Annotated in this window: 54 protein-coding genes and 1 tRNA gene (2 of these 55 cut by a window edge); 22 read left to right on the forward strand and 33 right to left on the reverse strand. The window is 62.9% G+C overall.

What is annotated here, in order from left to right; genetic code table 11:
- The 4 genes from ABHM97_RS06920 to ABHM97_RS06935 form a co-directional block, all read right to left on the reverse strand.
- A protein-coding gene (locus tag ABHM97_RS06920; RefSeq protein WP_284985685.1) for an NAD-dependent epimerase/dehydratase family protein crosses the window boundary here: on the reverse strand, positions 1 to 84 show its 5' portion. It extends 936 nt beyond the left edge of the window; only the first 84 of its 1,020 coding nucleotides appear in the window; its start codon is at positions 82 to 84; its stop codon lies off the left edge, out of view.
- Positions 81 to 1,190: a Gfo/Idh/MocA family protein gene (locus ABHM97_RS06925; protein WP_235522000.1), complete on the reverse strand. Its 1,110-nt coding sequence runs from the start codon at positions 1,188 to 1,190 to the stop codon at positions 81 to 83. Before ABHM97_RS06925 ends, ABHM97_RS06920 begins: the two co-directional genes overlap by 4 nt.
- 57 nt (positions 1,191 to 1,247) lie before the next feature.
- The gene (locus ABHM97_RS06930) at positions 1,248 to 2,927 is read right to left on the reverse strand and encodes a sugar transferase (RefSeq protein ID WP_349470076.1); all 1,680 of its coding nucleotides are present in this window, start codon (positions 2,925 to 2,927) and stop codon (positions 1,248 to 1,250) included.
- A gap of 270 nt (positions 2,928 to 3,197) precedes the next feature.
- Positions 3,198 to 3,452 (reverse strand): hypothetical protein, encoded by a 255-nt coding sequence (locus tag ABHM97_RS06935; RefSeq protein ID WP_349470077.1) that lies wholly within the window; start codon positions 3,450 to 3,452, stop codon positions 3,198 to 3,200.
- 39 nt (positions 3,453 to 3,491) lie between these two features.
- Between ABHM97_RS06935 and ABHM97_RS06940 the strand changes: the two genes are divergently transcribed.
- Complete coding sequence (locus tag ABHM97_RS06940; RefSeq protein ID WP_017200923.1) at positions 3,492 to 3,725, forward strand: DUF5703 family protein; 234 nt, start codon at positions 3,492 to 3,494, stop codon at positions 3,723 to 3,725.
- A gap of 19 nt (positions 3,726 to 3,744) precedes the next feature.
- Here ABHM97_RS06940 and ABHM97_RS06945 read toward each other — a convergent pair whose 3' ends face one another.
- A complete protein-coding gene (locus ABHM97_RS06945; RefSeq protein ID WP_349470078.1) occupies positions 3,745 to 4,905 on the reverse strand; it encodes an acyl-CoA dehydrogenase family protein in 1,161 nt (386 codons plus the stop codon).
- 27 nt (positions 4,906 to 4,932) lie between these two features.
- Complete coding sequence (locus ABHM97_RS06950) at positions 4,933 to 6,237, reverse strand: M20/M25/M40 family metallo-hydrolase (protein ID WP_211712679.1); 1,305 nt, start codon at positions 6,235 to 6,237, stop codon at positions 4,933 to 4,935.
- 264 nt (positions 6,238 to 6,501) lie between these two features.
- On the opposite strand from ABHM97_RS06950, the gene ABHM97_RS06955 reads away from it, so the two are divergent.
- Together ABHM97_RS06955 and ABHM97_RS06960 are read left to right on the forward strand one after the other, a co-directional pair.
- Positions 6,502 to 6,587, forward strand: a tRNA-Leu gene (locus tag ABHM97_RS06955).
- Between the two features lie 116 nt (positions 6,588 to 6,703).
- Positions 6,704 to 7,675, forward strand: coding sequence for an alpha/beta hydrolase (locus ABHM97_RS06960; RefSeq protein WP_349470079.1), 972 nt, complete (start codon positions 6,704 to 6,706; stop codon positions 7,673 to 7,675).
- Positions 7,676 to 7,761: 86 nt separating this feature from the next.
- Here the strand turns inward: ABHM97_RS06960 and ABHM97_RS06965 are convergent, their stop codons facing one another.
- The 3 genes from ABHM97_RS06965 to ABHM97_RS06975 are packed head-to-tail and all read right to left on the reverse strand — an operon-like array spanning position 7,762 to position 11,386.
- Entirely contained in the window at positions 7,762 to 8,688 is a 927-nt protein-coding gene (locus ABHM97_RS06965) for a MaoC family dehydratase (RefSeq protein ID WP_349470080.1), read from the reverse strand.
- Positions 8,685 to 10,025, reverse strand: coding sequence for a 3-oxoacyl-ACP reductase (locus tag ABHM97_RS06970; protein ID WP_349470081.1), 1,341 nt, complete (start codon positions 10,023 to 10,025; stop codon positions 8,685 to 8,687). The genes ABHM97_RS06965 and ABHM97_RS06970 overlap by 4 nt, the downstream gene beginning before the upstream one ends.
- Positions 10,026 to 10,033: 8 nt before the next feature.
- Positions 10,034 to 11,386 (reverse strand): acetyl-CoA C-acetyltransferase, encoded by a 1,353-nt coding sequence (locus ABHM97_RS06975; protein WP_349470082.1) that lies wholly within the window; start codon positions 11,384 to 11,386, stop codon positions 10,034 to 10,036.
- Here ABHM97_RS06975 and ABHM97_RS06980 point away from each other — a divergent pair.
- Both ABHM97_RS06980 and ABHM97_RS06985 read left to right on the forward strand, forming a co-directional pair.
- Entirely contained in the window at positions 11,385 to 12,149 is a 765-nt protein-coding gene (locus tag ABHM97_RS06980) for a TetR/AcrR family transcriptional regulator (RefSeq protein ID WP_235521991.1), read from the forward strand. The two genes, ABHM97_RS06975 and ABHM97_RS06980, sit on opposite strands and share 2 nt — an antisense overlap.
- Before the next feature lie 46 nt (positions 12,150 to 12,195).
- A complete protein-coding gene (locus tag ABHM97_RS06985) occupies positions 12,196 to 14,298 on the forward strand; it encodes an acyl-CoA dehydrogenase family protein (RefSeq protein ID WP_349470083.1) in 2,103 nt (700 codons plus the stop codon).
- A 119-nt stretch (positions 14,299 to 14,417) separates the two neighbouring features.
- On the opposite strand, the gene glgA is transcribed toward ABHM97_RS06985, so the two are convergent.
- Positions 14,418 to 15,614, reverse strand: coding sequence for a glycogen synthase (gene glgA / locus ABHM97_RS06990; RefSeq protein WP_349470084.1), 1,197 nt, complete (start codon positions 15,612 to 15,614; stop codon positions 14,418 to 14,420).
- Positions 15,615 to 15,707: 93 nt separating this feature from the next.
- On the opposite strand from glgA, the gene glgC reads away from it, so the two are divergent.
- Both glgC and ABHM97_RS07000 read left to right on the forward strand, forming a co-directional pair.
- On the forward strand, positions 15,708 to 17,120 hold the full coding sequence (gene glgC / locus ABHM97_RS06995) for a glucose-1-phosphate adenylyltransferase (RefSeq protein ID WP_235521988.1): 1,413 nt from the start codon (positions 15,708 to 15,710) through the stop codon (positions 17,118 to 17,120).
- Positions 17,121 to 17,187: 67 nt separating this feature from the next.
- Positions 17,188 to 18,639 (forward strand): SDR family NAD(P)-dependent oxidoreductase, encoded by a 1,452-nt coding sequence (locus ABHM97_RS07000; RefSeq protein WP_349470085.1) that lies wholly within the window; start codon positions 17,188 to 17,190, stop codon positions 18,637 to 18,639.
- A 68-nt stretch (positions 18,640 to 18,707) separates the two neighbouring features.
- Here the strand turns inward: ABHM97_RS07000 and ABHM97_RS07005 are convergent, their stop codons facing one another.
- The 3 genes from ABHM97_RS07005 to ABHM97_RS07015 are packed head-to-tail and all read right to left on the reverse strand — an operon-like array spanning position 18,708 to position 22,097.
- Entirely contained in the window at positions 18,708 to 19,559 is an 852-nt protein-coding gene (locus tag ABHM97_RS07005; protein WP_257368106.1) for a transglutaminase family protein, read from the reverse strand.
- The gene (locus ABHM97_RS07010) at positions 19,556 to 20,482 is read right to left on the reverse strand and encodes an alpha-E domain-containing protein (RefSeq protein ID WP_144648266.1); all 927 of its coding nucleotides are present in this window, start codon (positions 20,480 to 20,482) and stop codon (positions 19,556 to 19,558) included. Before ABHM97_RS07010 ends, ABHM97_RS07005 begins: the two co-directional genes overlap by 4 nt.
- A 58-nt stretch (positions 20,483 to 20,540) precedes the next feature.
- Positions 20,541 to 22,097, reverse strand: coding sequence for a circularly permuted type 2 ATP-grasp protein (locus tag ABHM97_RS07015; protein WP_349470086.1), 1,557 nt, complete (start codon positions 22,095 to 22,097; stop codon positions 20,541 to 20,543).
- Positions 22,098 to 22,208: 111 nt separating this feature from the next.
- Between ABHM97_RS07015 and ABHM97_RS07020 the strand changes: the two genes are divergently transcribed.
- Positions 22,209 to 23,255, forward strand: coding sequence for a YeiH family protein (locus ABHM97_RS07020; RefSeq protein WP_349470088.1), 1,047 nt, complete (start codon positions 22,209 to 22,211; stop codon positions 23,253 to 23,255).
- Between the two features lie 4 nt (positions 23,256 to 23,259).
- Positions 23,260 to 25,866, forward strand: coding sequence for an aminopeptidase N (pepN, locus tag ABHM97_RS07025; RefSeq protein ID WP_349470089.1), 2,607 nt, complete (start codon positions 23,260 to 23,262; stop codon positions 25,864 to 25,866).
- 19 nt (positions 25,867 to 25,885) lie between these two features.
- On the opposite strand, the gene lplAB is transcribed toward pepN, so the two are convergent.
- From lplAB to ABHM97_RS07050, 5 genes are all read right to left on the reverse strand, one after another.
- Complete coding sequence (gene lplAB / locus ABHM97_RS07030) at positions 25,886 to 26,986, reverse strand: lipoate-protein ligase LplAB (protein ID WP_349470090.1); 1,101 nt, start codon at positions 26,984 to 26,986, stop codon at positions 25,886 to 25,888.
- Positions 26,987 to 27,072: 86 nt separating this feature from the next.
- Positions 27,073 to 27,330 carry a type B 50S ribosomal protein L31 gene (locus ABHM97_RS07035; protein ID WP_349470091.1) on the reverse strand — a complete coding sequence of 86 codons (258 nt, stop codon included), beginning with the start codon at positions 27,328 to 27,330 and terminating at the stop codon, positions 27,073 to 27,075.
- Positions 27,331 to 27,471: 141 nt separating this feature from the next.
- Positions 27,472 to 28,281, reverse strand: coding sequence for a TrmH family RNA methyltransferase (locus tag ABHM97_RS07040; protein ID WP_349470092.1), 810 nt, complete (start codon positions 28,279 to 28,281; stop codon positions 27,472 to 27,474).
- Positions 28,282 to 28,287: 6 nt separating this feature from the next.
- Positions 28,288 to 29,073, reverse strand: coding sequence for a sulfite exporter TauE/SafE family protein (locus ABHM97_RS07045; protein WP_284985672.1), 786 nt, complete (start codon positions 29,071 to 29,073; stop codon positions 28,288 to 28,290).
- Positions 29,074 to 29,090: 17 nt separating this feature from the next.
- A complete protein-coding gene (locus tag ABHM97_RS07050) occupies positions 29,091 to 29,876 on the reverse strand; it encodes an ABC transporter ATP-binding protein (RefSeq protein ID WP_257368113.1) in 786 nt (261 codons plus the stop codon).
- A gap of 111 nt (positions 29,877 to 29,987) precedes the next feature.
- On the opposite strand from ABHM97_RS07050, the gene serB reads away from it, so the two are divergent.
- Positions 29,988 to 30,881, forward strand: a complete 894-nt coding sequence (gene serB / locus ABHM97_RS07055; RefSeq protein WP_349470094.1) for a phosphoserine phosphatase SerB — start codon at positions 29,988 to 29,990, stop codon at positions 30,879 to 30,881.
- Between the two features lie 232 nt (positions 30,882 to 31,113).
- Positions 31,114 to 31,743 (forward strand): hypothetical protein, encoded by a 630-nt coding sequence (locus ABHM97_RS07060; protein WP_284985670.1) that lies wholly within the window; start codon positions 31,114 to 31,116, stop codon positions 31,741 to 31,743.
- Positions 31,744 to 31,834: 91 nt separating this feature from the next.
- Here ABHM97_RS07060 and ABHM97_RS07065 read toward each other — a convergent pair whose 3' ends face one another.
- The 3 genes from ABHM97_RS07065 to ABHM97_RS07075 form a co-directional block, all read right to left on the reverse strand.
- Positions 31,835 to 33,382, reverse strand: a complete 1,548-nt coding sequence (locus ABHM97_RS07065) for an ATP-binding cassette domain-containing protein (protein ID WP_349470095.1) — start codon at positions 33,380 to 33,382, stop codon at positions 31,835 to 31,837.
- Between the two features lie 239 nt (positions 33,383 to 33,621).
- A complete protein-coding gene (locus ABHM97_RS07070; RefSeq protein WP_235521760.1) occupies positions 33,622 to 34,374 on the reverse strand; it encodes an SDR family oxidoreductase in 753 nt (250 codons plus the stop codon).
- 109 nt (positions 34,375 to 34,483) lie between these two features.
- On the reverse strand, positions 34,484 to 35,209 hold the full coding sequence (locus ABHM97_RS07075) for a beta-ketoacyl-ACP reductase (RefSeq protein WP_257368117.1): 726 nt from the start codon (positions 35,207 to 35,209) through the stop codon (positions 34,484 to 34,486).
- 151 nt (positions 35,210 to 35,360) lie between these two features.
- Here ABHM97_RS07075 and ABHM97_RS07080 point away from each other — a divergent pair, with 151 nt between their 5' ends.
- Genes ABHM97_RS07080 through ABHM97_RS07095 form a run of 4 tightly spaced genes read left to right on the forward strand, consistent with a single transcriptional unit; the run spans position 35,361 to position 37,468 of the window.
- A complete protein-coding gene (locus ABHM97_RS07080; protein WP_349470097.1) occupies positions 35,361 to 35,861 on the forward strand; it encodes a DUF3099 domain-containing protein in 501 nt (166 codons plus the stop codon).
- Entirely contained in the window at positions 35,858 to 36,133 is a 276-nt protein-coding gene (locus ABHM97_RS07085) for a hypothetical protein (protein ID WP_257368119.1), read from the forward strand. The genes ABHM97_RS07080 and ABHM97_RS07085 overlap by 4 nt, the downstream gene beginning before the upstream one ends.
- A complete protein-coding gene (locus ABHM97_RS07090; protein ID WP_257368120.1) occupies positions 36,134 to 37,000 on the forward strand; it encodes an SURF1 family cytochrome oxidase biogenesis protein in 867 nt (288 codons plus the stop codon).
- Positions 37,001 to 37,468, forward strand: a complete 468-nt coding sequence (locus ABHM97_RS07095) for a YbaK/EbsC family protein (RefSeq protein WP_349470098.1) — start codon at positions 37,001 to 37,003, stop codon at positions 37,466 to 37,468.
- Between the two features lie 7 nt (positions 37,469 to 37,475).
- Here the strand turns inward: ABHM97_RS07095 and ABHM97_RS07100 are convergent, their stop codons facing one another.
- Positions 37,476 to 39,074 (reverse strand): ABC-F family ATP-binding cassette domain-containing protein, encoded by a 1,599-nt coding sequence (locus tag ABHM97_RS07100; protein ID WP_211712652.1) that lies wholly within the window; start codon positions 39,072 to 39,074, stop codon positions 37,476 to 37,478.
- A gap of 293 nt (positions 39,075 to 39,367) precedes the next feature.
- Here ABHM97_RS07100 and ABHM97_RS07105 point away from each other — a divergent pair, with 293 nt between their 5' ends.
- From ABHM97_RS07105 to ABHM97_RS07115, 3 genes are read left to right on the forward strand one after another with little or no spacing between them, the layout of a single operon-like run.
- The gene (locus tag ABHM97_RS07105) at positions 39,368 to 39,988 is read left to right on the forward strand and encodes a biotin transporter BioY (protein WP_284985666.1); all 621 of its coding nucleotides are present in this window, start codon (positions 39,368 to 39,370) and stop codon (positions 39,986 to 39,988) included.
- An 18-nt stretch (positions 39,989 to 40,006) separates the two neighbouring features.
- The gene (locus ABHM97_RS07110) at positions 40,007 to 40,756 is read left to right on the forward strand and encodes an energy-coupling factor ABC transporter ATP-binding protein (protein WP_349470099.1); all 750 of its coding nucleotides are present in this window, start codon (positions 40,007 to 40,009) and stop codon (positions 40,754 to 40,756) included.
- Complete coding sequence (locus ABHM97_RS07115; protein ID WP_349470100.1) at positions 40,753 to 41,388, forward strand: energy-coupling factor transporter transmembrane component T family protein; 636 nt, start codon at positions 40,753 to 40,755, stop codon at positions 41,386 to 41,388. The genes ABHM97_RS07110 and ABHM97_RS07115 overlap by 4 nt, the downstream gene beginning before the upstream one ends.
- On the opposite strand, the gene ABHM97_RS07120 is transcribed toward ABHM97_RS07115, so the two are convergent.
- Positions 41,377 to 42,561, reverse strand: a complete 1,185-nt coding sequence (locus ABHM97_RS07120) for a thiolase family protein (protein WP_349470228.1) — start codon at positions 42,559 to 42,561, stop codon at positions 41,377 to 41,379. The two genes, ABHM97_RS07115 and ABHM97_RS07120, sit on opposite strands and share 12 nt — an antisense overlap.
- A 10-nt stretch (positions 42,562 to 42,571) precedes the next feature.
- Complete coding sequence (locus tag ABHM97_RS07125; protein ID WP_349470101.1) at positions 42,572 to 43,963, reverse strand: class I adenylate-forming enzyme family protein; 1,392 nt, start codon at positions 43,961 to 43,963, stop codon at positions 42,572 to 42,574.
- 61 nt (positions 43,964 to 44,024) lie between these two features.
- Between ABHM97_RS07125 and ypfJ the strand changes: the two genes are divergently transcribed.
- Complete coding sequence (ypfJ, locus tag ABHM97_RS07130; protein WP_349470103.1) at positions 44,025 to 44,930, forward strand: KPN_02809 family neutral zinc metallopeptidase; 906 nt, start codon at positions 44,025 to 44,027, stop codon at positions 44,928 to 44,930.
- A gap of 85 nt (positions 44,931 to 45,015) precedes the next feature.
- Here ypfJ and ABHM97_RS07135 read toward each other — a convergent pair whose 3' ends face one another.
- Genes ABHM97_RS07135 through ABHM97_RS07160 form a run of 6 tightly spaced genes read right to left on the reverse strand, consistent with a single transcriptional unit; the run spans position 45,016 to position 50,169 of the window.
- Positions 45,016 to 45,348, reverse strand: a complete 333-nt coding sequence (locus tag ABHM97_RS07135; RefSeq protein WP_018777579.1) for a metal-sulfur cluster assembly factor — start codon at positions 45,346 to 45,348, stop codon at positions 45,016 to 45,018.
- 13 nt (positions 45,349 to 45,361) lie between these two features.
- Positions 45,362 to 46,147: a Fe-S cluster assembly ATPase SufC gene (sufC, locus tag ABHM97_RS07140; protein WP_257368127.1), complete on the reverse strand. Its 786-nt coding sequence runs from the start codon at positions 46,145 to 46,147 to the stop codon at positions 45,362 to 45,364.
- Between the two features lie 43 nt (positions 46,148 to 46,190).
- Positions 46,191 to 46,547, reverse strand: coding sequence for a non-heme iron oxygenase ferredoxin subunit (locus ABHM97_RS07145; RefSeq protein WP_349470104.1), 357 nt, complete (start codon positions 46,545 to 46,547; stop codon positions 46,191 to 46,193).
- Positions 46,548 to 46,568: 21 nt separating this feature from the next.
- Entirely contained in the window at positions 46,569 to 47,882 is a 1,314-nt protein-coding gene (gene sufD / locus ABHM97_RS07150) for a Fe-S cluster assembly protein SufD (protein WP_349470105.1), read from the reverse strand.
- A gap of 2 nt (positions 47,883 to 47,884) precedes the next feature.
- On the reverse strand, positions 47,885 to 49,348 hold the full coding sequence (gene sufB, locus ABHM97_RS07155; RefSeq protein ID WP_011774792.1) for a Fe-S cluster assembly protein SufB: 1,464 nt from the start codon (positions 49,346 to 49,348) through the stop codon (positions 47,885 to 47,887).
- Complete coding sequence (locus tag ABHM97_RS07160; RefSeq protein WP_235521744.1) at positions 49,348 to 50,169, reverse strand: helix-turn-helix transcriptional regulator; 822 nt, start codon at positions 50,167 to 50,169, stop codon at positions 49,348 to 49,350. The genes sufB and ABHM97_RS07160 overlap by 1 nt, the downstream gene beginning before the upstream one ends.
- Positions 50,170 to 50,279: 110 nt before the next feature.
- On the opposite strand from ABHM97_RS07160, the gene ABHM97_RS07165 reads away from it, so the two are divergent.
- From ABHM97_RS07165 to ABHM97_RS07175, 3 genes are read left to right on the forward strand one after another with little or no spacing between them, the layout of a single operon-like run.
- Positions 50,280 to 51,245: an ABC transporter ATP-binding protein gene (locus tag ABHM97_RS07165; protein ID WP_349470106.1), complete on the forward strand. Its 966-nt coding sequence runs from the start codon at positions 50,280 to 50,282 to the stop codon at positions 51,243 to 51,245.
- Positions 51,242 to 52,006, forward strand: a complete 765-nt coding sequence (locus tag ABHM97_RS07170; RefSeq protein ID WP_235521742.1) for an ABC transporter permease — start codon at positions 51,242 to 51,244, stop codon at positions 52,004 to 52,006. Before ABHM97_RS07165 ends, ABHM97_RS07170 begins: the two co-directional genes overlap by 4 nt.
- Positions 52,007 to 52,054: 48 nt before the next feature.
- A complete protein-coding gene (locus tag ABHM97_RS07175) occupies positions 52,055 to 52,999 on the forward strand; it encodes a COX15/CtaA family protein (protein ID WP_349470107.1) in 945 nt (314 codons plus the stop codon).
- Here ABHM97_RS07175 and ABHM97_RS07180 read toward each other — a convergent pair.
- The 3 genes in view from ABHM97_RS07180 to ABHM97_RS07190 are tightly spaced (at most 59 nt apart) and all read right to left on the reverse strand, a layout consistent with a single transcriptional unit that may run on beyond the window.
- A complete protein-coding gene (locus ABHM97_RS07180; RefSeq protein WP_349470108.1) occupies positions 52,996 to 54,888 on the reverse strand; it encodes an ABC transporter ATP-binding protein/permease in 1,893 nt (630 codons plus the stop codon). The genes ABHM97_RS07175 and ABHM97_RS07180 overlap by 4 nt on opposite strands.
- Before the next feature lie 59 nt (positions 54,889 to 54,947).
- Positions 54,948 to 56,114, reverse strand: coding sequence for an efflux RND transporter periplasmic adaptor subunit (locus ABHM97_RS07185; protein ID WP_349470109.1), 1,167 nt, complete (start codon positions 56,112 to 56,114; stop codon positions 54,948 to 54,950).
- On the reverse strand, positions 56,101 to 56,220 hold the 3' end of the coding sequence (locus tag ABHM97_RS07190) for a hypothetical protein (protein ID WP_349470110.1). Its footprint extends 654 nt past the window's final position; 120 of the gene's 774 nt are visible here — the last part of the coding sequence; the start codon falls outside the window, past its right edge; the stop codon is at positions 56,101 to 56,103. Before ABHM97_RS07190 ends, ABHM97_RS07185 begins: the two co-directional genes overlap by 14 nt.

Raw genomic sequence — 56,220 nt, forward strand, 5'->3', positions numbered from 1 at the left:
GTCGAGCAGTTGGTCCACCAGGGTGGATCCGATGGTTCCGGCGCCTCCGGTGACCAGCACGTTGGCGCCCAGTAGCTTCTTCATCGTGCGACCTGGAGATTTACCTCGTTGCCGGCTACCACTGTTGCCTGGCCATCGGTACCCAGGCTCTGGGTCACGGCCTCAAGGACGGACAGGACCCGCAGCCCGGATTCGCCGCTGGTGCGGGGCCGGGTGTGGTTCCGGATGGAGGTGGCCAGTTCCGCTACTACTTGGCCGAGGGGTTCGCGTTCCTGCAGCGCCGGGGACCACGTGTCTCCCAAACGGTAGGAGATCGCTGAGGCCTTCTTGTCGGCCGCTGATCTGGGTTGCTGGTCCAGGCTGACTCCGCGGTCGTAGACGCTGAGCCGTTGCTGGGGGTTCAGGTCGTCCCACACAAGGGTCCGCTTTGACCCTCCGATGATCATTTGGCGGATTTTGGTGGGACTGAGCCAGTTCACGTGGATGTGCACGATCGCATCATTGGGCAGGCCGAAGGTCAGATGTCCCACGCAGTCCCGGCCGGTGCCGAGGGGATCTGCGCCGTGGGCCGAGATTTCCGTGGGATGCAGCCCGCCGGGGAGCACGAAGTCGAGGATTGAGAGGTCGTGGGGTGCCAGATCCCAGAAGACATTGACGTCCGGTTGGACGAGTCCCAGGTTGATGCGGACTGAGTCAACGTACAGGATGTCGCCCAGCACTCCGCTGGAGACCAGTTCCTGGATTTTCAGGACTGCCGGGGTGAAGCAGTAGGTGTGGTCGGCCATCAGGACCAGCCCGCGGGCGTTGGCTTCTTCCACCATTTCCAGTCCCTTGGCTCGGCTGTCCGCGAGCGGCTTTTCCACGAGCACGTGCTTTCCTGCGCGCAGGGCCGTCATCACCACGCCGTGATGGGTGTGCGCCGGTGTGGCGACGGCGATCGCGTCCAGGTTGTAGGTGTCCAGCAGTTCGTCCAAAGACTCGACGACGGCCACCCCGCCCACGGTTCCGGCGAGCTTCAGTCCGCGCTCGATGTCCAGGTCGCAGATGGCAACCAGGTCCCAATCGGGGCTTGCTTTGAGGTTCCTTGCGAGGTTTGGACCCCAGTAGCCTGCCCCTACCACCGCCGCGCGAAGCTTCGGCCTGAGGTCATGTCCGTTCAATGGTCCTGCTGGAACAGTGCGTATGCTCATTTCCCACTCAACTTCTGTGCTGGTAGCCCGGTACTCGGTCTGTACTGCAGTTCGTCGCTAATAGGCGCCGGATGGCCGGGTCATCGCCCGGAAAGTTCGCCACATGATCATTAGGTCACCGGCCAGGGACCAGTTCTCCACGTAGTAGAGATCCAGCCGGACCGCTTCATCCCAGGGAAGGTCGGAACGTCCGTTGATTTGCCACAGGCCGGTAATGCCCGGTTTGATCAGCAGGCGCCGGTGCGTGTGTTGTTCGTAGGCGCTGACCTCGCGGGACAACGGTGGGCGGGGGCCAACGAGGCTCATATCGCCCATGAGGACATTCCAGAATTGGGGCAGTTCGTCGAGGGAGTATTTGCGCATCCATCGACCACATCGCGTGATCCGGGGGTCGCCCCGGATCTTGAACAGGACACCCGCGCCTTCGTCCTGGCTGCCCAGGGCTTCCACTTGAGATTCGGCATCTACCACCATGGAGCGGAACTTCAGCATCCTGAAGGTCGTCCCCTGCTTGCCGATCCGCTCTTGCCGGAAAAGGATCGGGCCTGGACTGTCGGCGTGAACTATCGCGGCCAACAGCATCAACACCGGTGCCAGGGCGATCAGCGCGGCCGCTGAGATGACGATGTCCATCAGGCGTTTCAGTGTGTGCTTGCCGCCGGAGTAATGCGGGATGTCGACATGCATCAGCGGAAGCCCCTCGACCGGCCGCCAGTGGATGCGCGGACCGGCGACGTTGGTGAGGGTTGCCGCGAGGACGAGTTCTGCGGCGTTCTCCTCCAATCGCCATCCGAGTTCCTGGATGAACTGGTTGCCACCGGGAACAGGCCCCGCCACAATGACTGCGTTCGCTCCTGTCTGCCGTACAGTGTGCGCGATCCCGTAGATTGATGACAGGACCGGGACGCGCTGGTGGTCTACAGCCAGGACCGCTCCCCGCCGGGCACCCGGCAGGCAGGCGCCCACAATCTCGTAGACCGCCCCTGATCTCCTGTTGATTTGCTTGATCACGTACCGGACGTCCTGCGGCTCCCCGACTACCAGGGCGCGCGAGAGGCAGCGCCCCCGCGATTTTTCCTGGCTCAGCCACCGGCGGAACCCCCACCTGCTGCCTGTCAGCGATATCAGGCCAAGCGGCAGGGAAACCAGGACGAAGGAACTGACAGTTTCAAGGCGGAAGACTACAGCCACGATGGCAAGGAAACCGAAGACGCGGATGCTCGCTGAGAAGATCCGCTTGTATTCCTCCGGGCCCACGCCCAGGACTTTGGGATCCCGGGTTCTGTACACCTCCAGTGCTGCCAGCCAAACGAAGCCCAGTATCCCGCCCAGCACCAGGTGGTTTGCCTGCGCCCGGGGGTCGGCGGTGAACGGCCATCCCGCCGTATCCACCAGGAACCCGACGGTGACGGCCGCCGCTACCAACATGGTGTCAGCCAGTCGGAGGCTGGTGGTCAGCCGGTGCGTCCATGTCAGGCGGTCCTTGGGCGGTGCGGCGACCCGGGAGCGCCGGTGGGTGACTGGCGGCACAAGGTCCAGGGTGACATCCGGCCTCGGCGCCGCCAGTCCCGCCTTTTCAGTCCGTTGTGCAGCAACGGACTTGTCAATCCAGGGAGACGCCGGCGGATTGACATCGGCAGTGGCAGGTTCCGTTGGAAAGACTGATCCCACGGTGGCATGGTTTGGACCCGTGGGTGCCGCTACCTTGCCTAGACGCAAGACTGGAACTTTCACCATGTCAGCCTTCTTCGCAGACCTGCCATTGCCTACATATCAGTGAAGCCTCGGCTGTCAGGGGGCGCACCAGTAGTGTGTACTCAAGTTTGCGCAGCATTACCCAATCCCCCTACGTGCAAGTACCTAGCCGGCACCGCTGGGACTACGTGTCCCGGGCCTTGCACGCCGGGTAAAAAAGCCCGGAATCATGGGTCATCAACGGCAATGCCGTGACGGCAATGGGCACAAAAAACCGGCCACCCGAAGGCAGCCGGTGCAAAGCGGAGAGTCTTAGTCCTCTACTATTTCGAGGTCCTCATCGAGTGCCTCGTCGTCCTCATCCTCGTCGTCGAAGACCTGAAGCGGAGTGACCTCGGAGAATGCCTCGTAAAGTGCGTCCTCGTAAACTTCGAAAGCGTCGGCAACCGCGAAGAACGCGGCCTCGACATTGGGGTCCCCCTCGCCCCTTCGGGCGGATGCGGCAACCAGGTGCTCTTCCAAGGCGGCGGTCAGTGATTGAAGCGCGACACGCGGATCGATGCTCATGACTTCACGTTAGCCGGAAAAAGACGAAAATGGAGAGGGATGAGAGAACAATTTCCGGGCAGCTCCGTGGAGCGCCAACGAGACTATGCACGTCAGTACGAGTACCTCGTATTGACGGTAGGCCCTGACGATTCACTGCCTGAGGCCCGCCGCCGGCTGGCCGAGCATTCCGAGTACGGCAAATGGGAACTCGAACGCAGCGTCCTGTACCTGGGCGGTGGGCGCCGTTTCTGGCTGCGCCGAAAAGTGTATTCCGTCCAGCGCACCGTCTAGGCGCCACCGCCCGGCCACACTACTTCTCCAAGGGTCCAAGCCATGCGTTGGCGACAGTGTTGTGCGCGGATTCGTCGTTGGAGGGATGGAAGATGCCCGCCAGCACATCCCGGTACAGCCGTTCCATCTCAGAACCCCTGAAGTAGCTCGAGCCGCCCGTTACCCGGATTGCCAGGTCCACCACGTGGCGCGCATTCTCGGTGGCCCTGGACTTGATGCCCACCAGCTTGGGGAACCACTGCGCGCCGTGATCCACGAGGTTGTCGACGTCCCGGGCAACGGTGGCTATTTGAGGTTGGATCCCGTCCATGGCCAAGGCGGCATCTGCTACCTTCCAACGGATGTCGGGGTCCTGGGCGAGGCTGCGGCCGCCATTCTTGGCCGAAACACGGCGTTTGACGTTCTCGACGCCCAGGAAGAACGCACGCTCTGCCACGCCTGTGTACACGGCGGCGAGAAGCGTTTCAAAACAGGCAAAGATGGAGAAAATCAGCAGGTCCTGGTTAGGGCCCACCGGCAGTTTGCGGAAGATCCGGTCCGGAGGAACCACGGCACCATGCAGCAGGGTGGTGTTCGAGGCACTGGCCCGCATTCCCAAAGTGTCCCAGTCACTTAGCGTTTCGTGGCCGGGTTCGTCGCGGCGGATGAAGCCGAACACCAGCTCCCCTGCCCCGTCCCTGGCGGCGGCGTCCTTACCGAACGTCCCCAGGCGTGTCCAACCGCGGGAAAGGCTGGTGAAGATTTTCCGGCCCGTAAATCGATAACTACCATCGGGCAGGGATTCGGCTACCGTGCCTGAATCGAAAAGCATGGAGTCGTTGCCCGCCTCCGAAATGCCGAACGCAAAGACTTCCCCCTTACCGGCCTCCTTCAGCACGAAGTCCAAAGAATTGTCGCCCCTGGCCGCCATGACACGCGCGACGCCGGTCCACACCAGGTGCATGTTGACGGCCAGCGCCGTGGCCGGGGCCGCCGTGGCGAGACGCTGCTGCAACGCCGCCACCGCTTCAAGACCAAGCCCCAGTCCGCCGTCGGCCTCCGGTACGAAAAGCTTGAGGTACCCGGCGTCGGCCAACTCCTCCAGGTCTTCGTGGAAGAAGCGGTTGTCGCGGTCGTACCCTGCGGCACGGCCGCGCAGGCGCTCGAGCAGGACATCCGGCAGGATTTCTTCGGAATTCATCGACGTGCCTTCTTCTGGTGGTGGCGTCTAGTAGTTGCTCAGCAGCCTGTTCAGGACACGGGCGCCGAACTGGAGGGACTCGGCCGGAACCCGCTCATCCACCCCGTGGAACATGCCGGTGAAGTCGAGCTCATCGGGCAGCATCAAAGGCGCGAATCCGTAGCCGGTGATGCCGATCTTGCTCAGCGACTTGTTATCGGTGCCGCCGGAGAGTGTGTATGGGAGGACCTTTGCCCCGGGATCCTCCGAATGCAGGGCGTCGATCATGGAGTCCACCAGGTTCCCGGCGAAGGGCACCTCAAGGGACACATCCTTGTTGACGTAACTGATCTCGATGCCGTCCCCCGCGAGCTCCTTGATCGTCTCGAAAACCAGTTCCTGCTGGCCAGGAAGAGTGCGGCAGTCAACGAAAGCTTCCGCCGACTCCGGGATGACGTTGTGTTTGTAGCCCGACCGCAGGAGTGTGGGGTTGGACGTGTTCTGCAGGGTGGCTCCAACGAACCTGGCCACGGTGCCGAGCTCCTTCAGGAGGATGTCCGGGTTGTCGGCGTCGAATTCGACGCCGGTCAGTTCCGTCACGCCGTCCAGGAACTGGCGGGTGGTGGGGGTCAGTTCCACTGGCCATTTGTACTCCCCAATCCTCGTTACCGCAGCAGCCAGCCGGGTGACCGCGTTGTCGGTGTTGATTTGGGAGCCGTGGCCCGCACGTCCATGGGCCACCAACCGCAGCCAGGAGAGACCCTTTTCAGCGGTCTGGAGCAGGTAGGTCCGCTGCCCACCGATCGTGGCGGAGAAGCCACCCACCTCGGAGATGGCCTCCGTGGCGCCATCGAAAAGCTCGCGCCGGTGTTCCACGGCGTAGCGGGCACCGTACGTGCCGCCAGCTTCCTCATCGGCAAAAAAGGCGAAGATGATGTCCCGCTTGGGCTTGCGGCCGGTCCGGGCAAAATCGCGCATGACTGAGAGGATCATGGCGTCCATGTCCTTCATGTCCACGGCACCCCGACCCCAGACCAGCCCGTCCTTCAACTCCCCGCTGAAGGGATCAACGCTCCACTGGTCCTTCAATGCAGGAACCACATCCAAGTGCCCATGCACCACCAAAGCGTCCGCCGAGGGATCTTCTCCTGCCAGGCGGGTCACCACATTGGCGCGGCCCGGGGCGGACTCGAAGATTTCAGCCTCAAGGCCTACCTCGGTGATGAGTCCGGCAGTGTATTCGGCCGCCGCGCGCTCCCCCGGGCCGGTGTCGTCGCCGAAGTTCGAGGAGTCAATGCGGATGAGCTCCTGGCAGATCCGGACTACTTCGTCTTCGGGGCGGATGACAGACATGGAAACTCTCCTTGCGTGGCTGGGCTGCAGGTTCCGGCGACGCGCTCTGCGGCTTCCGCAGCCCGTCCCGTGTCCCCTCAGCCTACTCACCAGCAGCGGTACGAGTCAGGAATTCGTTGCGCCATGGGTCGCCGGACAACCAAGGAAGGGGCCCTGGCCAGCCCCGATTTTTCCGTAACCCCAAACCGTGTTAGAGTTTTTCTCGCTGCTTCGGAGGAAAGCAAAGCACCGCAAGGTCCTTAATCACTTCTCTGAACACCACCTGCGCGGGTGGCGGAATGGCAGACGCGCTAGCTTGAGGTGCTAGTCCTCGAAAGGGGGTGGGGGTTCAAGTCCCCCTCCGCGCACCAACACAAGGCCTGGAATCCAAAGGATTCCGGGCCTTGTTTGTTTTGTCGGGAGTTCGCCGGCCCATACAATGCGAGTTTGATCACACGTATCACTTCCCAGCTCACATAAGGAAACGATGGACAGCTCAGAAGTCATCCTCGGCGCCGAGTACACGGTACGGACGCTGGCACTCCAGCCCGATGACGAGGGTGAAGTAACAGCTACCCTCCTGTCGCGGAAAGCCACGGTGCCGGCCGGGCGGGCGGTGCTGTACGTTCACGGCTTCGTGGACTACTTCTTCCAAGGGCACCTGGCTGATGAGTGGATCAAGGCCGGGTACGACTTCTATGCCCTGGACCTCCGAAAATACGGACGCTCGCTCCTGCCCCACCAGACGCCCAACTACATCGAGTCACTCCAAAGCTATGACGAAGAGCTGGACGAGGCCGCGCGGATCATCAAGGACGAGGACGGACACGACGTACTGGTTGTCCTTGGCCACTCGACGGGCGGTTTGGTGACCAGCCTGTGGGCGCATCGGCGGCGTTTCGATGGCATCGTGGACGCGTTGGTCCTCAATAGCCCGTGGTTCGACCTGAACAAGCCTTTCTTCCAGCGCACGGTGGGTACCGCCGTCGTCGAACGCCTTGCCAACTACCAGCCGAGACGCCAGGTGGGCGTGCTGGGTCAGCGGTACGGCCAGAGCCTGCACGTAACCACCGGGGGTGCCTGGGATTTCAACCTCGCCTGGAAGCCGCTCGAAGGCTTTCCGGTGCTGGCAGGCTGGCTTCGTGCGATCCGGCGCGGTCACGCCGAACTCGCCAAAGGGCTGGACATCCGCTGCCCGGTCCTGGTGTGCGCGTCGACGGCCAGCGCCGCAGAGACAGCACCGCTGGAGACCATCAGTTCCGCGGACATCGTCCTGGACGTGCGGCACATCGCTGACCGCAGTACACGGCTCGGCCGCCTGGTGACTTTGGCAAGGATCGACGGCGGCATCCACGACCTGGCGCTCTCGGCCGAACCGGCGAGGAGCCGGTTTTTCCAGGAAGTCTTCCGCTGGGCTGGCGCATATGTGCCGGAAAGTGCTGACAGCAAGAAGGACTAACCTAGGCCGCACGGACAGATGCACAACACAGGTACGAAAAAGGCGGCGGTCCCCCGAAGGTGACCGCCGCCGTCGTCCGCGTTGTCTTAGGCCAGCGCGGAGACTGTGCCTGTGAAGTGCCGACGCCCGCTTCGGGGATTCCACGCGACGTAATCCGAGCGCTCCCAGCCACCGGACTCCGACGGGACCGTGGTGATGTCCAACGCGACCCGTGCCGGAAGGAACACTGTAGCCTCGAACGCCACCTCCCAGGCGAACGAATCCGCCTTCACCGCTCCAACGTCCGCCAACGCTCGGGATGCCAGGTACATTCCGTGGGCAATTGAACCACGCAAGCCGAGCGCCTTGGCCGACAGGACGCTCAGGTGGATCGGATTGAAGTCGCCGGAAACCGTGGCGTAGTTCCGCCCGGTATCGAGGCCAAGTTGCCAGAGCGCCGTAGGGTTGGGCGGGGAGAAATCCCCGGTCCCAGCGGCGCCATTCGGGGCCCCCGGCTTGTCGATGCCAGGAAGGAAGCTTCCTTTGGCGAGGTAGGTAGAGACGCCCCGCCAGAGCAATTCACCGGTTGAATGTGAACGGACCTCGGCCACAATGTCCACCTGGGTCCCTGCCCTGTGCCCGGACAGGTTCTCTGCCCAGGAAAGGATGTCCAGGGACTCGGAGAATACGATGGGAACCCTTTGCTCCACCTTGTTCTTCAAGTGGATCATCCCCAGGAGGGGCAGGGGAAAATCGTCCCGGTTCATGACGCTCATGGAGATGGGAAACGCCAGTGCATGCACGTACCCGGCGGGCAGGGTGTCGCTGGCGGTCTCGCCGACCAGGTGCTGGTAGGCGGTGAGGTTTCCGACGTCGGCATGGACGTTCCGTACCTCATGGCTGACGGCCGGCAATTGCCCTGTCCCACCCGCCGCACCAAGGACCCGGCGCCGTGCTGCCGTGGCCGCCGCATTCACGTACAGCTTGGACAGCGACGGAAGTTCGCCAAGAAGGACCGGCTGCAGGGTGCTCATGCTCCCACCAGTTGTTGGCCGCACACCCGCAGCACCCCTCCGGTGATTCCGCCTGCAGCGTCGCTGGCCAGGAACGCAATGGCCTCCGCGACGTCCTGGGGCTGGCCGCCCTGCTTGAGGGAGTTGAGCCTGCGGGCCGCCTCGCGGATGGCGAACGGCATCTTGGCTGTCATCTCCGTTTCTATGAAGCCCGGGGCAACCGCGTTAATGGTGCCACCGAATGGTTCCATGTGGTCGGCAGTGGAACGCACCATGCCGATGACACCGCCCTTTGACGCTCCGTAGTTTGTCTGTCCCCGGTTGCCGGCGATGCCGCTGGTGGAGGCAACCGAAACTATGCGGGGAGAGTCTTTGAAGTGTTCGGAAGCGAGCAAAGCTTCGTTGATCCGGAGCTGGGCCGCGATGTTCACTGCGATGACTGAGCGCCAACGCCCCTCATCCATATTTGCCAGGAGCCTGTCCCGGGTGATGCCGGCGTTGTGGACCACGATGTCGAGGCGTCCGTGGCGTTCCACTGCGTGCTCGATGATGCGGTGCCCGGCGTCGTCGCGGCTGATATCCAACTGCAGGGCGGTCCCGCGGACATCGTTGGCGACCTTCGCCAGATGGTCACCCGCGGCCGGAATGTCGACGACGACTACCGTAGCCCCGTCACGGTGAAGGGTCCGGGCAATAGCTGCCCCGATGCCACGCGCCGCGCCGGTCACCACGGCGACCTTTCCAGCCAGCGGCTTCTCCGGATCGCCCGGCAGGATGCCCTTGGTGGAGCTGACCGTCAGGAACTGTCCGTCAACATAGGCAGAACGTCCCGACAGGAAGAAGCGCAGGGCCCCCAGTGCCGAGGGACTGGTGGTTGCAAGGTCGTCGGCCAGGAGAATGCCATTGGCCGTTGCCCCTGCCCGAAGCTCCTTGGCCAAGGAGCGCAAAAAGCCATCAATGCCCTGCCGCGCGGCGGCGGAGGCCGGAGACTGGGCGGAGTCCGCAGTGCGCGAGATGGTGACTACCCTGGCGTTGATGGCGAGGTCACGCAACGAGGACCCCGCTGTGAGGACGGGTTTTGCCAGATCGTCGGGGTGCTGCACGGCATCCAGGACCAGTACGATCGCGCCGAGTTTTTCCTTGGGCAGGGCGTTCCGCCGGACATCCAGGCCCCACCCCAGCAGGGTTGTGGCGATGTCGTCGGCGCCCGGGCTGTCCCCGCTGACGAGGACAGGGCCGGTGACCAGCGGTGCACCGGCGCTGTAACGCCGAAGTTCCACCGGCTGGGGAAGGCCGAGCCTTTTGGCGAGGTCCTTGCCGAGCCCTTGGCTCACCAATTGTGTGTATTTATCTGCCAAGACTCCCCCTAAGCTGCTTCCAGTATGGCGACGACGCCCTGCCCGCCGGCGGCACACACGGAGATCAGGCCCCGCGCGGGCCGCCCGTTGACGGTGCCCTTCTCATGCAGCATCTTGGCAAGCGATGCCACGATCCTCCCACCCGTTGCGGCGAAAGGGTGTCCTGCCGCGAGCGACGATCCGTTGACGTTGAGCTTTGCGCGGTCCACCTTGCCCAGTGCACCGTCCAGGCCCAGGCGGGTGCGGCCGAATTCCTCGTCTTCCCATGCGGCCAGCGTGCTCAGGACGGTTCCGGCAAAGGCTTCATGGATCTCGAAGAAGTCGATGTCCTCAAAGGTCAGTCCATGGCGGGCCAGCAAGCGCGGGACAGCGAAGACGGGAGCCATCAGCAGGCCGTCCTTGCCGTGGACGAAGTCGACGGCGGCCGCCTCACCATCCAGGACCGTGGCCAGCTTCGGCAGGCCGTGGGTATCGGCCCATTCCGTGCTTGCCAGCAGGACGGTGGAGGCGCCGTCGGTCAATGGGGTGGAGTTGCCGGCCGTCATTGTTGCCTCGGCGCCAAGGTTCTTGCCGAAGACCGGCTTCAGTGTGGACAGCTTCTCCAGCGTGGTATCGGGGCGGAGGTTGGAGTCGCGGTTGAGTCCGCGGTAGGGAGTGATGAGGTCATCGAAGAAGCCCCGCTCGTAGGCGGCCGCCAGGTTGCGGTGGCTGTTGAAAGCCAGTTCATCCTGGGCCTCACGGGTGATCTTCCACTGTGCGGTGGTGAGGGCCTGGTGCTCCCCCATGGAGAGGCCTGTCCGCGGTTCGCCGGTGTTCGGGGCATCGGGTGCCAGGTCCTTGGGCCTGATGCGGCTGAGGATCTTCACTTTCTGCACCGGGGTCTTGGCGCGGTTCAGGTCCAGCAGTATCTCGCGGAGGCCCTCGCTCACTGCGATGGGCGCATCCGAGGCTGAATCAACGCCGCCGGCGATCGCCGAGTCGATCTGGCCCAGCTTGATCTTGTTGGCCAGCCCCAGGACTGTCTCCAGTCCGGTCGCGCAGGCCTGCTGAAGGTCGTAGGCCGGTGTCTCGGGTGAAAGGGCCGATCCGAGGACGGCTTCGCGGGTGAGGTTGAAGTCCCTTGAGTGCTTGAGCACCGCTCCGGCCGCGACTTCGCCGATGCGTTCGTCCTGCAGGCCAAACCGGGCAATGAGCCCCTCAAGTGAGGCGGTCAGCATGTCCTGGTTGGAGGATTTGGCGTAGGCACCGCCGGTCCGGGCGAAGGGGATGCGGTTGCCGCCGACAATAACGGCGGCGCGGGTTGCCGTGGGCCTAGCGGTGTGTTCCCGGGAAGCGTTCGGGTTCAGATCTGATGCAGCCATGCTGGTCTCCTTCGATCAATGCGGGTTACTGATACCCAGCGTACCTGATACGCTGGGTATCGTGAACAACAGCCACGATGAATCCGCCGTCTCAACAGCGACCCCGCAAGCCGGTGCCGTTGGGGTGGTTGACGGCCGGGCCGCCCGCTGGCAGTCGCACCGGGAAGAACGCCGGCGGGAACTCATCAAGGCGGCCCGCAAGGCCGTGCATAAGCTGGGCAGCGACTCCTCCATGGAGGACATCGCAAGCGCCGCGGGCACATCGAAGTCGGTTTTCTACCGCTATTTCGGTGACAAGGCAGGGCTGCAGCAGGCCATGGGTGAGGTAGTCCTCGGACAAATGCAACGCCGCATGCAGGAAGCAGCCCAACAGGCCCAAACGCCCCGGGAAGGTTTGCTGGCCATGGTGTCCGCTTATCTTCAAATGGCCGAATCAAGTCCCAATGTCTACGCCTTTATTACCCGGCTCTCGCCAGGCGAGGCATCCGCCCAGGACGCCATCGCGGCATCCGGTGCGCTGGGCAATTTTTTCGAACAGATCACCGGGATGATCGCCACGCCCATGCGTGAATACCTCGGCGACCACCACGAGTCGGTAATCGTCTATTGGCCCACGGCCGCAATCGGGTTGGTCAGGAATGCCGGCGAGATGTGGTTGGGAAGCCCCGCGGACAGCGCAAAGCCCGATCAGGCAACCATGGCCGGGCAGATTACCGATTGGCTGTGCCTGGGCATCGCTCCGGCCCTCAAGACCACCACCTGACACCAGCAATGACTCATCAGTTGTCGGAACCAAAGAAGGAAGCAACATGACTGAAGTAGTGGACAAGGCCTCATCGGCCCAGAAATCCTCCGGCCGCGACGACGCCGCCACCGCTGCCACTGAACCCGTCGTGGATGTGGCCGCGCTCGGGGAGCAACTCCTCGGCAAGTGGGCCCTTATCCGTCACGAGGCCCGCAAGGTGGCAGGCAACCCGGCCGTGCAAAAGATCGAAGGGTTGCACCACACCGAGCACCGCGCCCGCGTCTTCGAGCAGTTGAAATTCCTGGTGGACAACAACACCGTCCACCGCGCCTTCCCGACCCGCCTGGGCGGTTCCGACGATCACGGCGGCAACATCGCAGGCTTCGAGGAGATCGTCACCGCAGATCCCTCCCTGCAGATCAAAGCCGGTGTGCAGTGGGGCCTGTTCGGCTCCGCCGTGATGCACCTGGGCACCGCTGAACACCAGGACAAGTGGCTCCCCGGCATCATGAGCCTGGAGATACCCGGCTGCTTTGCGATGACCGAAACAGGGCATGGCTCAGATGTGGCCAGCATTGCCACCACCGCCACGTATGACGAAGCCAGCCAGGAATTCGTCATCAACACGCCCTTCCGTGCTGCCTGGAAGGACTACATCGGCAACGCTGCCACTGACGGCCTTGCCGCCGTCGTTTTCGCGCAGCTGATTACCAAGAATGTCAATCACGGCGTCCACGCTTTCTACGTCGAACTCCGCGACCCCGCCACCAAGGAATTCCTGCCCGGCATCGGCGGCGAGGACGACGGCATCAAGGGTGGCCTGAACGGCATCGACAACGGCCGGCTGCACTTCACCAATGTCCGTATCCCCCGGACCAACCTGCTGAACCGGTATGGCGACGTGGCTGCGGACGGCACCTACACCTCCACCATCGAGAGCCCGGGGCGCCGCTTCTTCACCATGTTGGGAACCCTGGTCCAGGGACGGGTTTCTCTGGACGGCGCCGCGGTTGCGGCGAGCAAGCTCGCGCTCAAGACGGCCATCCAGTACGCCACCGAACGCCGGCAGTTCAATGCCTCGTCCGCCACGGATGAGGAAGTGCTATTGGATTACCAGCGGCACCAGCGGCGCCTGTTCACCAGGCTGGCCACGACCTACGCAGCCAGCTTCGCGCACGAACAGCTGCTGCAGAAATTCGACGACGTCTTCTCGGGCGCGCACGACACTGACGCCGACCGGCAGGACCTGGAAACGCTCGCTGCCGCGCTCAAGCCGCTCAGCACCTGGCATGCCCTGGATACGCTGCAGGAATGCCGCGAAGCATGCGGCGGTGCCGGCTTCCTGATCGAGAACCGCTTCGCCTCCCTGCGTGCGGACCTGGACGTGTATGTGACCTTCGAGGGCGACAACACCGTCCTGCTGCAGCTGGTGGCAAAGCGATTGCTGGCCGATTACGCCAAGGAATTCCGCAGCGCCGACTTCGGCGTCCTTGCCCGCTACGTCGTGGATCAGGCCGCCGGGGTGGCCTTGCACAGGACGGGCCTGCGGCAGGTTGCACAGTTCGTTGCCGACACCGGCTCGGTCCAAAAAGCGGCTCTCGCGCTGCGGGACGAAGAAGGCCAGCGGACCTTGCTCGCTGACCGGGTCCAGTCCATGGTCGCTGAGGTGGGTGCGGCACTCAAGGGTGCCAACAAGCTTCCCCAGCACCAGGCCGCAGCATTGTTCAACCAGCACCAACACGAACTCATCGAAGCTGCACAGGCCCACGCGGAACTCCTGCAGTGGGAGGCTTTCACCGAGGCACTCCCCCACGTTGCCGATGAGGGAACCAAGCGTGTCCTGACCTGGCTGCGTGATCTGTTCGGCTTGTCGCTGATCGAGAAGCACCTCTCCTGGTTCCTCATGAACGGCAGGTTGTCCATGCAGCGTGGCCGGACCGTGGGCACCTACATCAACCGCCTGCTGGTCAAGATCCGGCCACACGCACTGGACCTCGTTGATGCCTTTGGATACGGCCCGGAACACCTGCGCGCTGCCATCGCGACCGGGGCTGAAGCCACCCGGCAGGACCAGGCCCGCGAACATTTCCGTGGGCAGCGCGCCAGTGGCACCGCTCCTGCCGACGAGAAAGCCCTGCTTGCCTTGAAGGCCGCCAAGTCCCGTTAGCAGTACTCCGCTGACAGGCGGTGAACAGTTGCGGAAGCTTTGTTAACGCCCGACGGCGCCGTCCCCACCGAAGTGGGGCGGCGCCGTCGTGGTTTGGACTGCTGGTTGGACGCTGTGCCTCAGCGCAGGACCGAGCGGTACACCTCAAGGGTTGTTTCGGTGATGGATTCCCAGGAGAAGTGCTCCTCTGCCCTTCGCCGGCCGGCAATACCCATTTCGCGGGCCCGGGCCGGGTCAGCCACCACTTCGTTCAAAGCCGCCGCGAAATCGCTGACGAACTTTTCCGGATCCAGCGGGGTGCCGGTTCCGTCGGTGACCTGTTCCAGTTGGACCAGCAGGCCGGTTTCCCCGTGCTGGACCACTTCGGGGATGCCGCCGGTTGCGCTGGCCACCACGGCTGCGCCGCAGGCCATGGCCTCAAGGTTCACGATGCCCAGGGGCTCGTAGATCGACGGGCATGCGAAGGCGGTGGCATGGCTGAGGACCTGGATCAGTTCCCGCCGCGGGAGCATCCGCTCAATCAGGACCACGCCTTCGCGTTTGGTCTGCAGTTCCTCGATGAGGCGGGCAGTTTCCGCAGCCAGCTCCGGGGTGTCCGCGGCGCCGAGGCACAGCACCAGCTGGACATCGTCCGGCAAGCTCGAAGCCGCGCGAAGCAGGTAGGGAACGCCCTTCTGGCGCGTGTTGCGCCCCACGAACACCACGCTCGGCTTGGCGGGATCGATCCCCAACGCCCGGATCGCGTCGTCCTCTTCATCACGCTCCCACAGGGAGACGTCGATGCCGTTGTGGACCACGCGGACCTTGTCCGGATCCACGCTGGGGTAGCTGCGGAGGATGTCCTGGCGCATGCCGTCGGATACGGCGATGATGGCAGCGGCAGCCTCATAAGCGGTCTTTTCCACCCAGGAGGACAGGGCATAGCCGCCTCCAAGCTGTTCAGCCTTCCATGGGCGCAGGGGCTCAAGGCTGTGGGCGCTCAGGACATGCGGAATGCCGTGCAGCAGCGAAGCGAGGTGGCCGCCCATGTTGGCGTACCAGGTGTGCGAGTGGACGAGGTCCGCTCCCGCAATGTCCGGAACGATCCTCAGGTCCACGCCCAGCGTTTGGATTGCGGCGTTGGCATCGCCGAGGTCTTCGGGCGTGGCGTATGACGCCACAGTAGCCCCGTGGTAGTCGGCATCACGGGGCGCACCGAACGCCCTGACGTGAAGGTCGACGTGCTTTGCCAGCACCCGGCTGAGCTCGGCAACGTGGACACCGGCACCGCCATAAATTTCCGGAGGGAATTCTTTAGTCACAATGTCTATTCGCACGCTAACCAACGTAGTCGTTCCGGCGTATGTGTTCTAGTGTGAAAGAGTCCGGAAAATCGGACTTTTGGGGGCTACGAAGACGTACGGGGAGCAGTGACCATGGCGTTGAAGAAAGTTTTGGCAATTGTATTGGCTGGCGGCGAGGGCAACCGACTCATGCCGCTGACGGCGGACCGGGCCAAGCCCGCGGTTCCGTTTGCCGGCGGCTACCGGCTCATCGACTTTGCATTATCCAATCTCGTTAACTCGGGATACTTGAAAATAGTTGTGCTGACGCAATACAAGTCGCATAGCCTTGACCGCCACATCTCTGAAACCTGGCGCATGTCCACGCAGTTGGGCCGTTACGTAGCGTCGGTTCCGGCGCAGCAGCGCGTGGGCAAGAGCTGGTTCCTTGGCAGTGCAAACGCCATCTACCAATCGCTGAACCTCATCCATGACGACGCCCCGGACATCGTGGTAGTGGTCGGCGCCGATCACGTGTACCGCATGGACTTCTCGCAGATGGTGGAGCAGCACATCGCCAGCGGTGCCAAGGCCACCGTGGCCGCAGTCCGCCAGCCGCTGAACATGGCCAACCAGTTCGGCGTGATCGAGGTAGACCAGAACGATCCCCAGAAGATTGCCGCCTTTGTGGAGAAGCCTGCCAGCACCCCCGGGCTCGCAGCCGACCCCACGCAGTTCCTTGCCTCCATGGGCAACTACGTCTTCGACGCCGATGCGTTGGTTGAGGCACTGCACGTTGACGCGGAACGGCTCGACACCAAGCACGACATGGGTGGCGACATCATCCCCTATTTCGTTGACCAGGGCGAAGCCGGCGTGTACGACTTCACGCTCAATGACATCCCCGGAGCTACGGACCGGGATCGTACTTACTGGCGGGACGTAGGGACCATCGACTCGTTCTATGACGCACACATGGACCTCATCTCCCCCGTCCCTGTCTTCAACCTCTACAACTCCGAATGGCCCATTTACACCCGCCAAAGCATTTCCCCGCCGGCAAAGTTTGTTCGCGGCGAAAACAACACGGTGGGCACCGCCCTCGATTCCATCGTGGCCAGCGGCGTGGTGATTTCCGGAGGCATCGTTGAAGGATCCGTCCTTTCCAACGATGCGTACGTGGCGGCTGGGAGCCGTATCCAGGACTCCGTCCTCATGGACAAGGTCCGTGTGGGTGAAGGCGCCGTGATCAAGCGCGCCATCCTGGACAAGAACGTCAAGGTCCCCGCGGGGGCTGCCATCGGCTTGGACCCGGAGCTGGACAGGGCACGTGGATACAAGGTCACGGAGTCCGGAATCACTGTCCTCGCGAAGGGCCAGGTGGTCCCGGAGCCAGGCGAAGCCGAGCTCGCTCTGTCAGCCCAGCATCGCCGCAGCCTTCCGGAAGCGGTCAAGGCAGCCACACACCACGATCCCGACATCCGTGACTCCGCCGAAAAGGTAGCCGCTGGAATCCAGGCCCGAGTGGCGGACGCTGCTTCCCAGGGAGCCGCGCACTAACCCGCCGGCCGTACGCTGACAGAACCCGAGGCAGGCCGAAGGCTCCCAAGGCTGTAAAATCAGGTCAATGAGCTCCACCGATCTGACGCCTGAAGAGATCCAGGCCTGCCTCAAGGTTCTGACAACGATCCACGTCTACGACGAAGAGCACCCGGACTACGTTGCTGTCCGGCGTGCCACCGGCAAGATGTTCAAGGCCGTCAAGCGCCACCGCCGCGTCACCAAGCGCGACTCCATCGCCGAAGCTGACCGTGCCGTTATTGCCCTGACAGCAACGGCCGCCCCGGACCGGATCGACGACGAAACCCGGGGCAACAAGCTTGCACCCTCGGCCACAGGCGAGATCGCCGGCCACCTCATCCGTTCCCGCCCCTGCTACATCTGCAAAAAGCATTACACCCAGGTGGATGCTTTCTACCACCAGTTGTGTCCGGAATGCGCGGCCTTCAGCCACAGCAAGCGTGATGCCCGCACCGACCTCACTGGCCGGAGGGCGTTGTTGACCGGCGGACGCGCCAAGATTGGCATGTACATTGCCCTGCGCCTGCTCCGGGACGGCGCCCACACCACCATCACCACCCGTTTCCCCAAGGACGCCGCCCGTCGTTTTGCCGCGATGGAAGACAGCTCGGAATGGCTGCACCGCCTACGTATCGTTGGCATCGACCTTCGCGACCCGGCCCAGGTCATGGCGCTCACGGATTCGCTCAACGAGGCCGGACCGTTGGACATCATCATCAACAATGCAGCCCAGACTGTGCGGCGTTCAGGCAATGCCTACAAACCGCTGGTGGATGCCGAAGACGAACCGTTGCCTGCCGCCCTGGAAGCGGCCAACGGCGGACCCGAGCTGGTGACGTTCGGCCATGCGCATGACAAGCACCCCTTGGCTCTGGCCAGCAGCGTCACCGAACACCCGGTGCTGGCTGGTGATGCGATCACGTCCTTGGCGCTCTCGACGGGTTCTGCGTCCCTGGAGCGTATCGAATCGGGGACAGCCATTGATGCCGGCGGACTGGTCCCGGACCTGGCCTCGATCAACAGCTGGACCCAGGTGGTGGACGAAGTGGATCCCCTGGAGATGCTCGAGGTCCAGCTGTGCAATGTCACCGCACCCTTCCTGCTGGTCAGCCGGCTGCGTGGGGCGATGAAGCGTTCCACGGCACATCGCAAGTACATCGTGAACGTCTCAGCGATGGAAGGGCAGTTCTCGCGCGCCTACAAGGGCCCCGGGCACCCCCACACCAACATGGCCAAGGCTGCGTTGAATATGATGACCCGGACCAGCGCCCAGGAGATGCTGGACTCCGACGGCATCCTCATGACCGCCGTGGACACGGGCTGGATCACCGATGAACGTCCGCACTACACCAAGGTCAGGCTGATGGAAGAAGGTTTCCATGCTCCCTTGGACTTGGTGGACGGTGCCGCGCGCGTCTACGACCCCATCGTGATGGGCGAAAAGGGCGAGGACCAGTACGGCGTGTTTCTCAAGGACTACAAGCCGTCCCCCTGGTAGAGAATTATATTGAGTACAGCCAAGGCCCTTAAGAGTTCTTCTTAAGGGCCTTGGCTATATAGGGGCTTCTACGCGAGACGGGTGATCTCCACCGAAACGGAGAGCCCAGAGCCTCCGCCGCCGGAAAGGATTCCCTTCAGCGGAGGAACGTCTCGGTAGTCGCGGCCCCTCGCGACAGTGACGTGATAGTCGCCGGCCGGTTTGTGGTTGGTGGGGTCCCAGCTGCGCCATTCGCCGTCCCACCATTCCAACCAGGCGTGCGACTGTCCGGCTACTGTTTCCCCGATGTCAGCCGAGGACCGCGGGTGGATGTAACCGGACACGTAGCGGGCCGGGATGCCGCTGCAGCGCAGGGCTCCAATGGCAAGGTGGGCCAGGTCCTGGCACACACCCTGGCGCTGCGACCACGCCTGCTCGGCATTCGTCGTCACGCCGGTGGTGCCCTTCATGTAGGTCATCTCGCCGGCCATCCACTCGAACACCGCCAACGCCGCCTCATGGGGGTTCTTTCCTTCGACAATGCCGGGAACAATGTCGAGTACCTCTTCACCGGGGCCGCTCAACCGCGACTGGGGCAGCCAGTCGCTGAATTCGTCCTGGATCTTGTCCGAGGCGATGACGTCCCAACCAACAATGTCGTCTTCCGTTGCCACGCGCTCACTGCGGTGGACCTCCACCGTGGCCGTTGCAAGCACTTCCAGGCTTTCGTGCGGCATCTGCATATCGAAGGCCGTGACCCGGGTGCCCCAATAGTCGCGGTAGGTGCTCACGGAAGCCTGGTTCGGTGAGACCTTCAGGGACGCTTCCAGGACCACCTGCTGTCCGTCCGTCAACGGGGTCATCCGGGCCTCGTTGTAGGACAGGGTCACGCGGCGGTTGTACTTGTAGGCCGTCTTGTGGACGATGCTCAGCCGGGTCATGAAACTTCTCCCACCCAGGCGTGTTCATCAGCCTGATTGAAGTACTTACGGGAAATGGCATCAGAAGCCTGTGTCACGGCCTTCTGCACACGTTCCATGTGCTCGGGCAGTTCAGACATGAGGTCATCGGTGCGGTGGAACTCAAGGAAGGTCCGGGCCTGGCCCACGATCCGCCGGGCGTCGTTGATGAAACCAACGCGCTGCGCCGAGGGGTCCAGCTTGGCAAGGCACTCATCGGCGTCGCGCAACGCGTACACGATCGAGCGGGGAAACAAGCGGTCCAGGAGCAGGAATTCGGCTGCGTGCTGGTCCCCGAAGGCTGCCCGGCGGGTGCGGATGAAGGATTCGTAGGCACCGGCACAGCGCAGCATGTTGACCCAGGACATACCAGCCGACTGGACATCACGGGTGGACAGCATGCGGGCGGTCATGTCGGCACGCTCAAGGGAGCGCCCCAGCACCATGAACAGCCAGCTTTCGTCGTGGCTGACGGTCGTATCAGCCAGTCCTCGAACCATCGCGGTCCGTTCAAGCACCCAGTTGCAGAAACGGTATGTCCCAACGACGTCCTTGCGGTGCTGGTTGAGGCCGTAGTACGTCGTGTTGAGGCTTTCCCACAGGGATTGCGAGACGGTCTCCCGGGCACGCCGCGCGTTTTCCCGGGCTGCCCCGAGGGAACCGGCGATCGAGGAGGCGCTCTGCTTGTCGTAGGCCAGGGCATGGAGCAGTTCAGGCAGGCCGAAGTCCTCGCTCTGGGGTTTGGCGCCCATGACGGCGAGCAGTTCCCGCGCCACGCTGCGCTGCTCCTCGAGGGGAAGGTGGTTCAGGCGCTCCAGGTGCACGTCAAGGATCCGGGCAGTACCGTCGGCGCGTTCTACGTAGCGTCCGATCCAAAAGAGTGACTCAGCAATACGGCTCAGCATGGAACTGTGCCTCCTTCACGTCGTGCCTGTCGGAGTTCAAGTAGTTGGTGGAGGGGTTTCACTGCTGTTGCTCCGTCTGCCGGTCGCGCCAGTTGCTTTCGACAGGCCACACAGAAACCTGCTCACGCACGGTCACGGACTGGCGCGGGATGAACTCGGCAGGCAACTCCGGTGAATTGGCCAGCACCCAGGTGTCCTTGGAACCACCGCCTTGGCTGGAGTTCACAATCAGGGACCCTTCCTTCAGCGCAACCCGGGTCAAGCCACCGGGCAGGACCCAGACGTCGTCGCCGTCGTTCACGGCAAACGGACGCAGGTCCACGTGGCGGGGACCGAACTTGTCGCCCGAAAGGGTCGGCACCGTGGAGAGCTGCAGGACAGGCTGGGCGATCCACCCGCGGGGGTCGGCGATCACACGCTTGCGCAAGGCATCCAGTTCGTCCTTGGAGGCGTCCGGGCCAATAACCAAGCCCTTGCCGCCCGAGCCGTCAACCGGCTTGACCACCAATTCATCGAGGCGGTCCAGAACATGCTCCCTGGCTTCCTTTTCCTCGAGTCGGAAAGTGTCGACGTTGGCGATGATCGGCTCTTCGTGGAGGTAGTACCGGATCAGGTCAGGCACGTAACTGTACACGAGCTTGTCATCGGCTACGCCGTTGCCTACTGCGTTGGCGATGGTGACTCCGCCCGCACGGGCAGCGTTGACCAAACCGGGGCAACCCAGCATGGAATCGGAGCGGAACTGGAGGGGATCGAGGAAGTCGTCATCAATGCGCTTGTAGATCACGTCCACACGCTGTTCACCCGCGGTGGTCCGCATGTAGACACGGTTGCCACGGCAGATGAGGTCGCGCCCTTCCACCAGTTCCACGCCCATCAGGCCGGCGAGGAGGGTGTGATCAAAGTAGGCGCTGTTGAAGACACCCGGAGTCAGGACAACAACCGTCGGATCGTCGACGCCGGCCGGTGCTGTTTTGCGCAGGGCCGAAAGCAGCCGCCGGGGGTATTCCTCCACGGGCCTGATGTGCTGCTGGCCGAACGCTTCAGGTAGGCCCTTTGCCATGGCCCGGCGGTTTTCCAGGACGTAGCTTACGCCCGACGGGACACGGACGTTGTCCTCCAGCACGCGGAATGTTCCGGCAGCATCGCGGACGACGTCGATACCCGAGACGTGCACACGGACCCCGCCGGACGGTTCAAAGCCGTGGACCGCCCGGTGGAAGTGCGCGCTGGTGGTGACGAGCTGCCGTGGGATCACGCCATCGGCCACCACCGCCATGCGTCCGTAGACGTCGTTGAGGAATGCTTCAAGGGCCTTTACACGCTGGGCGACACCGCGCTCCAGGACGTCCCATTCGTCGGCCGGGATGACGCGGGGAACAATATCGAGCGGGAAGGGCCGCTCCTCCCCCGCATAGTCGAAGGTCACTCCGCGGTCCAGGAAGGTGCGGGCCATGGAGTCCGCCCTGGCGGTGACATCCGCCAGGGAAAGCTCGCGCAAGGCACCGGAAACCTGACCGTAGGATTTTCTGGCTACGTGGCCCGGGGCAAACATCTCGTCGTAGGCGCCACTGCGGGCGGCGGCCTCGGAGTAATCCTGGAATAGGTCAGACATGGGAATTAGACAATCACCTTTTCGAGTCGAGCGCATTTCGCGTTGATTGTGTCGCTGTTTCCGGGAACCCCCGGTTCGCCTTTCCGTGCCCCCATCCGGCAGGGTTGAGGCATGCCCTTCAAGAGTCCCGCTTCCCAGCTGTCCCCGTTGGGGCCGGGGTTGGTCCTGTGCTTCGCCGCAACGGGCCTTGCCTTCACCATCCACGCGGTCTTGCCAGCTGTTCCAGCAATGACTCTCGCTGTTGCCTTGGGCTTGCTCTCAGCAAATATACCGGGCACCTCTGTCCTCACTGCAGGGCGCGCCCGCCCGGGCCTGGACTTCGCCGGAAAGCACCTCATGCGGGCCGGAATCGTGCTGCTGGGCCTCAAGGTCAGCATTCAGGATGTGCTGGGACTGGGCTGGTTGTCCCTGGTCCTCATAGCCGGTGTGGTGCTGGTCAGCTTTGTGGGCACCTATGGGTTGGCCCGCTTACTGCGGCTGCCTGGCGAGACCGCCCTGCTGATCGCCACGGGTTTCTCCATCTGCGGCGCCTCGGCTATCGGCGCGATGGCTGCTGTGCGGCGCATCAGGCATCAGGACACTGTGCTCCCGGTGGCGCTCGTAACGCTATGCGGGACCCTTGCCATTGGCGTGTTGCCCCTCCTCATGCACCCCCTGAACCTGAACCCGGAACAGTTTGGGGCATGGACCGGCGCTTCCGTGCACGATGTGGGCCAGGTGGTGGCCACGGCGCAAACTGCGGGGACGGCGGCCCTGGCGATCGCCGTCGTCGTGAAATTGACGCGGGTTGTCCTGCTGGCTCCGGTAGTGGCGGCGGCGGGACTGCATCAGCGCGTCGACCATGTGCGGAAGCGGGCCAATGGTGCCGGCCAGGATGACGGGACCGACGGTAGGTTCCCGCCTATCGTTCCGCTTTTTGTGCTCGGCTTCCTTGCCATGGTCGCTGTGCGATCCGTGGGCTGGGCTCCCCCGGCGGTCCTGGAAGGAGCCGCCCTGGTCCAGGACATCCTGCTCGCATCGGCGCTTTTCGGACTGGGATCCGCCGTGCGCGTCCGCACGCTGATCCACACGGGTGGACGCGCTGTGATGGTGGCCCTGGGCTCTTGGCTGCTCATCGCATCGCTGGGCCTGGTTGCTGCCTGGATCATGATTAGATAGCCGTGTGTCGAATCACAATCTGTCGCGCGATGAAGCCGCAACCCGCTCAGCCCTGATCACCACCCACAGCTACGACGTCATCCTCGATGTCCGCGACGCGGCAGATCCCGCAGTCGCCGGCTATCCGAGCACCAGCACCATCACTTTCTCCGCCGAGCCCGGCTCTGCAACGTTCCTGGACTTCATCAGCGGGAGCGTGAAGTCGGTGGTGCTGAACGGCCAGGCCCTGGACGTCGATGCGGTGGTGGACCGGGACCGGGTCATCCTCGAAAACCTCGCTGCAGACAACCAGGTGACGGTAGCCGGGACGGCACTCTACAGCCGCTCAGGGGAAGGCATGCACCGCTTCGTTGATCCCGCCGACGGGCAGTGCTACCTCTACACCCAGTATGAACCGGCAGACAGTCGACGCGTCTTCGCCAACTTCGAGCAGCCCGACCTCAAAGCCGAATTCACCTTCCACGTGATCGCGCCTGCTGGCTGGGAGGTCGCGTCCAATGGCGTGGAGGCCGCACGGACACCCTTGGTGGATGACCCCAAAGCGGCCCAATGGGACTTCGAAACCACCAAGCGGATGTCCACGTACATCACCACGGTGCTGGCCGGGCCATACTTCAAAGCGACGGACCACTGGGGAGCAACGCTCGACGGCGACACCCGGCTTGAGGTGCCGCTGGCACTTTACTGCCGCGCCTCATTGGCAGACGCTTTCGACGCCGACGAGCTGTTCCGCTTGACCAAGAACGGGTTGGAGTTCTTTAACGCCCTCTTCGACTATCCCTACCCATGGGGCAAGTACGATCAGGCATTCGTGCCCGAATACAACCTCGGGGCCATGGAAAATCCCGGACTGGTCACCTTCACGGAAAAGTATGTCTACGCCTCGCGGGCCACCGACGCCCAGTACCAGGGACGCGCCAACACCCTGATGCACGAGATGGCACACATGTGGTTCGGCGATCTCGTCACCATGAACTGGTGGGACGATCTCTGGCTCAAGGAGTCGTTCGCCGACTACATGGGAACCCTTGGCGTGGATCGTGCCACTGACTGGGAATCCGCATGGGTGAACTTCGCCAGCAAACGCAAGGCTTGGGCGTACCTGCAGGACCAGTTGCCCACCACCCACCCGATCGTTGCCGACATTCCGGACCTTGAGGCGGCCAAGCAGAACTTCGACGGCATCACCTACGCCAAGGGCGCTTCGGTCCTGAAACAGTTGGTTGCCTACGTCGGTTTTGACGCCTTCATCGCCGGATCACGCCAATATTTCCGCGACCACGCCTACGGCAACACCTCCCTGAAGGACCTGCTGGAAGCGCTAAGTGCCTCCTCGGGCCGGGACCTGTCCGGTTGGACGCGCCAATGGCTGCAGACTTCCGGAATCTCCACCATTTCAGCCGGGATTGTCGAAGACGACGGGACGCTGGGCGCGGTGACGCTCCAACAGGACGCCATCGACCCCATCACAGGGCACCAGGAACTCCGCCCCCACCGCATGCGGCTTGGCTTGTATGACCCCAACGCAGACGGTGCCCTTGTCAGGACCGAAAGTATCGAAATTGATGTGGACGGTCCCAGCACCCTGGTGGCCGAGCTGAACGGCAAGCCCCGGCCTGCCCTGCTGTTGGTCAACGATGACGACCTGAGCTATGCAAAGATCAGGCTCGATCCCGGATCCGAACTCACGGTGAGGTCTTCGCTGGACAAGATCCAGGACCCCATGGCCCGGGCACTGTGCTGGACGGCGCTTTGGGATTCGGCCCGCGACGGCGTCACCCCTGCAGCCCGGTATGTCGCCGCGGTGGAACAGTTCGCTCCGGCCGAAACCGGCATTGGAGTCCTGCTCAATGTCCTGGGCAACGCCTCCACCGCCATTGAGCGATTCGTGCCTGCTAAGACGCGGGACGGTGTCCGCAAGGACTTCCTGGCCGTTGCTGCCGCACAGTTGAAGGCTGCCCCAGCGGGGTCGGACCAGCAACTCGCCTGGGCCAGGACACTCGCGGATGTCTCGCGGCAAGGCGAAACTGAGCTCTCCCTGCTGCGCAGCATCCTTGACGGCAGCGTTGTCATTGACGGACTCGCAGTCGACGCAGAACTGCGCTGGAGCCTGTGGCAGGCCCTGGCAGCCCACGGACAGGCGTCGCAAGCTGAGCTCGACCGGGAACTGGAAGCGGACAAGACGGCCTCAGGACGTGAGGGCCACGCTCTTGCCTCGGCGGCCCGCCCAGACCCTTCGGTGAAGGCCGCGGCATGGGATTCGGCGGTCCTGGGTACCGGACTCTCCAATGAAATCCTGAGCGCGACCATTGCCGGCTTCGCCACGGCCCCGGCTGCCATGCTGGAGCCCTACGTGGAGCCGTATTTCGACTCCCTTGAAAAGGTGTGGGCGGAGCGCAGCATTGAAATTGCCGGAAGGATTGTCCGCGGACTGTTCCCGGCCGCCCAAGACCTTGGCGACGGCATGGAACCTGCCCGGCACCCGGTGGTGCTCCGCACCGACGAATGGCTGGCCGAACATGGTTACGCTCCGCGTGCGTTGCGGCGCATCATTATCGAGCAGCGCAGCCACCTGTTGCGTGCCCTGACTGCGCAGGCCGCCAAGGGCTAGGCCGGCGGAATAGAACCCGTCAGGGAACCCGGTTCAGCCATTCGTCCGTGCCGAACTTCGCGTCAACCCGTTTTCGGGCTTCATCGAGCTCCGCTTCACTGAGCCGGGACTCGACTGCGCCATAGCGCTCGGTAAAGACTTCCTGCATGGCCTTGAGGATGGCGGACCGGGCCAAGCCGGTCTGCCGACGCAAGGGATCCACGCGCTTCTTGGCACTCCGGGTTCCCTTGTCGGACAACTTCTCCTTGCCGATGCGCAGAACCTCCACCATCTTGTCGGCGTCGATGTCGTAGCTCATGGTGACGTGATGGAGCATGCCCCCGTTGGCAAGCCGCTTCTGTGCTGCTCCGCCGATTTTGCCCTGGTCCGTTGCAATGTCGTTGAGCGGGACGTAGAAAGCGTTGATGCCGAGCTTCTCCAACGCGGCCATGACCCAGGAGTCAAGGAAGGCATAGGAGTCCGCGAAACTGATGCCGTCCACCAGTGTCTGCGGAAGGTACAGCGAATACGTGATGCAGTTTCCTGCCTCCATGAACATCGCTCCCCCGCCGCTGATCCTGCGCACCACGGTGATGCCGTGCCGGGACACGCCGTCGGGGTCCACTTCGTTACGCACTGACTGAAAGCTGCCAATCACCACAGAGGGCTCTTCCCAGTCCCAGAACCGCAGCGTCGGGTTCCGCAGCCCGGCACCGACCTCCTCAGTGAGGACTTCGTCCAGGGCCACGTTGACCTCGGTTGGCAGGACCGTCGGTGGGATGACTTCCCATTGGTGGTCTGACCAGCCGGTGGCCTTGGACAAGGCCCGCCGAACTGTTATGGCCACGGCTTCTGCGGAGAAGCCGAACAGTACGGCACCTTCAGGCAAGCCCGCGGTTACGGCCGCGGCAATGTCCGCTGCCGTTGACGTGCCCGGCAGTCCTGTCAGTGCCTTGTTGATGTCCTGCAGGGCCTCGTCGGGCTCCAAAAAGAAGTCTCCGCTCAGGGAGACATTGGCGAAGTGGCCGTTCGCCACCTCAAGGTCAACCACCACCAGTTTTCCGCCGGGAACCTTATATTCGCCGTGAAGGCGGGTGTCGTCGTCGTGGTTCCGGGTTTCAGGCGTGGGCTGGGAAGTCATGCTCTCCATCTTGCCGGAAAACGCAAAAGCCCGCATTGCCGGAATGACGGCGATGCGGGCTTTTGAAAAGACTCGGGGTGAAGTGGTTACTTCTTGCCGCCGAAGCCCTTGAAGCGAGCGTTGAAGCGCTCGACGCGGCCAGCGGAGTCCATGATGCGCTGCTTGCCCGTGTAGAACGGGTGGGACTCCGAAGAGATTTCGACGTCGATAACCGGGTAGGTTTTTCCGTCTTCCCACTCGATGGTCTTCGAGGAAGACACGGTGGACTTGGTCAGGAACTGCGTACCGGAGGCCAGGTCGTTGAAGACAACAGCTTCGTACTTCGGGTGGATATCAGACTTCATAATGGGACCTTTTGTTCACGCAACTGGATTTTGCCAGCTGCCAGGTATGAATGGAGGTGGTCCGTGACTGGACAGTGAATATTCCAGCGGCTGGGCCAACAACCAATCATAGCGGAAACGTCCATGCCACACGAACCGGCTTCAGTCCCGCGGACGGAGTTCCCAGAACGCCACCGCGGAGGCCGCGGCCACGTTAAGTGAATCCACGCCAGCGCGCATCGGGATTTTGACGGCGAGATCGACGGCGGCGAGCGTTTCCTCGCTCATGCCGGCGCCTTCGGTACCAAGGACCAGGGCAAGTTTGGGGATCTGCCGGGCGGCCAGATCATCGAGGTCTACCGCATCCGCCGTCAGCTCCATGGCGGCCACCGTGAAGCCCTGTTCCTTCAGACGGGACAAGTCATCCGGCCAGCTTTCCAAGCGCGCCCACGGGACCTGGAAGACCGTGCCCATGCTCACGCGGACGCTGCGCCTGTACAGCGGATCACCGCAACGTGGCGAGACCAGGACTGCGTCGACGCCCAGCGCTGCCGCCGACCGGAAGATTGCGCCCACGTTGGTGTGGTCCACGATGTCCTCCAGCACGGCCACGCGCTGGGCTTTCGCGAGGAGTTCTTCCAAGGGAACAGGCGCTGGCCGGTGCATGGCTGCCATCGCTCCGCGGTGGAGGTGGAACCCGGTGATCTGTTCCAGCAGGTCGGCCTTGCCAATGAAAACCGGAACGTCGGGGTATTGCCGGAAAACGTCGTCGAGGTCCGCCAACCACTTTTCGGCAAGGAAGAAAGAACGGGGCTGGTGTCCCGCAGCCAGCGCCCGGCGGAGTACCCGGGAGGATTCGGCGATGTACATGCCCTCCTCCGGCTCGCGGAGTTTGCGAAGGTGGACGTCGGTGAGGGTGGTGTAGTCCGTGACACGTGGATCATCTGCGGACTCGAGGTAGTGAAAGGTCACAGGGGATTACTTCAGCAGGTTGGCGATCATGAAGCCCAGTGCAACGAGGCCGAGCGCGAAAATGACGGCCCGTAGGACTTTCGGGGAGAGCTTCCGCCCCACTTTCGAACCGATGAGTCCGCCGATGGTGGAACTCACGGCAATGATCAGGACAAAGAACCATTCGATGCGGTCAAAGGCGAAAATCAAGTAGGAAACGGCGGCGACCATGTTGACGCCAAGGACCAAGATGTTCTTCATGGCATTCGCGTTCTGCATGGTTCCCGAGAGGAAGACCCCCAGGATTCCCACCAGGAGAATCCCCTGGGCTGCGACGAAGTAGCCACCATAAACACCGGCAAGGTACACGAGGACCACCAGCAGTACGCCGTGGCTTCGATCGCGGATCGCATGCTCGGGGTTTTGTTCCCTGCTGCGCACCCAGCCCTGCAGCTTGGGCTGGAAGACCACCATCAGCAGTGCCACCACCAGCAGCACAGGGGCGACGTAGTGGAACACCTTCTCCGGCAGGTGCAGCAGCAGCCAAGCCCCGGTTATACCGCCCAGCAACGAGGCCGGCAACAGTTTCATCAACTGCCTGCCGCGACCGGCAAGCTCGCGCCGATAGCCCCATGCACCGGCGGCGTTGCCCGCTACCAGGCCCATGGCATTGCTCATGGAGGCAACCACCGGCGTCACACCAATGGCAATAAGTACAGGGAAGGTCACCAACGTGCCGGAGCCGACCACCGCATTGATGGTTCCGGCCCACAAGCCCGCGAAGAAGACCAGGATGTCGTTAAGGATTTCCATTGTGGTTTCGGGTCTGCCTATCGGCGGGCGACGGCCGTGTAGCGGCCGGCGTTTTCGGTAACGTTCAGGGGCAGGCCGAAGGTGTTGCTCAGGTGTTCGTCAGTCAACACTTCCTTGATGGGACCCGCGGCCACGACACCGCCTTCGCGCAGGAGCATGGCGTGGGTGAAGCCCGGGGGCACTTCTTCAAGGTGGTGGGTCACCAGGACCATGGCAGGGGCGTCCTCGTCGCTGGCGAGCTCGCCGAGCTTGTGGACGAGTTCTTCGCGGCCCCCCACATCCAGGCCGGCTGCAGGTTCGTCGAGGAGAAGCAGTTCAGGATCGGTCATGAGTGCCCGGGCAATCTGGACGCGCTTGCGCTCCCCTTCGGACAGGGTGGCAAAGGTGCGGTTAAGCAGCGGGCCCATTCCCCAGTCGTTGAGCAGGCGGAAAGCACGACGTTCGTCGTCGCGTTCGTAGCCTTCCCGCCAGCGGCCGGTTACGCCATAGGCTGCCGTGACCACCACATTGAGCACGTTCTCGTGTTCCGGGATTTGGGTCGCAAGTGCTGCGGACGACAGTCCGATCCTGGGACGCAGTTCAAAGACGTCGACGCGTCCAAGAACTTCGTCGAGAATCCCTGCCTGGCCGCTGCTGGGGTGCAGTCGCGCTGCGGCAATCTGGAGGAGGGTCGTCTTGCCGGCGCCGTTGGGGCCCAGGATGACCCAGCGTTCGCCTTCGTTGACCTGCCAGTCAACCTTGTCCAGCAGGGTCTTTTTGCCTCGGACAACGCTGACGGAAGCCAATTCCAGAACATCACTCATAGCAGTAGACACTAGGACAAAAATCCACATGACTGATAACCGGTTGCGGCGCATGCCCGGTGACATGAAATGAATTCGGGCGGGTGCGGCGCCCTCAGTAGGATTGGGGCCATGACTTCGAACTTGGCTGCGGTCAGCTATGGCGTGAACTTGACCGCCGAATCCCTGGAAAATATCCGCTTTGCCCTGGCTGGCGCCGGCGTCACAGTGTCGTCCGAATCACACTCCGCAGATGAGCGCTTCGCCGTTCACACAGTGGAACTCACGCCCCTCGAGGATGCGGCCTCGGACCTCGCCGGCGTGCGACGCAAGGTAGCTGAGGTGGCAGGCCCTGGAGTTGATACGGCCATTGTTCCCCAGGGGCTGCGGCAGGCAGCGCGGAAGCTGCTCATCATGGATGTCGACTCAACTTTGATCCAACAGGAAGTCATCGAGCTTTTGGCCGCCCATGCAGGTAAACGGGAGGAAGTCGCTGCTGTCACAGAGGCAGCCATGCGGGGCGAGCTCGACTTCGCACAGAGCCTGCACGCGCGGGTTGCAGTGCTCGCCGGGCTGCCCGCCGCCGTCGTCGATTCCGTCCGGGAAGAAGTTCGCCTCAGCCTCGGTGCGGCTGAACTGGTTGCGGCGTTCAAGGCCGCCGGCCACACCGTGGCCGTTGTGTCAGGTGGGTTCAACCAGATCCTTGAACCGATTGCGGGCGGGCTGGGCCTGGATTACTGGATCGCCAACGAGCTGGAAATTGTCGACGGCGCGTTGACCGGCAAGGTACTCGGCGCGGTTATTGACCGCGCTGCCAAGGAGAAATACCTGCGCGAATGGGCCGCTGCCGAGGGCATCAGCCTGGAGCACACCATTGCGGTGGGTGATGGCGCCAACGACCTGGACATGCTGGATGCAGCCGGGATCGGCATTGCCTTCAATGCCAAACCGGCCGTTCGCGCCGTGGCGGACGCCGCCATCAACATGCCGTATCTGGACGCAGTCCGGCACATCGCCAACGTCTAGGTCGCCGGAGTCTTCCCTGGCTACTGCCCTATTTGCCATGAGATTGAAAGCGCATAAGTGTAGGCGCCTTGCATTTCATGACGGTGAATTCGCACTAATTTATTCGATTGTCACCCGATCGCATTAAATGTCCAAGGGAATATGCTGTGCCCAATTCCGTGTGTGAGGATGGAAACTTCAAAAGGACATCCGTTATGCAATAACGGTCCGGGATGAAGGAAGTGCAGGGCAGGTGGTGGACCGTTCGGGACGCACATGGAAGTGGTGGAAGCGTAATGACGGTCTGGACGCCGGCGAATTGACGTCCTTTGCCGCAGAAGAAAGTCCGACACCACTTCATGAATTCCTCGGGGTCGAACCTCAAGGGGACGAACTGCCGGCAGCGGAGGTGTTCGAGCCTGGATCTTCCAGCGGAACGCCTCTATACCAGGAGACCCGAACCATGTACTTCACGGATTCCGGCCATGACGAAACAGAACAGGAAGAATCCATTATGAGCTCACTTGATGACGCCATGAAGCAACTGCTGTCCATAGAGGGCGCTACAGGGGCAGCCATCGTTGACTACTCCAGTGGGATGGCCCTGGCGCAGGGCGGAAACCCCGGCTTCGACCTCGGGGTGGCCGCGGCCGGCAACTCCAACGTGGTCAGTTCAAAACTGCGAACCATGGCGGATCTGAAGCTGGACAGCAACATCGAAGACATCCTCATCACCCTGGGCACCCAGTACCACCTGATCAACGTCCTGAACTCTGAAGGCTCCAAAGGCCTTTTCGTGTATTTGGTGCTTGATCGCACGTACGCGAACCTGGCCCTGGCACGCCACAAACTCAGCAGCATCTCCAAGGGCGTCAGTATCTAGCGCCTGCGTTTTGAACGGGAGAGGACGGCCGCGTACACCGCGACCGTCCTTTTTCGTCATCAGTAACCTATTCCGGATAGCCGGCTGCGGATCAGGTCATGACCCGCCGCGCGTCTCTGGTCCCCGACTCAAACTTCACGCCCAGCATGTGGTGGACCAGGACGTCCTCGTTCGTGTTGGCATTGGCCTCAATGGTGACCAGCTCGCCATCGCGCATCACCCCGATCCGGTGGCACCAGCCAACCAACTCCGACAAATCCGACGACAACAGAATGATCGCGACCCCGAGCTCGCTGAGTTCGCTCAGCATCTCGTAGACGACTTCCTTGGCGCCAATGTCGATGCCGCGGCTGGGGTGGCTGAGAATCAGCACTTCGCAGCCGGCACTCATCCATTTGGCCAGCTGCACCTTTTGCCGGTCACCTCCGGAAAGAGTGTCCAAGGCACCGTGGATGTTGGTGGTGTTGATGCGCATGCGTCGAACCACCTCAACCACGCTCCTCAACGTGGCGATCTCCTCCTCCAGGTCCCCGCTCGGGCTGCCGCTGCTCTGAAGGCCTTCCGTTATGCTGGCATCGGTCGGCGCCGATTCGGCCGTATCTGAGAGGTAACCGATCTTTAGCCTCGCTGCGTCGTGGATCCCGCGGATCTCCACGCGCTCACCCCGGATGCGGATCTCGCCGGAGGTGCTTGGATGTACGCCTGCCAATGCCTCGACCAGCTGATAGACGCCGGAGCGATGTGTTCCCACAAGGCCGAAAAACTCTCCCTTGGAGACGTCAAAGGAGACTCCCCGCACGGCGTCATCGACGCTAAGGTCGACCACGCGCAAGGCCTCCCCCGTGTCTGATCGGCCGGTGGGCCTGACGTTGCCCTCCAACTCGTGATTGAGGAGCAGGAACGCCAGTTCGTCTACGTTGGTCTGGCTGGCTTCCAGGACTTTATGGACCCTGCCATCCCTGAGCACGGCGATGCGGTGGGCGATGGAACGGACCTCATCCAGGCGATGGGTGATGTAGATAATTGCGCGGCCTTGCCTGGTCAGCATGCGCAGGACCTGATGAAGGACGGCAACATCGTGGTCCGGAAGTGACGCGGCAACCTCGTCCATGATGACCAACTGGGCTTCTTCGGCAACCATCCTGAGAACTTCCACAAGAGCCTGCTCGGCGCGGATCAGGGTGCCCACCTTGGCGTCCGGATCCATGGTGACGCCGATGTCCCGGATGAGTTCGGCGGCCCGGCCACGGAGTTCTTCATGGCGCTTGCCGGCCTGGAATGTTCCTCGAAAGATTGCCTTGGCGATGGTCAATTCAGGGTCCAGCCGGAAGTTCTGCGGGATGAGCCCGACGCCGCACGCTCGCGCTTCCTCTGCGGACTCGGGCCGATACTTCTCGCCCGCCAGCATGATGTGGCCGGCCTGGTGTTGATGGGTCCCTGCGAGGACGCCCATGAGCGTTGTTTTTCCGGCACCGTTGGTTCCGATCATGCCGAGAATTTCGCCGCGATTCAGCGAAAGGCTGACCCCTCTGAGGATTTGGCGCTGTTCATAGGACGCATGAATATCATCCGCATGCAGTAGTAAGTCCAAAGAAACTCCTGTATGAGCCGCACCGTGTGAGTCCAGCGGCTTTGGCATGGGTACCGCTAATGAGTGACGAGCCTCGAAGGAGGCGCTTTTCAGAGTCAATCAGACGCCCGGAACAAATGCAAAAAGAAAAGCGCAAAACAGATCTTTATAATTCGTGACGCGGTTTTGGGCGATATTTATCTAATTGTCATCGAGCATTGTTCCACCCCGAAATGCAGCCGGAGACTTAAAGCGGAACGGCCCGGGACGCTGTCCCGGGCCGTTCCGTATGAGGCGATCTACTGCTGCTACTCGCCTGACTTGTTGAAGTAGTCAGAGCCGCCAACGTATTCGGTGTGTCCCGATTCCACGTCTGCGGTAACCATTTTGGCAACCTCCGCTGCAAACTCCTGAACGGAGTAGAGCTTTCCGGCTTCGGCGCGGCGGGCTTCAATGGCACCTGGATTTGAACGGTCCAAGAGGGTGGCAGTCACTGTTCCTTCGATCATGTCACCAGAAACGACCACCAAGGAGATCCCCTTGTCGGCCAGATTCGGCAGGAGGGCGCGCAGTGCGTCCTCGCCGGCACGCTTGCTCTTGGCAACGGGCTCGTATTCGGGCATCGTGGGCACGGTTTCCACGAAGTGGGCCTGGTGGCTGGTTACGAAGACAACCCGCGAGCCCTCCGGCATCAGCGGCACAGCGGCATTGAGCATGTTGACCTGGGCGTCGCGGTTCAACTTGAGCGCGTAGCCTTCCTCCATGCCCGACTCCATGCCGCCCGAAGCATTGAGCACCAGGATATCCAAGGAGCCGAATTCCTCCATCGCGGTGCTGGCCAGGGCGTGTACGCCTTCGTCCGTGGTGAGGTCCGCTCCCACAGCCGCAGCCCGGCCGCCTGCCGCCTGGATGTCAGCTACAACCTTGTTGGCGCGGGGCGCCTTTTGGCGGTAGTTGACGACGACGGCGGCACCCTCGCCAGCGAGGATCTTGGCAACTTCCGCTCCAATTCCACGGGAAGACCCCGTGACGATCGCGGTCTTGTTATCCAGCATTCCCATTCGTGCTCCTTTTGTTCACTTCATCCAAAATCCGTGGGCTCGGTTTCCATCTTGCCAGTGGCACGGACCAAACCCTTTGTCGCCCCCGGACAAAAAACTGCCGTCGTGGCTAGTGGCCCATTCCCAGTCCGCCGTCCACCGGGATGACAGCACCTGAGATGTAGGCGGCTTCGTCGCTGGCTACCCAGCGAACGACGTCGGCTACTTCGGATGCCTCCGCGAAGCGACCGGCCGGAACGTTGGCCAGATACGATTTCTGTGTTTCTTCGGGCAGTTCGGCAGTCATGTCCGTGTTGATGAAGCCCGGAGCCACTACGTTCGCCGTGATCCCGCGGCTGCCGAGTTCACGGGTCAGCGACCGCGCGATGCCCACCATGCCGGCTTTGGAGGCGGAGTAATTGATCTGGCCAGGTGCACCGTAGAGCCCGGACACCGACGAAATAAGGACCACGCGGCCTTTCCGCAGCCGGATCATGCCCTTGGACGCCCTCTTGATGACGCGGAATGCGCCAGTGAGGTTTGTGTCCAGGACCGACGTGAAGTCCTCCTCGCTCATGCGGAGCAGAAGGGTGTCCTTGGTGATCCCGGCATTCGCCACCAGGACCTCCACGGGACCGTGGGCTTCCTCGACGATCTTGAACGCAGCATCGATCGACGCCTCATCGGTCACATCGGCTTTGACGCCCAGGATTCCCTCAGGCAGTTCTGTTTCACTGCGGTAGGTGACGGCGACCTTGTCACCGTTGGCGAGGAACGATTCCGCGATGGCCAGGCCGATGCCGCGGTTGCCGCCGGTGATGAGGACGCTGCGGGGGGCCGATACTGCTTCAGACATATATGTGCTCCAGGTTCCGCGGCATTCGGTGCCGCTGCGACAGGGATTTTCCTTTGTCGATCTTATCCGCCGTACGCAGCAACCGGCGGGCAACAAGGGCCGTCCGCGGTTTGGGTGGCTACCGGCTTGGTGAGAGAATTGGAAGAGGCCTTTGGAGCGTGATGATTCAACTGTGACCCCAGGAAGCAGTCCCCTGCAGCAAGTGCCCGGAGATCCGGACGCTATTTCCGGCGACCCCGAAGTCCACAGCATCACCGATGCGGCAGCTGCCCATTCCGAGGACATGCGCCAGCGCATGGCCAAGTATGCGATCGCCATGGGAATCCGCATGGTCTGCATCATCCTGATCTTTGTGGTGGACGGCTGGTTTAAGATCATCGCCATTGCAGGTGCTGTCTTCCTTCCTTGGATTGCCGTCGTCATCGCCAATGGCAGCGACAAGGCCGAGGTCCACAGCGAGTCCCTCCTGGATTACGTGGCGGTGCCGGAAATCGAAAGGCCATACCAAGCTGCGGACGATGGATCCGCAGACACGCCAACGGTGCTCCAAGGCGAGCTGGTGGATGATGATCCGCCGTCCCGCAGTGCCGAACACACCAGTGGCGAAGCAAGCGAGGGCGGGAAACCCGGCGATGAACAGGCGACTTCATGAATATCTTTAGCCTCGGCGGACCTGGTCTGTCTGACCAGGAATCCCGACAGGCCCAGGGACCGGCGACATGCTCGAGGAAGGGATGCCGTGCCGGTGCTGAGTGGCAGCTTCTGTGGAACAACCCACGCATCCATACTCCGGAGCGGCGGAAAGTGTGGCTCTCCTGCGGGGAACACCGGGAGTGGCTGGAAGACTACCTTCAGACCCGCGGCCTGTGGAAGGAAACCGTGCCCTTCGTGGCCCACCAGGACCCTGCGAACGAGGCCGGCTGAATGTACCGTTTCCTTTTCTCCAGCAAATGGCTGGGGTATTTTGTCCTGGCCGTGATTTTTGCCACCGCATGCGTCTTCCTGGGGCGTTGGCAGATGGACCGCCGGGCCGAGACCCTTGCCGAAATCAACCGCGTGGTCAGCAATTACTCAGCGACCCCCATCCCTTTCTCTGAGATCAGTGACCAGTTCCGTGCCCTGGACCCCGAACGCGAGTGGACACAGGTCCAGCTACGGGGCAGCTACGACCTCGACGGGCAGCGCGTTGTCCGTAACCGTCCGCTGAATGGCCAGCCGGGCTACGACGTCGTGGTTCCCTTCCGGCTTACCACCGGCGAGACCGTGGTGATTGACCGTGGCTGGTTGCCGATCGGCAACAATACGCCCGGCCGACCCGACGTCGTGCCGGCTCCTCCGGCGGGCGAAGTCACCGTAGTCGCCCGGCTGAAACCTGCCGAGCCGAAGCTTGACCGCGGTGCCGTGGATGGGCAGCTCGCCTCAATCGACCTTGCCGGCTTCGCCAAAGAACTCCCGTACCCCATCGCCACGGGAGCCTACGGGCAGTTGGCCAGTGAGGACCCTGCGGTGCAACCGATGCCCACGCCGTTCCCGAAGCCGGCCACGGAAGAGGGTACGCACCTTTCCTACTCCTTGCAGTGGTTCGCTTTCGGTGTGCTGATGTTCATCGGTTTCGGCTATGCCGCACGCCAGCAGGCACGCAACGCGGCAATCGACGCCGAAGAGGAAGAGGACGACGGGATCATTGCCGCCGGCGGGACACCCAAGCCCCGCACCCCGGCGGCGCGAAAGAACAAGAGGCCCACGTCCGAAGAAGAGGAAGACGCCATCCTTGATGCCCAAGGCTACTGAATGATTCCGGATCCTGTACTGAGCGTGAAGTCAGCCCTGACTGCCGCCGGAGTTTCGGACACGGTGCAAATCTTCGAGGACAAGGTTCCGACAGCGGCCGCCGCTGCTTCCGTGTTGGGCTGCGACGTCGGCGCCATCACCAACAGCCTGATCTTTGAGCTCGACGGCGCTCCCCTGCTGATCCTTGCCAGCGGCGCCGCCAAGGTTGATACAGCATTGGTTGCAGCACAGTTGGGTACGGGTAAGATCCGCCGCGCCACACCGGAATTCGTGCTGGAGCACACCGGCCAGGAAGTAGGAGGTGTAGCCCCAGTGGGCCACCCTAAGAAACTCCGAACCATCCTGGACAGTTCGCTGCGGGAATACCCACTGCTCTGGGCAGGAGCCGGAGACCACAACTCCATGTTCTCCATCAGCTACCAAGAGCTGGCGCGCGTCACCGACGCCGAACCCTTGCAGGTCCGCTAGGCGACGCTTACGCCAGCGTGATCAAGTCCAGGTAGTCCTCGTTCCAGTGGTCCTCAACGCCGTCCGGAAGCAGCACTACGCGTTCCGGGTTCAGCGCCGATACGGCACCTTCGTCGTGGCTGACCATGACGACGGCGCCGCTGTAGTTCTTGAGCGCGCCCAGGATTTCGGCGCGGCTGGCGGGGTCGAGGTTGTTGGTGGGTTCGTCCAGCAGCAGAACGTTGGCGCTGGAGGCAACGATGGTGGCCAGGGCCAGGCGCGTCTTTTCTCCACCCGAGAGCACACCGGCGGGCTTGTCGACGTCGTCGCCCGAGAAGAGGAATGAACCCAGGATGCCGCGGACTTCGGCGTCCTTCATGTCCGGCGCCGATGAGCGCATGTTCTCGAGAACGGTGCGATCAACGTCCAGGGTTTCGTGCTCCTGGGCGTAGTAGCCCACCTTGAGGCCGTGCCCGGGGATGATGTCACCTGTGTCGGGCTTGTCGACTCCGGCGAGCATGCGCAGCAGGGTGGTCTTGCCAGCACCGTTGAGGCCCAGGATAACCACCTTGGAGCCACGGTCGATGGCCAGGTCCACATCAGTGAAGATTTCCAGCGAGCCGTAGGACTTGCTGAGTCCTTCGGCCGTGAGCGGGGTCTTGCCGCACGGTGAAGGATCCGGGAAGCGCAGTGCTGCTACGCGATCGTTCTCACGGACAGCTTCCAGACCGCTGAGGAGCCGCTCGGCACGCTTGGCCATGTTCTGGGCTGCTACTGCCTTGGTGGCCTTGGCCCGCATCTTGTTCGCCTGGTCGATCAGGACCTGGGCCTTCTTTTCGGCGTTGGCACGTTCGCGCTTGCGGGCGCGTTCATCCGTTTCACGCTGGAGCAGGTAACGCTTCCAGTCCATGTTGTAGTAATCGATCTGGGCGCGGTTGGCATCAAGGAGGTAGACCTTATTGACGGTGGCCTCGAGCAGGTCCGTGTCGTGGCTGATCACGATCAGGCCGCCCTGGTGGTTCTTCAGGAAGTCCCGGAGCCAGGTGATGGAGTCGGCATCCAAGTGGTTGGTGGGTTCGTCCAGGAGCAGGGTTTCTGCGTCGGAGTACAGGATTCGTGCCAGTTCAACGCGGCGGCGCTGTCCACCGGAGAGGGTTTTCAACGGCTGGTTCAGGAGGCGGTCCGGCAACGCCAGGTTAGAGGAGATCGCCGCGGCTTCGGCTTCGGCAGCGTAACCTCCGCCTGCCAGGAATTCTGCTTCGAGACGGTCGTAACGGCCCATGGCTTTACGCTGGACGGCGGCGTCCTCGCTGGCCATGTCCTCGTGTGCCTTCTTGAGCTTGCCCACCACGACATCCAAGCCACGGGCGGAGAGGATGCGGTCGCGGGCGAGCTGCTCCATGTCAGGCGTCCGCGGATCCTGCGGCAGGTAGCCGATCTCGCCGCTGCGGGTTACCTTGCCGCCAGCAGGGAGCCCTTCGCCTGCGAGGACGCGGGTCAGAGTGGTTTTGCCGGCACCGTTGCGCCCAACGAGGCCAATCTTGTCCCCTTTGTCCACCCGGAAGTTAACCTGGTCCATGAGCAGGCGTGCGCCGGCGCGGAGTTCGAGGTCCTGGACGGTAATCAATTCGGGTGATGCCTTTCAATGGGGAACGCCTGCGGGGACCGGTGGGCCCGGTCAGGTGCGGAGCCTGACAGCTGCGGCGGGGTGGGCTGTGAGAACAGCCTGTTCAAGTCTACCGGTACCCCGGCCGGGGACTGGCATTTGCCCGCCCAGCGAAATTTTGGGGCACCCTTCAAAGAATCCGCGGCGTGCGTTGTGGGAAGGCTCCAAAATGAGGGTCCCGTGGCGTCCGTACCCTCGAATGCAGGGGGAAGTTCCGCACACACCGCATCGCATCACACCTGATTGGACCCTTCATGAGCCAGACCGACTCTGCCACAGCGCAGCTCACTACTGCACCCGCCCGTCGGCGATGGACCGCTACTGACATCGGCCTTATCGCTGTCTTCGCAGCGCTCGTCGCAGCCTCCTCGATCGTCCCCGGAATCCCGATAGGAGCATTGGGAGTCCCGATCACCTTGGTGACCCTCACCGTGATGCTTAGCGGACTGGTGTTGGGTGCTGGACGCGGGTTCGCCGCCGTCGGGCTTTATGTCCTGCTCGGCCTGGCAGGGTTGCCCATCTTCAGTGGTGGACGCAGCGGCTTGGGGATCTTGGCGACGCCTTCCGCAGGCTACATTGTGGCCTTCCCCTTGGCCGCTGCCGCTACCGGCTACCTGGCCGCCGTCGTGATCCGCCGGACGGTGAAGTACCGGGGGCTGTGGCTTTTCGCCGCCGCCATGGTCAGCAGCGTCGTCATCATCCACGGTCTCGGTGTACTGGGCATGATGGTGAACGGCAAACTCGACTTTGGCAAGGCTTTCGTTGCCGACCTTGCCTTCTACCCGGGAGACATCCTCAAGAACGTGCTGGCCGTGGTCATTGCACTTGCTATCCACAAGGCCTTTCCTGATGTCCTGGTCCGTCGGGTCAAGTAGGCCAGGAACTATCACCGCATGAATTCCATCCATTTCGACGGCGTGTCGGTACGCGTTTCGGTCGACGGCAGCGACACTGCCAAGACCCTGCTGCATGACGTTTCGCTGGAGCTCACTGAGCGGCGCATTGGCGTCATAGGGGCCAACGGTTCCGGCAAGTCCACGCTGCTGCGCCTGCTCAATGGCTTGGTTGCACCCAGCGAGGGCAGGATCGTAGTCCACGGCGATGACACCGTGGCAAACGTTCGAAGGGTTCGGCGAAACGTGGGTTTCGTGTTTACCGATCCCCTGTCGCAGCTGGTCATGCCGACGGGCCGTGAAGACGTAGAGCTTTCACTCCGCCGTTCCGTCAAGAACTCCAAAGAACGCGCTGCCCGGGCCGAAACAGTCCTTACCCGTTTCGGCCTCCTGGGCCTGGCCGACCAGAGCATTTACGAACTTTCCGGCGGAGAACGGCAGTTGTTGGCGTTGGCGGCCGTGCTGGCGGTTGACCCCAAGGTGCTGGTCCTCGACGAACCATCCACGCTGCTGGACCTGCGCAACCGGGAGCTCCTTCGCCGCACCATCGCAGGCCTGGACCAGCAGGTCATCATGTCCACCCACGATTTGGACCTGGCGATGGATATGGACCGTGTCCTGGTTGTCGAGTCGGGCCGGATAGTGTTCGACGGCGATGCGGAAGAAGGCGTCGCACGGTACCGGATGCTTTGCGCGGCGGCGTTGGACGAGCTTCCGACCGGAAGCAGGACAGGCGACGTGCCGAGGTGAGGGGCCATGGTTTCCTGATCGCCAACTACGTTCCCGGGAAGTCCGTGATCCATTGCGCACCCCTGTTGCTGAAATTCCTGGTGGTGGCCGCCTGCGGGGCAGCATCCTTCCTGGTGGTCGACTGGGCCGTTTCCCTGGTGGTCTTCTGCATCATGTGTGGCCTGTTCCTGCTCAGCGGAGCAGGCCTGCGGCGACTTGCCGGAGCCATCCGGATGGTGGCGCCCATCGTGCTGGTCATTGGATTGTTCCAGTGGTGGCAACTCGGAGGATCCACGGCGGCCCGGATCGTCCTCAATATCCTGGTGTGCGTGGTGGCAGCATCCGTGCTCACGGCCACCACTCCGGTGCAGGACCTCCTGGATGGCGTTGTCTCACTGGCCAAGCCGTTCCGGCGCTTTGGAGCCGACCCCGAACGCTTTGCCCTGACCATCGCCGTGATGCTTCGGAGCATCCCGTTCATCGCCGGAGCTTTCGCCGATGTGCGCGACTCAGCCCGGGCCCGTGGCCTGGAGCGCAACCCCCGGGCTTTAGTGCTCCCTGTCTTCATCACTACCGTGGCGTACGCCCGGCAGACGGGCGATGCGTTGGCTGCCCGCGGCCTGGGTGAGCCGGAAGACCCGCTAGAGCCTTGAGTACCGCATAAGTGCCGCTGTTCCCATGCCGCCGGCGATGCTGATCATTGCCAGCCCCAAGGGCGACTCCCTCGACTGAAGGTACCGGCGGCGCGCCTGGGCCAGGAGGCGGGTCACCAGGACCGCCCCCGACGCACCGTAGGCGTGGCCCAGCGCCAAGGCTCCACCGTCCAGGTTCGCCCGTTGCGGCGCGATCCCCAGGTGGTCCAGGCAAGCAATAGTCTGGGCGGCAAACGCTTCATTGAATTCGATGAGGTCGACGTCGTCCGGTGCCACTCTGAGTTCCGACAGGAGCTTTTCGGCCGCGTAGGCAGCACCGACGCCCAGCAGTTCCGGATCTACACCGCTGGTATCGCAGCCCAAAACCAGCAAGCCGTCCTTCGCGCCCATGGCCCGTGCGCGCTTGAGGGAGGTAACGACGACGGCGGAGGCACCGTCCGCGTCGAAACACGAATTCCCTGCGGTGACTGTTCCTCCGGGCACGAAGGCTGCAGGGAACCTCGCCATCATCGGCGCGCGAAGCGAGGGGCGGGGACCATCATCGCGGGTCACCGACGTTTCCTGGCCCGCCAGGGAGACCATCTCGCTCACGAACCTGCCGTCTTCGGCGGCGCTGACCGCCCTCCGATGGCTGCGGAGTGCGTAGTCGTCCTGCCGTTCCCGTGACACGCCGCATTCCCGTGCCACGTTTTCGGCGGCCACCCCCATATCAGGGTCGCCGTACTGCATTGGCACAAAGGTGGCGCGCGAGTAGAAGTCCAGGCCGCCGTCGTCGTTCCTGTTGGCCCGGGCGGGAGCGGTACTGATGCTTTCGACGCCACCGGCAATATAGAGGGGGCCGCCGCCGGCTGCCACCAGCCGGGACGCCAACGCAATGGCGTCCAGTCCCGAGCCGCACTGCCGGTCCACCGTGAGTCCAGGAACCGAGATTGGCAAACCGGCCTGCAGCGCGGCGAACCGCGCCACATTTCCCCCGCCGCCCACCGCGTTGCCGATGATGACGTCGTCAACCGCGGCGGCATCCACGCCCGCCGATTCAACCAACGAACGGATCACCGGCGCCAGGAGGTCCGGCGCGCGGAAGTGCTTCAATTGGCCATTGGCGCGGCAAATGGGGGTACGGAGCGCCGCTATGATCACCGGTTGGAGGGACTCGTCCGCGTGCACGTTCATGGGTGCTGCGTCAGCCAAGGGGCTGCGCCCGCGGGTCGTGGTTCTTGATCCAGTCCAAAAGGACACTCCTGCTGATTTTGCCCCGGTCCGTCATGGGCAGCTCCGCGAGTACGAAAAACTGCAGCGGCCACTTGTCCCTTGCCAGCAGTCCGTCCAATCCGGTGCGCAGCTGCGTCGCGGTGACGGCGCCGTAGGCAGGTACGACGCCGGCAATCACCTTTTGCCCGCGGATATCGTCAGGCGCCCCGGCAGCAACAGCTACTTCTATCCCCGGAACCGAGGCGAGGGCAAGCTCCACCTCGTGCGGGTAGACGTTCTTACCGGCAGTAAGGATCATGTCTGAGCGCCGCCCCAGAATGTGGAGGATCCCGTCCTCCACATAGCCTTGGTCACCCACGGTGTACCAACCGTCCAGGCATCGCAGGGCCTGCCCGTCATCACCCCACAGGTAGCCGTTGCTGACCATTGCACTGCGCACGCTGATATTTCCGTGCTGGCCGTCGGGAAGGGACCGGCCCTTGTCATCCAGGATGCGCAGTTCCACGCCTGGAAACGGCTTGCCAATGCCGGTGCCGCCGGCGTCGAGCCGTTCGCCCGCAGGGAGCCGGGTACCGGATACGAAACTCAACTCCGAGGCGCCGTAGTACTCGTAAATTGCGGCATGCGGGGCCCATCGCCGGGCCGCTTCCAGGGTGCGGGTGTCCAACTTTGAACCAGCGCAAATGATGCTTCGAAGGCCCGAAGCGTCAACATCCCCCGCAAGGCCACGTTCGCTGAGCAGCCGCAGCATGGTGGGTGCAAGGACCAGGCGCGTGATGCCGTCATGGCTGATTGCGGAGTGTGCTTCACCCACGTCGAAGGATTCAAGCGTGTGGAAGGCCGCTCCCGCGTACAGGCACTCCGAGAGGGCGTACAGGTTAAGGCTGGCTGACAACGGTCCCGGGGCCAATGTCCGGTCCGATGTTGTGAGGCCAAAGAACTCTATGGATGCTTCGAAGGACGCCTGCCACGAGCTGCGCGAACGCGTGAAGGCCTTCGGGATGGACGTGGTACCCGAAGTGAGGCCGATGAGGAACGTACTGGAAGGATCACCGTCTTCCAACCCCGTACCTTCCGCGGAGCCCGAATCCAGGATGCGCGCCGAGACTTCCTCGACCATGTGGGCCGGCCATTGCGGATCCAGGACAGCACACCGCCGTTCCCCGGCCACGGCCGCCGCATAACGTTCCACGAACCGCAATGAGTTGGGTTCGGCAAGAACAGTGGTGGCGCCCGCAGAGCCGAGCAGCGCTGCTGCGGCATCGCGGAGGCCGGCCCAGGTGAGCCCGGCATTTCCCACGACGACGGCGGTGTCGTGTGGGCGCTCATCGGCCCAGAGGTGAAGTTTGTCCAGGAATGGCATCCAGCCAATTTTACGGCAGTGTCCAACGCCGAGCACCAAAAGTGACGTCTATTCTGACTGTATGAGTTTCAATGACGGCGCACAGCTTGACCCTTCCCAGGTGGAAGACCGACGTGGCAGCGGGATGGGCCGCGGAACCAAGATCGGTGGTGGAATCGGTGGCGGCATTGTGGTGCTGCTCCTGGCCCTTTTCGGGATCAACCCCAGTATCCTGGGAGACCTGGCGGGCGGCGGTACCCAACCGCCTGCCATCGAAAGCGGTACCGCGGGCGCGGGCGGCCTCCAGGAGTGCCAGACAGGCGCCGACGCCGACAAGCGACTGGATTGCCGGATCACGGGCACGGTGAACAGCCTCAATGCATTTTGGCCAACATATCTGGCCCAGTACAACGTGAAGTATTCCCGCCCCGGGACTGTCATTTTCAGCCAAGCAACCAACACTGGCTGCGGCCCCGCCACAACGGATGTGGGCCCTTTCTACTGCCCCACGGACGTGAAAGCCTATTTCGATCCCGGCTTCTTCGATGAACTGGTGACACGCTTCGGCTCCTCGGGCGGACCCTTGGCGCAGGAGTATGTGGTGGCCCACGAATTTGGACACCATGTGCAGAATCTCCTGGGCAACCTCGATAAGGCACAGCAGGACCCGCAGGGTCCCCAGTCCGGTGGTGTCAGGGTGGAACTGCAAGCCGACTGCTACGCAGGATTGTGGGTCCGGCACGCCACAACGCAAACCGATGCAAGCGGCAAGCCGTTCCTGGATCCCCTGACCGAGCAGGACCTGCAGGACGCCCTGTCGGCCGCCTCCGCCGTCGGCGATGACCGTATTCAAAAAGCGGCCACCGGGCGGGTATCCCCGGAATCGTGGACGCACGGTTCCAGTGCACAACGGCAAAAGTGGTTCTATCAGGGCTACACCACGGGTGACATCAACAAATGCGACACCTTCGGAGTTGCCGCTCCCTAGGACTTTCGCTGTTAACAAAAGAATGGTTCCGGGCACATTGCCCGGAACCATTCTTTTCCCGCTGCGAGCGGGTGAAACATGCTGATCAGATGTTGAAGCCGAGGGCCCGCATCTGGTCCTTGCCGTCGTCGGTGATCCGCTCGGGACCCCATGGCGGCATCCATACCCAGTTCAGGCGCCAGTCATCAACGACGCCGTCGAGCGACTTGCCTACCTGTTCTTCAAGCACGTCCGTCAGCGGGCATGCCGCCGTTGTCAGTGTCATGTCGATCAGGAGCGCGCCGTCTTCGTCTGAATACTTGAGCCCGTACAGAAGCCCCAGGTCCACTACATTGACGCCAAGTTCCGGGTCAATGACGTCCTTGAGCGCTTCCTCGACGTCCTCGAGGCTGGTGCGCGCCGCGTTGATTTCGGTCATGGAATGATCCTAACTAGGCCTGCACGGCAGGGGCAACGGCTACGCCGGCGCCGGGAGCGTAGCGGTCGTAGCCCTCTTCTTCGAGACGGTCGGCGAGCTCGGGGCCGCCTTCCTCAACAACCTTGCCGTCTACGAAAACGTGGACGAATTCAGGCTTGATGTAGCGCAGGATACGCGTGTAGTGGGTGATGAGCAGCGTGCCCATGTTGCCCTCTTCGTGCGCGCGGTTAACGCCCTCGGACACTACCTTGAGGGCGTCGACGTCAAGGCCGGAGTCGGTCTCGTCGAGGATGGCGAACTTCGGCTTGAAGAGTTCCAACTGGAGGATCTCGACGCGCTTCTTCTCGCCACCGGAGAAGCCTTCGTTGACGTTGCGCTGGGCAAAGTCAGCGTCGATGCGCAACTGCTGCATCGCTGCCTTGACGTCCTTGGTCCAGGTGCGAAGGGCCGGCGCTTCGCCGTCGATGGCTGTCTTGGCGGTGCGCAGGAAGTTGGTCATGGTCACACCGGGAACCTCTACCGGGTACTGCATGGCCAGGAAAACGCCTGCACGTGCACGCTCGTCGACGCTCATCTCCAGGACGTCTTCGCCGTCCAGGGTGATGGTGCCGCTCGTGACCGTGTAACGCGGGTGGCCGGCGATGGTGGAGGCGAGGGTGGACTTGCCCGAACCGTTGGGACCCATGATGGCGTGGGTTTCACCGGTCTTGATGGTCAGGCTGACGCCCTTCAGGATCTCCTTGGTGCCCTGCTCCGTCTCAATGCTGACGTGCAGGTCCTTGATCTCAAGAGTTGACATGCTCTTCTTTCTTTTCGTTCGTAAGTCTGGCGGTACTGGGTGCTCAGTAGGTATCTACCGAGGCACCGTTCACAACGTTGGTCACGTCCACATAGACGTCGTCGCCATCGATGGTGACGGCGAAAACCGGGACGGGGTCATAGGCAGGCAGCTGGAGGGGCTGGCCGCTGCGCAGGTCGAACTGGGAACCATGTCCCCAGCACTCGATTGCACAGCCTTCAACCTCACCCTCGGACAGTGAGATGTCTGCGTGCGAGCAGGTATCGCCGATGGCGTGGATTTCGCCCATCGAGTCCCTCACGATGGCTACGGGGTAGTCACCGATCAGGACGCGCAGCGCCTGCTTGACCTGGATGTCATTGGCGTTGCATACCAGTTCGCCCTTGGTTTGTTCACTCATGGTTGTCCTGCCTGGCCCGTCTTAGTTGTCGGTCGCGGCGAGTTCGCGCTCAACAGCCGCGGTCAGGCGCTCTTCGATTGCCGGGACCTTGATCTGCTGGATGATCTCGTTGAGGAAGCCCCGGACCACCAGGCGGCGGGCAACCTTTTCGGGAATGCCACGGGCCATCAGGTAGAACAAGTGCTCGTCATCGAAACGGCCGGTGGCGCTGGCGTGGCCGGCCCCCTCGATCAAACCGGTTTCGATTTCCAGGTTTGGCACGGAGTCCGCGCGGGCGCCATCGGTGAGGACCAGGTTGCGGTTGGCCTCGTAGGTGTCAGTGCCTTCTGCTTCCTTGCGGATGAGGACGTCGCCGACCCACACGCTGTGGGCATTCCGACCCTGCAGTGCGCCCTTGTAGAGGACCCTCGACTTGCAGTTGGCCACGGCGTGGTCAACGAACAGGCGCTGCTCCAGGTGCTGCCCGGCATCGGCGAAGTAGAGACCGAACATCTCGACGTCGGCGCCAGGTGCGGTGAAGCGGGTGGACGGCGTGACACGCACGAGGTCGCCGCCAAGGCTGACCACGATGTGCTTGAACTTGGCATCGCGGCCGATTTTCGCCTGCTGCGATGACGCGTGGACAGCGGTGTCAGCCCATTCCTGGAGTGAGATCACTGTCAGTTCAGCACCGTCTTCGACGATGATCTCGACGTTCTCGGACACCACGGCAGTGCCCTGGTGGTCAAGGACAACGACAGCCTTGGAGAAGCGCTCCGCCACAATCACGATGTGCTGGGCTGACGGTGCCTCTCCGGCGCCGGTGACCAGGATCGAAACTTCGCTTTCGGCCTGCAGTTCGGCGGGGACAGTGACAACCGTTGCTTCGGCAAAGTTCTCCCATGCATTGGCGGACACGAGGTCCTCCGGGATGGCTGCCTGGCCAATGCGCTTGTCGTCGCGGCCCACGGTCTCAACAACGACGCCGGCAGGCGCCGTGACGCTGACAGTGGGAGCTGCACCGTTGAGCACCTCGGTGTGGAGGCCGCGCAGGCGCTTCAGCGGGGTGAAGCGCCAGTCTTCCTCAAGGCCGTTCAACGGCTTGAAGTCAGCCAGCTTGTATGAGGTGAGACGGCCGGCACGGGAGCTGTCGGGGATGCCCACGCCGCCACCATGCGAGTGGCTCTTGGCCGAAGCGCCGCCGAGCGGACCAGCGGAAGGCTGCTCCGACGTCGTGCTGGTGTTCGTTCCGGTGTTGACGGGCGAAAGGTTCTCGCCTTCCTCGGTGAAGCCGTTGATAAACGGCTGGGCCGAGGGCGCGCCGATGCGCGCCTTTTCTGTTGTGATATCAGTCATTGTTAACCGACGGACCCTTCCATCTGCAGTTCAATCAAGCGGTTCAGCTCAAGGGCGTACTCCATGGGGAGTTCACGGGCGATCGGCTCAATAAAGCCGCGCACGATCATGGCCATGGCCTCGTCTTCGGGCATGCCGCGGGACATCAGATAGAAGAGCTGCTCTTCGCTGACGCGGGAAACGGTGGCCTCGTGGCCCATGACAACGTCATCCTCGCGGATGTCGATGTACGGGTACGTATCCGAGCGGGAAATCGTGTCCACCAGGAGGGCATCGCAACGGACCGTGTTGGCCGAGTGCTTGGCGCCCTCGCGGACCTGGACCAGGCCGCGGTAAGCTGCACGGCCGCCACCGCGGGCCACGGACTTGGAAATGATGGAGCTCTTGGTGTTCGGAGCGATGTGAACCATCTTGGACCCGGTGTCCTGGTGCTGGCCCTCGCCTGCGAAGGCGATCGACAGCGTCTCACCCTTGGCGTGCTCGCCGACGAGGTAGACGGCCGGGTACTTCATGGTCACCTTGGAACCGATGTTGCCATCGATCCACTCCATGGTGGCGCCCTCTTCGCAGATGGCGCGCTTGGTGACCAGGTTGTACACGTTGGTGGACCAGTTCTGGATGGTCGTGTAGCGGACGCGGGCGCCCTTCTTCACGATGATCTCCACGACAGCCGAGTGCAGGGAATCCGAGGTGTAGATCGGCGCCGTGCAACCTTCGATGTAGTGAACGTAGGAGTCTTCATCGGCGATGATGAGCGTGCGCTCGAACTGGCCCATGTTTTCCGTGTTGATGCGGAAGTAGGCCTGCAGCGGGATGTCCACGTGAACGCCCTTGGGCACGTACACGAAGGAACCGCCGGACCACACGGCCGTGTTCAGCGAAGCGAACTTGTTGTCGCCCACGGGGATGATGGTTCCGAAGTACTCCTGGAAGATCTCCGGGTGCTCGCGCAGCGCGGTGTCGGTGTCCAGGAAGATGACGCCCTGGGCTTCCAGGTCCTCACGGATCTGGTGGTACACGACCTCGGATTCGTACTGTGCCGCGACACCGGATACCAAGCGGCTGCGCTCAGCTTCGGGGATGCCGAGCTTCTCGTAGGTGTTCCGAATGTCTTCCGGAAGGTCTTCCCACGTTGCCGCCTGCTTCTCGGTGGAACGCACAAAGTACTTGATGTTGTCGAAGTCGATGCCGGAGAGGTCTGCACCCCAGGTGGGCATGGGCTTGCGGTCGAAGTACTTCAGGCCTTTGAGGCGCAGATCGAGCATCCATTCGGGCTCGTTCTTCTTCGAGGAGATGTCGCGGACGACCTCCTCGTTGAGGCCACGACGGGCATTTGCGCCTACGTCGTTTTTGTCGGCCCAGCCGTACTCGTAGTTTCCGATACCGTGCAGTTCGGGATTCTTCTCCAGAATCTCCGAGATCACAGTGCCGTCGGCTACCGCTTTCTCTGCTATTTGGTCCGTCATCACGGCCTTTCTTGCTGGTTGTTTGATTCCTGGTACGGGTTCCCGGACTGCACTTCGACGCCTGTAGGCACCGTGGCAGCCAAGCGCCCGGTAGGTATATGGGTGGTGCAGACGTGTCCGCCCTGCGCGAGCGTGGACAGCCGCCGGACATCGACACCGACCAAGCGTGAAAAGACCTTGGTCTCGGTGTCGCAAAATACGGGAAATTCCGCAGCGAGCCGCTGGATGGGGCAGTGTCCCTGGCACAGTTGCACGCTCGACAATGCCGCAGGAAGGGGTGCCTTGGCTTCGATGGAATGAGCTGAAGCGACGAATCCGTCGCGGCTCAGGGCCATTGACAGGGCCAAGGCCCGGGCTGTGATGTCGTCCCCTGCCGCTTCCACTTCCGGGGCGTACCGGCGTTCCATATCCGAGAAGCGTTCTTCTGCGTACTCGCGGACCGCGTCTTCGCCGGCCAGCTCCTGGAGGCGCCGGAGCGCGGAACTGGCGATGTTCAGGTAGTCGTCGCCGAGCTTGGACTGTCCTTGGGAGCTGAGCACGTACCGGCGTGCGGGGCGGCCGGCGCCGGATCCGGCCTTCGCTACCCGCTTGACCTCGATGACGCCCGAGCGTTCCAAGTGGTCAAGGTGCCTGCGAACAGCGGCGGGGGTAAAACCGAGGAGGTCGCCGAGCTCGGCGGCACTCACGGGACCGTTCTCAAGCACGGCGCTAAGGACACGGTCACGGGTGCGGTCATCCGCGTCCGGCAACGCAGGCGCGGCAACGGGTGCCCCTGCTGCTGCAGCATGCCGTTTAGGGGGCATGGAAACTGGACTGCTCATGGAATACACAACACAATCATGTCGTAATTTGTTTCATGCATCCAGTAAGGCAAGACTGACCTTAGGCTGCCCACCAAGTGTGACCGTACTACTTCACGTAGAATACTTTGGTGCGATCACCCGATTCCCCTGTCCTCACCATAGACGGACTTATTAAGGATGTAGGCCCTTTGGCCTCCCTTGACGGCAAAATGCTCCGGGTAGTCAGCGGACTGTCCCTGGTGGCTGAGCGCGGCCAAGTGACGGCCCTGCTTGGAGCCAATGGCGCAGGCAAGACCACCACCCTTGAGTGTGCCCAGGGACTGCAGAAGCGGACCGGAGGCAGCATCTCCCTTCTCGGTGAGGACCCGGACACGGCGGGTGCCCATCTGAGGTCCCGGGTCGGCGTGATGCTCCAGGACGGCGGCCTGCCGCCGTCGGCCCGTCCCATCCCGTTGCTCCGGCACATCGCCGGAATGTACCAAAACCCCATGGACATCGACGCGCTGGTGGAGCGGCTCGGCGTCAACCAGTTCAGCCGGACCACTGTCCGCCGGCTCTCCGGGGGCCAAAAGCAGCGGTTGGCCTTGGCGGCGGCTTTGGTGGGAAACCCCGAAATCCTGTTCCTGGATGAGCCAAGCGCGGGACTGGATCCGCAATCGCGGCAGGTGGTCTTCGACCTGATTGCGGAACTTCGCGACGCCGGTATGGGGATCGTCCTGACGACGCACCTCATGGACGACGCCGAACGCCTTGCGGATTATGTCTACATCATCGACGGCGGCCATAACGTCGTGGAGGGTACTGTTGCCGATCTCCTCCGGCACGACCACGGTACTGAGGCCAGCATTGCCGAGCGGACCCTGTACTTCGACGCTCCCCCCGGCCTGGACTTCACAGGGGTCCTTGGCCGCGAGCTGCGGGTCAGCGAGAACCGGTCAGGCAGTTACTCAGTTACCGGCGAACTCACTCCAGGTGACCTGGCCGCCCTGACCGCATGGTGGGCTGAACGGGGCATCATGCCCGCGTCGCTGCGACTGGAAGCCCGCAGCCTTGAAGACGTGTTCCTTGACATCTCCGGAAGGGACGTCCGATGAGCAAACTGCTAACACCCAACGCCGGGCCGGCTTCGTTGCCCCGCAGGATCATGCAGCAAGGGCGCTACGAAACCATCACTATGCTCCGCAATGGCGAGCAACTCATCCTCGCGATCGTCCTGCCGCTGATGGCGCTGGTGGGCTTGGTTGTTACCCCCCTGCTCGACGGCCTTGGCGGTTCCCGGGTCGATGTTGCCACTCCAGGAATCCTGGCCCTATGCGCCATGTCCACGGCCTTCACCGGCCAGGGCATCGCCACGGGTTTCGACCGCCGCTACGGGGTGCTGCGTTTCCTCTCCACCACTCCCCTCGGCCGGACCGGGCTGATCGCCGGTAAAGTCCTGGCAGTCCTGGTGGTCCTGGTACTCCAGGTCCTGGTGGTGGGGGCCGTTGCGGGCTTCCTGGGGTGGCAGCCCAGTCCCGAAGCCTGGCTTCCTGGACTTGGCCTGCTGGTGCTAGGCGCTGCGTCCTTCACTGCATTGGGTCTGCTGGTGGCCGGCACTGCTCGCCCTGAGGCTACCCTGGCCATCACCAACCTGGTGTGGATACTCTTCGGGGCCCTGGGTGGAATCGTCGTACCGGCCCAACGCCTCCCCGCCCTGGTGCAGAGCATTGTGCACTACCTTCCATCCGGAGCGTTGGGCGAGGCCATGCGGGAAGCGTTCCTGCACGGTAGCGTCGCCCTGCCCGCCGTCCTGGTCCTCCTCCTGTGGACGGTACTGGCCGGTGCCGCGGCCATTCGCTGGTTCAAGTGGAACTAACCCGGCCCGCAATCAACCAACCAAGCAGAACTGAGAAGTGAGAAAACTGTGAGCACGGCTTCGCGCCTTCCGAAAACCGTCCAGCGCCTGACGTCCAAGTTGCCGACCGAGGTCAACACGACTGTCCGCCGTCTGGCCCTGTTCTCGCTGATCGGGCAGACCGTCCTGGTTGTCACCGGCGGCGCTGTCCGCCTCACTGCCTCCGGCCTGGGTTGCCCCACTTGGCCCCGATGCACCAGCGACTCGCTGGTGAACACTCCCGAAATGGGAGTTCACGGATTCATCGAGTTCGGCAACCGACTCCTGACATTCGCCCTCGCGGCCGTCGCCGCGCTCATGTTGGTCTACTTGTGGAACCTCCGCAAGGAACGGCGCGATCTCTTCCTTTTGGCGTTGGGCCTGCTGGCAAGCATCCCGGCGCAGGCCATCATCGGCGGAGTCACTGTCCTGTCCGGCCTTAACCCCTGGGTGGTGGGTCTGCACTTCCTGGTGTCCATGGCACTGGTCGTCTTTGCGACACTCCTGGTGAACCGGGCCTACGGCCGGACCGGCCGTTTCATGAACCGCACCCTGCCGGCGCTTCCAAGCGTAGCCCGTCCGCTCATGCTTGCTGTTGCTGTCTTCTCTGCTCTCTCCGTCATGCTGGGCGTCGTGGTCACAGGTGCCGGGCCGCACGCCGGCGACGCCGACGCGCCACGCAACGACCTCGACTGGGACCTTTTCTCGCACATCCACGCCGTGCCTGCGTACCTCATCACCGGCGGCACCCTCTTCGCCATCTACCTGGTACTCCGCCACCGCATACCGGGGCTTTTCCGCACTGCGGCCTACTTGCTGCTCGGGGTGACACTGCTCCAGGCCGTGATCGGCTTCACGCAGTACTACAACGGTATTCCGGCCCTGCTTGTGGGTGCGCACATGTTCGGAGCGGCCGTCCTGATGAGCGCCGCCACCAATGCCGCCGACATCGCAACGTCCAGCCCGGTCCGCTAGCTTCGGATCAATTGGGCCGGGTTGGCCCGTGAGGCGATCACTGCAGGGTAGATCGCAGAGAGAATCCCGCTGAGCAGTCCGGCCAGGATTCCCCAGCTCGCCGTGTAATCGGGGAGGATCGGCACCCAACCTTCGCTGGAGGCATAGGCCAACGCCGCGAAGATACCAACGGTTGCCCCTGCAGCACCTCCGAGGACGCCCACTACTGCCCCCTCCACCAGGAACATCGCCGCTACGGTGCTTCTCCGCATGCCCAAGGCGAGCCTCAGTGCAATCTCCGCCGACCTTGCAAGAACACCCACGTACATCGTTGTTCCCGCGCTGAGGCCGGCGATGGCAAGCAGGATCACCGAAACGATCGCCACCAGTCGTCCGAGGTCCGTGTTGATGCCGTGCTTGAGGTCCCTCAGGTCCGCCACGGTCTGTACTTTAACTGCATCTGTCGCTGCCGGATCCAGGGCTTTCGGCAGCGCTTCAGCTATGGCAGCAGGCGCTCCGGGCTGGGTACGCACCACCACCTGCGCTGCCATTTTCGACGTCATCGGATAGGAACCAACGCCCACCACCACGGCACCCGAGAGCACAGGATCGCGGCCGGGTTCTTCGATCACTCCCACTACGGGCACGGGTTGGCCATACAGCCAGAGCACGACGCCGGGTCCTGGCCTGCCGACGCCCAGTTGCCGGGCGGCGTCCAAGCCAATGACAGCGACGGGCCTTCCGAATGACTGGTCAAGCAAAGCCGTGTCAACGTACCGGACAGCTGCTCCTTGCATCCGCAGATAGGCGGAATCCGCCACACGGACGGCACCGTTGAAAGGATCCGGTGCCGGCAGGGACCCCGGACGGAACGTCGATGGCTGTACCTCGCTGGCTGGAAGGTCTGCCACCACACCAGCGTCAACCACCCCCGGTAACGCCAGCACCGACGACACGTCGCTCCGTACTCCTTCCCAGGATGAATACCCGGTTTTCCTTGAGACTTTGACCTCGTCGTGGGCTTCGTCGTCCAGGCGGGTCGAAACCTTGATGGCAGCGCTTTCACTGAGTCCCACGGCCGCCCCAAGCCCACCACTTCCCAACAGGAACGCCAGAACCAGGAGAAGGGCTTTCGCAGGGCGAAGTGTCAGTGATGAGAGTGCATCCGCCGTAAGGTCGACGATTTCATGACGACGGCGCCGTACCAGCCCGGATCGCTGGCTGGCTGGGGCAGGATCCGTGCCTGCAGCGGTCCTTGCGGGTTCGCAGCTGCCGGTATCAGCGACGATCCAGCCATCCTGCATGGTCACGATCCTGTCCGCGGAGGCAGCAAGGCCCGGATCGTGCGTGACCAGGATGACGGTCGTGCCGGACCGATGAAGCTCTCGGAGGTGGTCCACAACGATCTGCCCATTGGCAGAGTCGAGGCTGCCCGTGGGTTCATCAGCCAACACCACCTCGGGAGCTCCAATGAGGGCCCTCGCCATCGCAAGGCGTTGGCGTTCGCCCCCGGAGAGCAAGGAAGCCGGTGTGTTCCTGCGGTGCTCCAACCCGAACCTGCGCAAGGCTGGAACCAGCAGCTGTGCCTGTGTCTTCGGAGCAATGCCCCGCGCCCTGAGCCCAAGTACTGCGTTACGGGCCGTTGAGTCCCGGCCCACCATGTTCGACTCCTGGAAGACGAAACCAAAGACTCTCCCCCGCAACTCGGCCCGCTGCTTGGTCCGGACTGCTGCAATGTCCTCGCCGTGGAGGAGGTAGGTGCCTGAACTGGGGGTATCAAGGAGTCCAAGGATGTTCAGGAGCGTGGATTTTCCGGAGCCCGATGGGCCCACGATCGCCAGGAATTCACCGGGGTGGACATCGAGGTCCACCTCCTGCAGGACCTTGGCGCCCGGGAATGCACGGCCCACATTTCGCAGGGAAAGGAGCGGCCTTCCGTCGTGCGGTTGTAGCTGATGTTCTCCTTCCCTCATGGCAGCAGGACCGAATCTCCCACGGCGAGGCCTCCGCCGTCGTCTATGGCGGCCCAACCGTCGGCTTGCGCCGTAACGGTCACATCGATCCGGCGGGAGCCATCAGGGGCGCTGAGCTGGACGTATGCTATGCCGTTCTCCTGTCGGATTGCGATAAGTGGTACCGCCAGCGATTCAGGAGGAACACTTCCCGAGGTCACGGTCACAGACTGTTCAGGACTGAGTCCCTGGGCTCCAGCGGGTATGGGCAGGGTGATGTCCACGCCCGGGACTTCGTTCTTGCTCTCATCTCCTTCTACGAAGGCACTGACGGCGGCTACCGCGGAATCCATGCTGGTGGAGCCTGCCCTGACGGTGGCCGGCGCACCCACTGCGAAATCCTTGGCTTGAAGAAGATTCGCCCTCGCCACGATCGTGTCCTCAGCAATGGCAATATGGGCAACGACACCATCCTCCGGCAGCAGCGTTCCGACGGCGGCCATGGAGGCGATCCTGCCTGTGTCACCAGGAACCTGCACAAATTCCCGCCAGGAAAACATGACGGTCGAAGCTTTCGAGGATTTGCCGCCGCCGTTCGTGGCTGCGGAAACAGGTTCCAGCGGTGAAGGCGCCTCGAAGCCTGCGTTGCCGTACCAGGTCTTCAACGCACTTTGCGTGGGCTGATCAAAGATTCCACTGATTTTCACAGCAAGACCGAGCCCGGCCAAGGCCCGCTGCAACGCTTGGACGTCCATGCCCGCATCGCCAGGCTTGATGTCGCGGTAGAGCGGCACGCTGGCCTGGATCATCAGGAGGGGGCGGCCGGATACGACGGCGAGCAGTTCCCCGGGAGCCACGCTGTCCCCTGCCGCTTTCGGCGTTGATGTGAGAATCAGCCTGTCTGTACCCTCAGGCAGGCTGGCCCGGACAGCGGACGTTGCCCCGGCGACCACCCTGCCGGTAAGGATGGCCTGCTGGTTCACCGCCCGTTTCTGGACAGTCGCAGAGACGGGAATCTCCGCAGGGGGCTCGTAGTGTGGCCCCGCGGAAGCCGCTGCAGCCGATCCGGCCCAGTAAGCTGCGACCAAGCCTGCCACCACCAGTGCGACACAGGACAGGAGCAACCACCATCGTGGCACGCGCGTCATGGCACGGCGGCTGAGTGCCGTCTCAGAGTCGGGCATCAGCCACGCCATGATCGCGGAGGACTTGCCTGGCCCGCTCCACCGCGGCGCTCTTTTGTTCCGCCAAGGCGTTCAGTTCGGCTTGGTGATCCTTCATTTGAGCGGC

Source organism: Paenarthrobacter sp. CAP02 (assembly GCF_040137855.1).
Taxonomy (GTDB): Bacteria; Actinomycetota; Actinomycetes; order Actinomycetales; family Micrococcaceae; genus Arthrobacter.

Excerpts from the sequence above, each read along its gene's own strand:
- ABHM97_RS06925 (WP_235522000.1), bottom strand. The coding sequence starts at position 1,190 with ATGAGCATACGCACTGTTCCAGCAGGACCATTGAACGGACATGACCTC.
- ABHM97_RS06930 (WP_349470076.1), bottom strand. The coding sequence starts at position 2,927 with ATGGTGAAAGTTCCAGTCTTGCGTCTAGGCAAGGTAGCGGCACCCACG.
- ABHM97_RS06935 (WP_349470077.1), bottom strand. The coding sequence starts at position 3,452 with ATGAGCATCGATCCGCGTGTCGCGCTTCAATCACTGACCGCCGCCTTG.
- ABHM97_RS06940 (WP_017200923.1), top strand. The coding sequence starts at position 3,492 with ATGAGAGAACAATTTCCGGGCAGCTCCGTGGAGCGCCAACGAGACTAT.
- ABHM97_RS06945 (WP_349470078.1), bottom strand. The coding sequence starts at position 4,905 with ATGAATTCCGAAGAAATCCTGCCGGATGTCCTGCTCGAGCGCCTGCGC.
- ABHM97_RS06950 (WP_211712679.1), bottom strand. The coding sequence starts at position 6,237 with ATGTCTGTCATCCGCCCCGAAGACGAAGTAGTCCGGATCTGCCAGGAG.
- ABHM97_RS06960 (WP_349470079.1), top strand. The coding sequence starts at position 6,704 with ATGGACAGCTCAGAAGTCATCCTCGGCGCCGAGTACACGGTACGGACG.
- ABHM97_RS06965 (WP_349470080.1), bottom strand. The coding sequence starts at position 8,688 with ATGAGCACCCTGCAGCCGGTCCTTCTTGGCGAACTTCCGTCGCTGTCC.
- ABHM97_RS06980 (WP_235521991.1), top strand. The coding sequence starts at position 11,385 with ATGCTGGTCTCCTTCGATCAATGCGGGTTACTGATACCCAGCGTACCT.
- ABHM97_RS06975 (WP_349470082.1), bottom strand. The coding sequence starts at position 11,386 with ATGGCTGCATCAGATCTGAACCCGAACGCTTCCCGGGAACACACCGCT.
- ABHM97_RS06985 (WP_349470083.1), top strand. The coding sequence starts at position 12,196 with ATGACTGAAGTAGTGGACAAGGCCTCATCGGCCCAGAAATCCTCCGGC.
- ABHM97_RS07000 (WP_349470085.1), top strand. The coding sequence starts at position 17,188 with ATGAGCTCCACCGATCTGACGCCTGAAGAGATCCAGGCCTGCCTCAAG.
- ABHM97_RS07005 (WP_257368106.1), bottom strand. The coding sequence starts at position 19,559 with ATGACCCGGCTGAGCATCGTCCACAAGACGGCCTACAAGTACAACCGC.
- ABHM97_RS07010 (WP_144648266.1), bottom strand. The coding sequence starts at position 20,482 with ATGCTGAGCCGTATTGCTGAGTCACTCTTTTGGATCGGACGCTACGTA.
- ABHM97_RS07015 (WP_349470086.1), bottom strand. The coding sequence starts at position 22,097 with ATGTCTGACCTATTCCAGGATTACTCCGAGGCCGCCGCCCGCAGTGGC.
- ABHM97_RS07020 (WP_349470088.1), top strand. The coding sequence starts at position 22,209 with ATGCCCTTCAAGAGTCCCGCTTCCCAGCTGTCCCCGTTGGGGCCGGGG.
- lplAB (WP_349470090.1), bottom strand. The coding sequence starts at position 26,986 with ATGACTTCCCAGCCCACGCCTGAAACCCGGAACCACGACGACGACACC.
- ABHM97_RS07035 (WP_349470091.1), bottom strand. The coding sequence starts at position 27,330 with ATGAAGTCTGATATCCACCCGAAGTACGAAGCTGTTGTCTTCAACGAC.
- ABHM97_RS07045 (WP_284985672.1), bottom strand. The coding sequence starts at position 29,073 with ATGGAAATCCTTAACGACATCCTGGTCTTCTTCGCGGGCTTGTGGGCC.
- ABHM97_RS07050 (WP_257368113.1), bottom strand. The coding sequence starts at position 29,876 with ATGAGTGATGTTCTGGAATTGGCTTCCGTCAGCGTTGTCCGAGGCAAA.
- serB (WP_349470094.1), top strand. The coding sequence starts at position 29,988 with ATGACTTCGAACTTGGCTGCGGTCAGCTATGGCGTGAACTTGACCGCC.
- ABHM97_RS07065 (WP_349470095.1), bottom strand. The coding sequence starts at position 33,382 with ATGCCAAAGCCGCTGGACTCACACGGTGCGGCTCATACAGGAGTTTCT.
- ABHM97_RS07070 (WP_235521760.1), bottom strand. The coding sequence starts at position 34,374 with ATGGGAATGCTGGATAACAAGACCGCGATCGTCACGGGGTCTTCCCGT.
- ABHM97_RS07075 (WP_257368117.1), bottom strand. The coding sequence starts at position 35,209 with ATGTCTGAAGCAGTATCGGCCCCCCGCAGCGTCCTCATCACCGGCGGC.
- ABHM97_RS07085 (WP_257368119.1), top strand. The coding sequence starts at position 35,858 with ATGAATATCTTTAGCCTCGGCGGACCTGGTCTGTCTGACCAGGAATCC.
- ABHM97_RS07090 (WP_257368120.1), top strand. The coding sequence starts at position 36,134 with ATGTACCGTTTCCTTTTCTCCAGCAAATGGCTGGGGTATTTTGTCCTG.
- ABHM97_RS07095 (WP_349470098.1), top strand. The coding sequence starts at position 37,001 with ATGATTCCGGATCCTGTACTGAGCGTGAAGTCAGCCCTGACTGCCGCC.
- ABHM97_RS07105 (WP_284985666.1), top strand. The coding sequence starts at position 39,368 with ATGAGCCAGACCGACTCTGCCACAGCGCAGCTCACTACTGCACCCGCC.
- ABHM97_RS07110 (WP_349470099.1), top strand. The coding sequence starts at position 40,007 with ATGAATTCCATCCATTTCGACGGCGTGTCGGTACGCGTTTCGGTCGAC.
- ABHM97_RS07120 (WP_349470228.1), bottom strand. The coding sequence starts at position 42,561 with ATGAACGTGCACGCGGACGAGTCCCTCCAACCGGTGATCATAGCGGCG.
- ABHM97_RS07125 (WP_349470101.1), bottom strand. The coding sequence starts at position 43,963 with ATGCCATTCCTGGACAAACTTCACCTCTGGGCCGATGAGCGCCCACAC.
- ypfJ (WP_349470103.1), top strand. The coding sequence starts at position 44,025 with ATGAGTTTCAATGACGGCGCACAGCTTGACCCTTCCCAGGTGGAAGAC.
- ABHM97_RS07135 (WP_018777579.1), bottom strand. The coding sequence starts at position 45,348 with ATGACCGAAATCAACGCGGCGCGCACCAGCCTCGAGGACGTCGAGGAA.
- sufC (WP_257368127.1), bottom strand. The coding sequence starts at position 46,147 with ATGTCAACTCTTGAGATCAAGGACCTGCACGTCAGCATTGAGACGGAG.
- ABHM97_RS07145 (WP_349470104.1), bottom strand. The coding sequence starts at position 46,547 with ATGAGTGAACAAACCAAGGGCGAACTGGTATGCAACGCCAATGACATC.
- sufD (WP_349470105.1), bottom strand. The coding sequence starts at position 47,882 with ATGACTGATATCACAACAGAAAAGGCGCGCATCGGCGCGCCCTCGGCC.
- sufB (WP_011774792.1), bottom strand. The coding sequence starts at position 49,348 with ATGACGGACCAAATAGCAGAGAAAGCGGTAGCCGACGGCACTGTGATC.
- ABHM97_RS07160 (WP_235521744.1), bottom strand. The coding sequence starts at position 50,169 with ATGAGCAGTCCAGTTTCCATGCCCCCTAAACGGCATGCTGCAGCAGCA.
- ABHM97_RS07170 (WP_235521742.1), top strand. The coding sequence starts at position 51,242 with ATGAGCAAACTGCTAACACCCAACGCCGGGCCGGCTTCGTTGCCCCGC.
- ABHM97_RS07185 (WP_349470109.1), bottom strand. The coding sequence starts at position 56,114 with ATGCCCGACTCTGAGACGGCACTCAGCCGCCGTGCCATGACGCGCGTG.